Here is a 56686-nt window from a genome sequence, read left to right on the forward strand (position 1 = left end):
CTCGACCACCGCCAACTTAAAGGCCATCGTGTAGTCGCGCTGGGTGCGCTTGATCCCTGTATCCATCACATCTGCCCTCTCTCGGGTGCAAATGTGTCAACGCTGGGCAGGACGGGTCACCGCAATGACAAAGGGCCGCATCTGCGGCCCTTTTGCTTGACGGATGCGCGGCTTGCGCGGGGTGGGGCTCAGAGCCCCATGCCTTTCATGCCCTTCATGCCGCCCATGCGCTTCATCATCTTGAAGAGGCCGCCGCCCTTCATCTTCTTCATCATGCCCTGCATCTGGTCGTACTGGTTCAGGACTCGGTTGACGTCCTGGATCTGCACGCCGGCACCGGCGGCGATGCGGCGCTTGCGGCTGGCCTTGCTCTTGTCGTCCAGCAGCAGGCGCGGGTGGGCGCGCTCCTTGGCGCTCATGGCGTTGAGGATGCCTTCCATGCGGCGCATGTCGCGCTCGGCACGCTCCATATCGCCCTGGCCGGCCTTGTTAGCAATCTGGGTGGGCAGCTTGTCCATCAGGCTGGAGAGGCCGCCCATCTTCTTCATTTGGGAGATCTGGGAGAGGAAGTCGTTGAGGTCGAAGCCGTCGCCCGATTTGAGCTTCTCGGCCAGCTTCTGGGCCGCGGCCATGTCCACGCCCTTGGTGACTTCCTCCACCAGGGCCACGATGTCGCCCATGCCCAGCACGCGGCCGGCATGGCGCTCGGCGTCGAAGACCTCCAGGCCGTCGATCTTCTCGGAGACGCCCGCAAACTTGATCGGCGCGCCAGTGACCTGGCGCACGGAGAGGGCTGCGCCGCCGCGGGAGTCGCCGTCCAGCTTGGTCAGGATCACGCCGGACAGGGGCAGGGCCTCCTTGAAGGCGCGGGCGGTGTTGACTGCATCCTGGCCCTGCATGGCGTCGACGACGAACAGGGTCTCGATGGGGTTCAGCGCGGCGTGCAACTCGCGGATCTCGGCCATCAGGGCTTCGTCAATGGCGAGTCGGCCTGCGGTGTCGACCAGCAGGACGTCAAAGTAGTGCTTGCGGGCGTAGTCCAGGGCCGCGAGAGCGATGTCGCGTGGCTTCTGGTCGGGGCTGGAGGGGAACCACTCACCGCCGGCCTGGGCCGTGACGGTCTTGAGCTGCTCGATGGCGGCAGGGCGGTAGACGTCGGCGGAGACCGTCAGCACCTTCTTCTTGCGCTTCTCGATCAGGTGCTTGGTCAGCTTGCCGGTGGTGGTGGTCTTGCCCGCGCCTTGCAGGCCGGCCATCAGGATCACGGCCGGCGGCTGGGCGGCAAGGTTGATGTCCGCCACGCCCTCGCCCATGGTGGCCGCCAGCTCCTTGTGCACCACGGAGACCAGCACCTGGCCCGGGTTCAGCGAACCCACGACTTCCTGGCCCAGCGCCTTGTCCTTGACCCGCGCGATGAAGTCGCGCACCACCGGCAGGGCCACGTCGGCCTCCAGAAGGGCCATGCGCACTTCGCGCAGCATGTCCTGCACATTGCTTTCGGTGATGCGGGCCTGGCCGCGCATCGTTTTCACGAGCTGGCTTAGACGGTCGGTGAGGGTGGATGCCATAAAGACGGCCTCACCGCAGAGGTGAGCGCGCAAATTACACTGTGGCGATGATTTTATCGTCCGTGTCTGCAGCGACCGCGAGCGGGGCCCTGGCGGCCGCTTCTGCCGTCGCCTTGCTGAGCTATGCCGCCGTGGCACTTCGCGCGCAGCCCCACGCGAACAAGCGCTCTGCGCTGCTGCCGCTGGCCTTCGCCGCCCACCTGATGGCGCTGCTGATCGATATCGCGGGCCTGGGGCTGGCACAGCCCGGCGCGCGCTTCGGCTTTGCGCCGGCCTTGTCGATGACGGCCTGGCTGATCCTGGCCGTCTACCTCGTGGAGAGCCGTCTGCTGCCTCTTCCTCAGCTGCGGCGCGGACTTTCGCTGCTGGCGGCGGCGGCGGTGGTGCTGGCCTGGGCCTTTCCCGGCGAGAGTCGTCCGGCTGCGGCCTCGCCCTGGGCTCCGCTGCACTGGGTGCTGGGTCTGGCGTCCTACGGCTTGTTCGGCGTGGCGGTGCTGCATGCGGCCCTGCTGAACCGGGCCGAGCGCCAGATGCGGCAGAAGGGTCAGCCCAAGGGGCAAGGCCTGACCCTGGGCCTGCCCCTGCTGCGCCTGGAGCGGCTGACTTTCCAGTTCGTCGGTGCGGGTGTGGTCGTGCTGTCCCTGGCCATCGTGCTGGGCTGGCTTTTCACCCCGCAGTGGCGCTGGGACCACAAGACCCTGCTGTCTGTGCTGGGCTGGCTGGTGCTGGTGGGCTTGCTGACCGGGCGCCGCGCGTTCGGCTGGCGGGGGCGCCGGGCCACGCGCTGGCTCTACCTGGGGGCTGCCCTGCTGCTTCTGTCGTATGCCGGCACGCGCTTCGTGCTGGAGGTGGTACTGCAGCGCCCGGCGGGGGCCTGAATGAAGTATTTGCTGCTCCTGCTGGTGGTGATGGGGCTGGTTTTCCTCAGCGGTGTGCGCAAGGGGCGCGCGAGGTCGGCCCAGCCGCCTGGTTCCGGCCCCGAGACCAAGCCTCCTGCTCGAGCGACGGAGGCGCAAGCCTCGATGATGGTGGCCTGCGCCGAATGTGGCACGCACCTGCCCGAGCCCGAGGCCTATCCTGGCCGTGGCGGGCATTTCTGCAGTGCCGAACACCGGCAACGCCATGAGGCGCGCCAGGGCCATGGCTGACCGCTCCCCTGCACCGGACACCATCTCCTGGTTCGGTCCCCACCAGGACAGCGGCTGGGATGCCGCCGACGCCGAAAGTTCGGGTGCCGACCCCCATTTCTTCGACCGCCGTGCCGCCCGCGGCAGTTCCACCTTCCATCGCATGTTGCGGGCCTTCCTGGCAGCGCGTGCCGCGCTGGGCCTGGCCCTTGTTGCGGCCCTGCTGCTGGGCCAGGTCCTGGGTTCGGTCGCGCCTGCACGCATCCTGGGCCTGTGTGTGGCCTATGCCTTGATGGCAATGCTGACCTGGTGGTGGATAGGCTTCCGGACGCAGCCCGTGCCCCGGCAACTGGCCAGTCCGGTGCACCTGCTGTGGTGGATCAGCGTGGGCCTGGACCTGCTGAGCTTCGGCGTGCTCAACGTGCTGGACGCCAGTGCGGGCGTGGGCTTCAGCGCGCTGTTCATCCTGCCGGTGCTGATGGCGGGGGTACTGTCGCCCCGACGCATGGCCCTGGCCACCGCGGCTGCGGCCTCGCTGCTGCTCTTGGGACATGCCGGCTGGCGGGTCTGGGCCGGGCAGGAGAGCGGCATCCGCTTCAGCCAGCTGGGGCTGGTCAGCTGCGGCTTCTTCGTGATTGGCGTGCTGGCTTCCGAGCTGGCGGGGCGCCTCGCGCGCGAGGAGCGTGCAGCCCGCGGCAGCCTGGAATTTGCGCGCCAGCAGACGGAGCTGAACCGCCTGGTGATCGACGAGATGCAGGAAGGTGTCCTGGTCGTCGACCGCCGCGGTCGCGTGCGGGCCGCCAATCCCGCCGCGCAGGCCCTTCTGGCCCATGGCCAGCATGCGCCCGCCGCGCCGTTCCAGCTGCGTAGCGTGCCGGCCTGGTCGGGGCTGGTGGCGGCTGTGGAGGAAGCCTTCTCGCGCGGCGGCTGGCCCGAGGGGGGGCAAGACGTGACCCTCGCCTTTGAGGGTGGCGGGCCGCGCAGCCTGCGCGTGCGCATGCGCTTCACTCGCAGGCGAGAGTCCAGCGCCGAAGAGGACCTCTGCGTTCTGCTGATCGAGGACAACCGCAAGGTGATGGCGCGCAACCGGCAGGAGAAGCTGGCCGCGATGGGCCGGGTGTCGGCGGGCATCGCCCATGAGATCCGCAATCCGCTGGCCGCCATCGACCAGGCCAATGCGCTGCTGGCCGAGGACATGCCTGATCCGCGCTCGCAGCAGCTCACGCGCATGGTGGCCTCCAATGTGCAGCGGCTCAAGCGCATCGTTGACGACGTGATGGAGGTCGCCCCTGGTGTCGCGCCGGAGCCGGTGGCTTTCGATGCAGCCAGCCTCGTGCGCACCTGCTGCGAGGACTGGATCAGCACCAACCAGCTGCCCATGGGCGGCATGAGCCCCATGAAGCTGGATCTGCCCAGTCAGCCGGTGATGGTGCTGTTCGAGCCCGAGCACCTGCGGCGCGTGCTGGTGAACCTGCTGGACAACGCGCTGCGCCATGCGCCCTCGGGGGCCGACACCGTGCGCGTGCGTCTCGACGCGCATCCGGGACACGAGGAGCGTCCCGTGCTGCTGAGCGTCTTCAGCCTGGGCGAGCCCATTCCGGCGGATATCGAACGACATCTCTTCGAGCCCTTCTTCTCGACCCGCAGCCGGGGCTCAGGCCTGGGGCTCTACATCTGTCGCGAACTGTGCGAACGTTACGGCGCCCGCATCGACTACCGCAGCCACCGCAGCGGCGAGCGCGGTGGCAACGAATTCCGCGTCCAGCTGCGACGGCCCAGCGCCGTTGACGGCGGAGGCTCTGCTGACCTCTTTCACACGCCCGCATGAGCGCTTCAACACCCTACAGCCTCCTGGTCATTGACGACGAGCCGGACCTGCGCACCCTCTACGAACTGACCCTGGTGCGCGAGGGCTACGAGCTGGAGACGGCCGGCTCGGTGGAGGAGGCGCTGCAGCGCCTGCAACTGCGCCGCTACAGCGCAGTCATCACCGACATGCGCCTGCCTGATGGCAGCGGCCTGGACGTGCTGGCCTGGCTGGAGGCCCAGGGGCGGCGCGAGAAGGCCATCGTGATCACCGCCTTTGGTTCCTCCGAAAACGCGGTGGAGGCGCTCAAGGCCGGGGCCTTCGATTACCTCACCAAGCCTGTCGACCTGCGGCAGTTCCGCATGGTCGTAGCCTCGGCGCTGGGGCGAGTGCCGCAGCAGCCGCCTTCGGTGGTGCCCTCGCGGCTGCCCTCCGAGCGCGGGGGCGCGGAATCGCCCCTGGCCTCGCTGCCGCCCTCGCCGGCCAAGCCGCCAGCAGAGGCTGTCACGCCGCGCCGCGTGGCCGAGCGCCTGGCCGGCGACTCCATGGCCATGCAGCAGGTGCGGGACCTCATCGAGAAGGTCGCGCGCAGCATGGCCCCGGTTCTGCTGCAGGGTGAGTCGGGCACCGGCAAGGAACTGGTCGCCCGTTCCATCCATGAAGCCGGCTCGCGGGCCGGCGAGAGGTTCATCGCCGTTAATTGCGGCGCCATTCCCGAGCAGCTGCTGGAGGCGGAGTTCTTCGGCTATCGCAAGGGCGCCTTCACCGGGGCCAATGAAGACCGCGAGGGCTTCTTCCAGGCCGCGCATGGCGGCACGCTGTTCCTGGACGAGATCGGCGACCTCCCGCTGGCCATGCAGTCCAAGCTGCTGCGCGCCATCCAGGAGCGTTCGGTGCGGCCTGTGGGCGCGGTGAGCGAGCTGCCGGTCAACGTGCGCATCCTCAGTGCCACCCACAAGGACCTGGCCAGCGAGGTGGGGGCCGGGCGCTTCCGCCAGGATCTCTTTTACCGGCTCAACGTGATCCAGATCCGCGTGCCACCGCTGCGCGAGCGCATCGAGGACCTGGGCGCCATCACCTCGCGCGTGCTGCGCCGCATCGCGCTGGACGCCGGTGTCAGCCCGCCGCCCCAGCTGGATGCCGACGCCATGCAGAAGTTGCGGCGCTACAGTTTTCCCGGCAATGTGCGCGAGCTGGAGAACATCCTCCACCGGGCCGTGGCCCTGTCCGGCGGCGAGTGGATCCATGCTGACGAGCTGGACCTGCCCGACCTGGAGCTGGATGCCTGTCATCCCGAGGCGCCCGCAGAGGACCTGGTGATCGACCTTGGCATGCCTGCCGCCGGCCCCGGGCCGGTCGTGCCGGATGCGCCGCTGCCCTCCGACCTCGCCGCCTATCTGGATGCAGTGGAGCGCGACATCCTTGTGCGCGCACTGGAGCAGCACCGCAACAACCGCACCGCCGCGGGCGCCAGCCTCGGCCTGTCGCTGAGGCAGATGCGCTATCGCATGGCGCGGCTGCAGATCAGCGTGGGAGAGGGCGGTGACGGCGTCTGAGCGGCCGCGCTGGGACAGAGGCTGGTTGTCCAGCGCCCGCGTCGTACCCTCGCCCAACTTTGGTCCGCGTCCGGACGGCGAGGAGCCCAGCCTGGTGGTGCTGCATTCCATCAGCCTGCCGCCCGGCGTGTTTGGCGGGCCGGAGATCGAGGCTCTGTTCACCAACTGCCTGGACTGTGGGGCGCATCCGAGCTTCCAGGCCCTGCAGGGTCTGGAGGTCTCCGCGCATTTCCTGATCCGCCGTGACGGCGAACTGCTGCAGTTCGTCAGCGCTGACGAGCGGGCCTGGCACGCCGGCAAGTCCAGCTTCCGGGGGCGGGAGCGCTGCAATGACTTCTCCATTGGCATCGAGCTGGAGGGCCTGGAGGGCGGCCTTTTCGAGGCACGGCAGTACCAGGCGCTCGGCCTGCTGCTGCCGCTGTTGAGGGCGCGCTATCCGCTGGATGCGGTCGTGGGTCATGAGCACATCGCGCCCGGGCGAAAGGCGGATCCGGGGCCGGGTTTTGACTGGCCGCGCCTGCTCCAGGAACTGGGCTGGGCTCCCCGGCTGTTTCCATTTGTTTAGCCCCTGTCCCTTGCACAAGGGATAGCTGTTCGGCCAGCGCCCCGTGCGCGTGCGAGCTCGCGTGCATCAAGCCGTCAAGGCCTGACCCCGTCTGCTTCTGAGGCCGCGGCGAGGAGTGCGGTCTGATGCGGCCTTGCAGCCCGAACCGGCCCGCGAGGCCGCGCCATTGCTGGGTCCGCGCCTGTCTAGCCCCTGTTCATCGGGCCTTTGCGCCGGCATGGGGGTGTCCAGGCCTGCTGCGGCCTCATTCCCGGCGGTCTGCTTAGTCATTTGCGATGGCCTGGTCAATGAGGGGAGGACGCTATCGGTAGTGCTTGAAGAGGGTGGGTGCCCTAGATATAGTGTCCTTTCATGCTATCCTGCTGACTTGGCAAACCACTGAAATGCCTCGCGTTCGCGCCCTGCCAAACCTCGTCGCCGCTTTTCCGGAAGCTGGTGCCAGGGATTTCACACCAGGGCTTGCAGGATGCCGCCGGAGTTCGCTCCGCGTGGCATCGGCCGGAACGGCAAAGCGCAGTGGAGCCCAGTCGCCAGCGGCGGCAGGGCGGGCACAACGGCTGCATGAGCCGGCCCGTCGTGACGCAGCTGTCGGCATCTGGGCGCAAGCCATCCAACTCCAAAAAAGAATCTTGGGAACGCTGAGGCGGGCCCGGGCTTTTTGTTCTCTGCAGTAACGATTTCCAGGACAAGGACTCTTCATGCAAACCGTTGTCGCCAGCACGCTCGCCGAAGGCGCCGTGGCTCACGCAGCCACCGCTGACACGCCCAGGCAATCGGCCTACCAGGCCTATCAGATCATCCGCCGCAATGGTGCTGTGGTGTCCTTTGAGCCCAGCAAGATCGCCATCGCGCTGATGAAGGCCTTCCTTGCCGTGCATGGCACCAGCGGCGCGGCCTCGGCCAGCGTGCGCGAGACGGTCGATGCCCTGACCGAAGCCGTGGTGCGCGCCCTGCTGCGCTCGCGCCCGAGCGGCGGCACCTTCCATATTGAAGACGTGCAGGACCAGGTCGAGCTGGGCCTGATGCGCGGGGGCCATCATGAAGTGGCCCGTGCCTACGTGCTGTACCGCGAGCGCCGCTCGCAGGAGCGCCTGCGCCAGGGCGAGGTGGCCCAGGCGGCCGCGCCCGAGGCGGCTCTGATGGTGATCGATGGCGGCCACCGCGTGCCCCTGGATCTGGGCGCGCTCGCAGCCCTGATCCGCTCCAGCTGCGAAGGCCTGGGCGGCGATGTCAAGCCCGAGCCCATCCTGGCCGAGACCAAGCGCAACCTGTATGACGGCGTGCCCATTGACGAGGTCTACAAGGCCGCCATCCTGGCCTCGCGCACCCTCATCGAGAAGGACCCCGGCTACACCCGCGCCACCGCCCGCCTGCTGATGCACACCATCCGCAAGGAGATCCTGGGCGAGGAAGTGACCCAGGCCGAGATGCAAACGCGCTACGCCGAGTACTTCCCGCAATTCATCAAGAAGGGCATTCAGGCCGAGCTGCTGGACGAGAAGCTGGGCCAGTACGACCTGGCCAAGCTGGGGGCCGCCCTGAAGGCCGAACGTGACTTCCAGTTCGACTACCTGGGCCTGCAGACCCTGTTCGACCGCTACTTCCTGCACACCGAAGGCAAGCGCATCGAGATGCCGCAGGCCTTCTTCATGCGCGTGGCCATGGGGCTGGCGCTGAACGAGATCGACCGCGAAGCCCGCGCCATCGAGTTCTATGAAGTGCTGTCCAGCTTTGACTTCATGAGCTCCACACCCACGCTGTTCAACTCGGGCACCCGCCGCTCGCAGCTCTCCAGCTGCTACCTGACCACGGTGGCCGACGACCTCGACGGCATCTACGAGGCCCTCAAGGAAAACGCCCTGCTGTCCAAGTTTGCTGGCGGTCTGGGCAATGACTGGACCCCCGTGCGAGCCCTGGGTTCGCACATCAAGGGCACCAACGGCAAGAGCCAGGGCGTCGTGCCCTTCCTGAAGGTGGTCAACGACACCGCCGTGGCTGTGAACCAGGGCGGCAAGCGCAAGGGCGCCGTCTGCGCCTACCTGGAGTCCTGGCACCTGGACATCGAGGAGTTCCTGGAGCTGCGCAAGAACACCGGCGACGACCGCCGCCGCACGCACGACATGAACACCGCGAACTGGATTCCCGACCTGTTCATGAAGCGCGTGGTCGAGGGCGGTGACTGGACCCTGTTCAGCCCCTCCACCTGCCCGGACCTGCACGACCTCTTCGGCCAGGCCTTCGAGAAGGCCTACGTCGAGTACGAGGCCAAGGCCGACCGTGGCGAGATCAAGCTCTTCAAGCGCATGCCCGCCAAGGACCTGTGGCGCAAGATGCTCTCGATGCTGTTCGAGACCGGCCACCCCTGGATCACCTTCAAGGACGCCTGCAATGTGCGCTCGCCGCAGCAGCACGTGGGCGTGGTGCACTCGTCCAACCTGTGCACCGAGATCACGCTGAACACCAATGACAGCGAGATCGCCGTGTGCAACCTGGGCTCGGTCAACCTGGTCCAGCACCTGAAGGACGGCGCCGATGGCAAGAAGGTCATCGACCACGACAAGCTGAAGAAGACCGTCCGCACCGCCATGCGCATGCTGGACAACGTCATCGACATCAACTACTACGCCGTCAAGAAGGCCCGCGACTCCAACCTGCGCCACCGTCCGGTGGGCCTGGGGGTGATGGGCTTCCAGGATGCGCTGTATGCGCTGCGCACGCCCTACGCCTCGGCTGAGGCGGTGGAGTTCGCCGATCGCTCGATGGAAGCCATCTGCTACTACGCCTACTGGGCCTCGACCGAGCTGGCCGAGGAGCGCGGTCGCTACAGCAGCTACCGCGGCTCGCTGTGGGACCGTGGCATCCTGCCCATCGACTCCCTGGACTTGCTGCTGCAGGAGCGCGGCGGCTACGTCGAGGTGGACCGCTCCTCGTCCATGGACTGGGACAGCCTGCGCCAGCGCATCGCCGCTCACGGCATGCGCAACAGCAACTGCGTGGCCATCGCCCCGACCGCGACCATCTCCAACATCATCGGCGTGGACGCCTCGATCGAACCCTGCTTCGGCAACCTCTCGGTCAAGTCCAACCTGTCCGGCGAGTTCACGGTGATCAACGAGTCGCTCGTGCGTGACCTGAAGCAGCTGGGCCTGTGGGACGACGTCATGGTCATGGACCTCAAGCACTTCGACGGCTCGCTGCGCCGCATCGACCGCGTGCCGGAAGAGCTGAAGGCCCTGTATGCCACCGCCTTCGAGGTGGAGCCGCAATGGCTGGTCGAGGCTGCCTCGCGCCGCCAGAAGTGGATTGACCAGGCGCAGAGCCTGAACATCTACATGGCCGGTGCCTCCGGCAAGAAGCTGGACGAGACCTACAAGCTGGCCTGGCAGCGCGGCCTCAAGACCACCTACTACCTGCGCACCATCGGCGCCACCCATGCCGAGAAGAGCACGGTCAGCAAGGCGGGGCAGCTCAATGCGGTGCCGGGCGGCATGTCCGGCGGCATGGCGAGTCTGAGCGCTGCCCCAGTGGCCGCAGCCCCGGCGGTGCAGGCGGCCCCGGCGGTCGAGGTGGACAACACCCCGGCCACCGACATCAAGTTCTGCTCCATCGACAACCCTGACTGCGAGGCCTGCCAGTAAGGCCTGCGGCAAGTCCGCGCCGACGACTCCGGCGCGGACGCCTTCAGCATCGAGCGTTCATCGCTGCCCGCGCTTGGCGGGCATCCGTGAATGCTTCAGCACCGGACACGGCGGCATTGCAGGTCGCCGGGGGTTGAAATCGTCACGCACATTTGCGGCGTTAGCGATGCGGTCCAGCAACAGCGCATTTGTGTCGCTGTCAAGAAGTCCTTGGTGTTTTAGACACAACACTCCGATAATCCGTACGATAGGAAGTCCACCATGTTGGTTTGGGAAGAAGACCGTAAGCCTGCGCCTAGCGCCTCGAATCATGGCCTGAGCGCCACCCACTCCAGCGGCCTGCAAACGGCCGTGGCGGCAGCGACGCCGCCGGCTTCCGGTTCCGCTGCAGCCAGTGAGCGCCGCGTCAACATCGCCGACAAGCGCATCATCAACGGCCAGACGGACGTCAACCAACTGGTGCCCTTCAAGTACAAGTGGGCCTGGGACAAGTACCTCGCCACCTGCGCCAACCACTGGATGCCGCAGGAGGTGAACATGTCCCGCGACATCGCCCTGTGGAAGGACCCCAACGGCCTGAGCGAGGACGAGCGCCGCATCATCAAGCGCAACCTGGGCTTCTTCGTGACGGCCGATTCCCTGGCCGCCAACAACATCGTCCTGGGCACCTACCGCCACATCACCGCTCCCGAGTGCCGCCAGTTCCTGCTGCGTCAGGCCTTCGAGGAAGCGATCCACACGCACGCCTACCAGTACATCGTCGAGTCCCTGGGCCTTGATGAGAGCGAGATCTTCAACGCCTATCACGAGGTGGCCTCCATCCGTGACAAGGATGAGTTCCTGATCCCCTTCATCGACGCGATCATGGACCCCAACTTCCACACGGGCACGCTGGCTGCCGATCAGACGCTGCTGAAGTCGCTGATCGTCTTCGCCTGCCTGATGGAGGGCCTGTTCTTCTACGTGGGGTTCACGCAGATCCTGGCCATGGGCCGCCAGAACAAGATGACCGGTGCTGCCGAGCAGTACCAGTACATCCTGCGCGACGAGTCCATGCACTGCAACTTCGGCATCGACCTGATCAATCAGATCAAGCTCGAGAACCCGCAGCTGTGGACGGCCGAGTTCAAGGCCGAGATCAAGGCCCTGTTCCTGAAGGCCGTGGAGCTTGAGTACCGCTACGCCGAGGACACCATGCCGCGTGGCGTGCTGGGTCTCAATGCTGCGATGTTCAAGGGCTATCTGCGCTACATCGCCAACCGCCGTGCCACCCAGATCGGTCTGGAGGAACTCTTCCCCAACGAAGAGAACCCCTTCCCCTGGATGAGCGAAATGATCGACCTGAAGAAGGAACGCAACTTCTTCGAAACCCGCGTCATCGAATACCAGTCCGGTGGCGCCCTGTCCTGGGATTGAGCGGGCTGCTTGGTCAGCGGCCTGTGTCTATCCCGAATTGAGTGCTCGTCAATGAGATCAAGACAAGCGATGCAGAACAACCGTCAGACGCGGAAAAGCGCGGCGGTGCATTGCGACCCCATTCACCGTACCGTGGCGCTGCTCCAAGGCGACTCTCGGGCGGTGGATAGCTGCGCTGAGGTGGACCGGTCCGCCGCGGGCAGTGCTTTTTTCACTTGATCAAGGAGAAAACCATGGCAACTGCAAAGAAGGCAACGGCCAAGAAGGCCGCCCCCGCCAAGAAGGCCGCTCCGGCCAAGAAGGCCGCTGCCCCGGCAAAGAAGGCCGCTCCGGCCAAGAAGGCTGCTGCTCCGGCAAAGAAGGCCGCTCCGGCCAAGAAGGCTGCTGCTCCGGCGAAGAAGGCCGCTCCGGCCAAGAAGGCTGCTGCTCCGGCAAAGAAGGCCGCTCCGGCCAAGAAGGCTGCTGCTCCGGCGAAGAAGGCCGCTCCGGCCAAGAAGGCTGCTGCCCCGGCCAAGAAGGCCTCCGCGACCAAGAAGCCGCCCATCAAGGCAGCTCCCAAGGCCGCCAAGCCTGCAGCCAAGCCGGCGGCTAAGCCCGCCGCCAAGCCGGCTGCCAAGCCCGCCGCCAAGGCCGCGTCGACCAAGAAGCCGCCTATCAAGGTGGCTCCCAAGGCCGCTGCCAAGCCGGCTGCTAAGCCCGCCGCCAAGCCTGCTGCCAAGAAGGCCGCCGCAGCTCCCGCTGCTGCCAAGCCTGCTGCTGCGCCCGCTGCCAAGACGGCACTGAGCCCGCAAGCCGCCTGGCCCTTCCCGACCGGCAACAAGCCCTGAGCCTGAAGCCAGCGGGCACCTCCGGGTGCCTGCCGTCACCGGCGTAAAGCCCGGCCTTGACCGGGTTTGACGAGAAGGTGACGTCCTTACCCCGCACCCCGGCGACGCAAGTCTCCGGGGTGTTTTTCATGAGGGCACAAAGACCCTGAAAGAGGGCGCGGGAGCTGTGGCCGGCGCGCCGGCCTGGCAGGCCTGCAGGCGAGCTTGTTGTGCTCAGGGATAGAAGATCTCGACCGTGTAGCCATTGACCCGCTGCCTGCCGGTACTGAACACCAGCTGCAGGGACTGCTCGCTACTGGCGCCTGTGCTGGCACGGCCATTGGCGAACTCCTCTGGCTTCAGGGCCTTCTTCATCAGCACCTTGCCATTGCCATCGTTGAGGCTCAGCTCGACCCAAGGGGTGGCCAGCTCCCAGGGGCTCTTGTTGCGCAGGCTGAGGCTGAACTTGTAGTGATTGCCACTGGCGGCTTCCGACAGTCCTGTGCTCTCCACGCTGAAGGCATCGAGCCGACGCCAGGGCTGCAGCTCGCAGCCCAGCTTCTCGCAGGCGGCACCCAGCCATTGCCGGGCCAGCGGTGACTGCGTGGCCAGCGCATCGCGGTAATGCCAGATCAGTTGCGCGGCCGCACTCAGCAGCAGCAGCAAGCTGCCCAACCCCAGTGCGACGCGTACACGTGGGCGCTGCCAACGCGCTTCGCCCTCTGCGCGGCGCAAAAAGCCGGGCTTGCGGGCGGGGGCCGCTGGGGCTGCAGACGCCGGTCCGGTGGCCGCTTCCTGCGGCGCCAGGGCTTGCACCTGGGCAGACTGCAGGCGCGGCGAGAGCACCACGTCCGGGCCCAGGTCCTGGCTCAAGGGCGGCGCTGGCTCGGCCATCCCGGGCGTACGAATGGCAGCCGGAGACGGGGTCTCGACAGGCGCCTCGAACTTCAGACCCTTGGGTTCGGGCAGGTCGTCGCGGACATCAGCCGGGGAAGCCGGCGCGGGCGGCGCGGGCGGCGGCTCCCAGAAAGGCTCGCGCCGTTGGCCGGGGAGCTCCGCCGGGGCCGGCCATGCTGACTGAGGATGCGGTTGCTCGCGGGGTGGCTCGCGCGGGTCGGTGTCGGCGGCGAAGCCTGGCGCCTCTGCGACCACCGCGGGCGCGCGCAAGGCGGGGCGGCTGACCGGGGCCGATGGGGGCGGCACCGGTGCGGGCGGCACGGCTGGTGCGGCAACGCGCGCAACAGGCGTGGGTGGCTGCGTTGGAGCAAAGGCCTGGCCGGCGTCGTCGACCAGACTTTCCTGCCCGGCGGGCGGCCAAGGGGGCGGCGCTTCGCGGTCCAGGTCGAAGAGCTGTTCGCGGGCATCGAAGACCTCGGCGCAACGGCCGCAGCGCACCCAGCCCTCGGAGACGCGCAACTGGTCCTGCACCACGCGGAAAATGGTGCCGCAGGCGGTGCAGCGGGTAGCAAGACTCATGGGGCAGGATCATGCCACGAAGGCATGGCCGCACAGAGCGCGCTCACCCCTAGAAACATTGGCAAGCGGGGCGCTGCACGATCCGGAGGGTCAGGCCTTGCCTGGCCTCGGCAGCAGGGCTCAGGCGGGGCGCTGCGCCGTCATCAGGATCCAGCCGTCTTCGCTGTCGCTGACTTCCAGCGCCAGCCAGGGTGCATAGGCGTCCTTCAGTTCCTGGGCCTGGCGCTCCAGGATGCCCGCCAGCACCAGATGCCCGCCCGCGCGCACATGGGCGCACAGCAGCGGGGCCAGCAGCTTCAACGGCGTGGCCAGGATGTTGGCCAGCACCAGCGGGTACTCGCCTTGCGCAGCGTCCGGCAGGGCGGCGCGCAGCGTCACGCGGTTGGCTTCGGCATTGGCCTGGGAGGAGATGACCGCGGCAGGGTCGATGTCCACCGCATCGATGGACTTCGCCCCATGCAGGGCTGCGCCGATGGCCAGGATGCCCGAGCCGCAGCCGTAGTCCAGCACGCGGTCCCAGTTGGCAGCCTCGGCACCATGGTGGGCGATCCAGCGCAGGCACATGCGGGTCGTGGGGTGCGTGCCTGTGCCGAAGGCCAGACCGGGATCCAGGCGCATGACGCGCGTGGCCTGGGCCGGCGCCTGATGCCAGGAGGGCACGATCCAGAACTCGGGCGTGATCTCCACCGGCGCGAACTGCGACTGCGTCAGCCGCACCCAGTCCTGCTCCTGCACGGCCTGTATGGTCTGCACGTGCACGTCCTGCGCCCAGTCCTGGGCCAGCAGCAGGGTGGCGGCTTCGGTGGCCTCGGCCTCGCTGGCGAACAGGGCCTTGACGACAGAACGCTCCCAGCCTGGCTTGGGAGCGGGCATGCCAGGCTCGCCGAACAGGGCCTTTTCGGATTCGGTGTCGGCGTCGGCATCCTCCACCGAGACGGCGAGCGACTCGACCTCCATCAGCGCGTCGCTGACGGTCTCGACGTCGTCCTCGCGGCAGATGAGCACGAGCTCGTGCAGGCTTGCATTCATGACTTCTCCTTTGCGTCGCGTGCACCAGGGATCGCGCGGGCATCGCAGATCCGGCTTTGCCGGGCTGACGATGACGCCCCCTCGAGGGGGGCTGAGGCCGGACGCAAACGGCATGCCGTTTGCGCCTGCCGAAGGGTCAGGCCTCTGGCCTGACGCGGTCGGCTCGACCGCAAAGCGCGTAGGGCGTGGTTGCTTCCCTAGCGTTTGTGCTGGTTCATCCAGCCTTCCAGGTAATGGATGGAGGTGCCGCCCTCGATGAACTTGGCGTCGGCCATCAGCTCGCGGTGCAGCGGGATGTTGGTCTGGATGCCTTCCACCACCGTCTCCGACAGGGCGATGCGCATGCGGGCCAGGGCCTGCTCGCGGGTGTCGCCGTGCACGATGATCTTGCCGATCATGGAGTCGTAGTTGGGCGGCACGAAGTAGTTCGTGTAGGCATGGGAGTCCACGCGCACGCCAGGCCCGCCGGGCGGATGCCACATGGTGATGCGGCCGGGGGAGGGCACGAACTTCACCGGGTCCTCGGCATTGATGCGGCACTCGATGGCATGGCCGCGCATCTCGATATTGCGCTGGGTGAAGGGCAGCTTCTCGCCGGCGGCAATGCGGATCTGCATCGCCACGATGTCCACGCCCGTGACCATCTCGGTCACCGGATGCTCGACCTGCACGCGCGTGTTCATCTCGATGAAGTAGAACTCCCCATTTTCATAGAGGAACTCGAAGGTGCCTGCACCCCGGTAGCCCATCTTCTTGCAGGCGGTGGCGCAGCGGTCACCGATCTTCTCGATGGTGCGGCGGGGAATGCCGGGCGCCGGTGCCTCCTCGATGATCTTCTGGTGGCGGCGCTGCATGGAGCAGTCGCGCTCGCCCAGCCAGACCGCGTTCCTGTGGCCGTCGGCCAGCACCTGGATCTCCACATGGCGCGGGTTCTCCAGGAACTTCTCCATGTAGACCTCGGGATTGCCGAAGGCGGCACCGGCCTCGGCCTTGGTCATCTGCACGGCATTGACCAGGGCGGCCTCGGTGTGCACCACGCGCATGCCGCGGCCACCGCCGCCGCCAGCGGCCTTGATGATGACCGGGTAGCCCACGGCGCGGGCGATCTTGACAATCTCCTTGGGATCGTCGGGCAGGGCGCCTTCGGAGCCCGGCACGCAGGGCACGCCTGCAGCGCGCATGGCCTGCTTGGCCGAGACCTTGTCGCCCATCATGCGGATGTTGTCCGGCGTGGGGCCGATGAAGGTGAAGCCGCTGCGCTCCACGCGCTCGGCAAAGTCGGCGTTCTCGGACAGAAAGCCGTAGCCTGGGTGGATGGCTTCCGCATCGGTCACCTCGGCGGTGGCGATGATGGCCGGCATGCTCAGGTAGCTCTGGGCGGACGGGGCTGGGCCGATGCACACGGCTTCGTCGGCCAGCTTGACGTACTTGGCGTCACGGTCAGCCTCGGAATAGACGACAACCGACTTCACGCCCAGCTCGCGACAGGCACGCTGGATTCGAAGGGCGATCTCGCCCCGGTTGGCAATGAGAATTTTCTTAAACATGGCAGTTGCTCAGCGCGCTAGGCGCAACGCGGCCAGGGGACCCCTCCAGCGGCTGTCGCGGATCCGGCTTCGCCGGGCCGTTGACAGCACCAAGGCCTGCGGCCTTGGCCCTAGGCAGGCACCGGCAGTCCTCAGGACTGCCGGCGTCCAGCCCCGGTCCCCTCAAAGGGGCCGGTGCAGCCGGTAGGGGGGTGGGCTTGTTCACTCGATGATGAACAGCGGCTGGCCGAACTCCACTGGCTGGCCGTTTTCCACCAGGATCTTGGTCACGGTGCCGGACTTGTCGGCATCGATTTCATTCATGATCTTCATGGCTTCGATGATGCAGATGGCCTGGCCTTCCTTGACCTGCTGGCCCACTTCCACGAAGGCCTTGGCGTTGGGGCTGGAGGCGCGATAGAAAGTGCCCACCATGGGCGACTTCACCACATGGCCCGTCTCGACCGGCGCGGCAGGGGCGGCTGCCACCGGGGCGGCCGGCGCCGCGGCAACGGCGGGGGCGGCCATCACCGGCATGGCCTGGGCCAGGGGCACGGCCACTGTGCCGTCGGACTTGACGATGCGGACCTTGCCATCGGCTTCGGTGATTTCAAGTTCAGAAATGTTCGACTCGGACACGAGGTCGATCAGGGTCTTGAGCTTGCGCAGATCCATGAGGCTTCTCCAACGGAAAGATTTGTAGTGCTGCCAATGCCGCGGTCACAGGCTGACCGCGCCCTCGCTTCAGCTGCCTGCTGCCCGGAGTTGGTCCAGGGCGTGCATCAGGGCGTAGCGGTAGCCTTGGGGACCCAGGCCGCAGATAACGCCCAGCGCAAGCTCCGACACATAGCTGTGGTGGCGGAAGGCTTCGCGCTTGTGGATATTGGAGAGGTGGACCTCGATAAAAGGCAGGGCCACCGCCGCCAGGGCATCCCGGATGGCCACACTGGTGTGCGTGTAGGCTGCCGGGTTGATGATGACGAAGCGTGTGCCGTCACGGCCCGCCGCCTGGATGCGGTCCACCAGGGCACCTTCGTGGTTGCTCTGGAAGCTTTCAAGTGCGGCTCCTGCATTGGCAGCGAATTGCTGCAGATCTGCATCGATCTGCGCCAAAGTCGTTGCGCCATACACCCCAGGCTCCCTGCTGCCAAGGAGATTGAGGTTGGGGCCGTGAATCACAAGAATCTGCATCAGCGACGTGCCGCAGCGGTTTAGAGCGTAGACACTAGAAGCGTGAAAGGCTGAACTTTAGCTTTTTTAGACCCAGATCCCGGCAGCTAGCCAAAAATAAATGGCTTGACCTTCTGCACTTCTTGAGCTTGCCCAAGAGGCTCGGGGTTCGGGGCTTGACGCCAAGTCCTGCCAGCGCGCCCGGCATTCTGGCGCTGCGCTCCCCGGTCTCAAGCCCCGGTTTTCCCTGTCTCGGGGGCGGGCAGCCCAGCGGCCAGGGCCCGGGCCACGGCTTCCAGCTCGCCGGCCTGCAGGGCGCCCAGGCGGCGCCAGAAGACCTGCCCGCTGGCATCGAAGACCACACTGAAGGGCAGGCCACCCTGGCTGTTGCCGAGCTGGCGACCCAGTTCCAGGCCCTGCACACCACCCAGGGCCAAGGGCAGGGTCAGCGGGAGCCGGCCCAGGAATGCCTGCACGGCCTCCTTGCGGTCGATGGCCAGGCCCAGGCCTTGCCATTGCGGATGGGATTTCAGGAACTGTTCGATCTCGGGCAGTTCGCGCACGCAGGGCGCGCACCAGGTGGCCCAGAAATTCAGCAGCAAGGGCTTGCCACGTAGCGTGCGGGCGGCCAGTTCGCCGCCGTCGAGGGCTTCGAAGCGGGCCAGCCAGAAGGCGTCCGCCGGTGAACTGGGGTGCAGGGTTGGCATGGGTGGCGGGGGCGTGCTGCGACCTTGCGCCAGCCAGGCACCGAGTCCGGCCGCGGCCAGGCCCACGGACCCGAAGAGAGCATGGCGGCGGTTCATGGCGCCACGCCGCCCGACGGTGTGGCCGCGGGTGCTTCCTGGAGCAGCTTGCGCAGGGCCATCAGGTCGCCACGCTCGGTGCGGCCGCGGCTGTCAGCCTTCAGGGCGCCGCGCAGGTCGTCCTTGTCCAGGATGCTCAGTGCGATGGTCACCCACTCATTGAGCGCCTTGCTGTGATCGGCCACGGTCAGCAGGTCCACCGGGCCGCGCGGCCCCTGCGTCTCGCCGACCTCGTAGTCCACGCCGGCATTGATCAGGGCGATCTCGGCGGATTTGCTGTCGTCGCAGAAGAGCTGCAGGTGGATGTTGGACAGGCGCGTGGCCGTGCCACGCCAGACGGCCCCGCACAGATGGGGCCGGAACTCGGCCAGGCGGTCCATCCACAGCGCGGCCAGCTCGCGCAGGGCGCGCAGCTCGCCGGGCTGGGTATCGGCGCAGAAGAGGGCCAGGTAGTCGCGGACCTCGTCCTCCAGCTCCTCGTTGCTGGGCAGCGGGGCATTGCGCGGCAGGCCCATCTGCTTGTGGGCGCGGCGCTTGGCCGGCCCGTACTCCAGGCCCTCCTCCACCACCATGCGGGCGGCGACGGCGGCGATCTCAGCGGTGAGGGGACTGATTGTGGCCATGGCAGGTGTGGTGGGGACTCGGGGGACTCAGGGGAATCGAAGGCATCAGGGCAGGGCGACCGCGCCCATGCGAGCTTCAATGGTGCCAGCGCGCCCCAGCACATAGGCCGAGCCGGGGCGTTTCTCGAAGCGCTTGGGTGCCGGCAGCATCACCGCCAGACGGGCGGCCTGCCAAGGGGCAAGCTGGGCTGCGTCCACGCGGAAGTAATGGCGCGCAGCGGCCTGGGCGCCGAAGACCCCCTCGCCCCATTCGACATTGTTCAGATAGATCTCCAGGATGCGCTGCTTGGACAGCAGGGCCTCCAGCATGAAGGTCAGGATGAATTCCTGGCCCTTGCGCAGCAGCTGGCGCTCGCCGCTGAGGAAGAGGTTCTTGGCCAGCTGCTGGGTGATGGTGGAGCCTCCGACGACCTTGGCCTGGGCCTTGGGCGGCGTGGGCCGGTCGCTGTCCCGGGGCTGGGCCTTGGAGGCGGCCTTGGCGCGCTTGTCCGCCCGGGCCTGCTCGCGCTGGTTCTTGTCCCAGGCCTTTTCGAGTGCGTCCCAGTCGACGCCGCCATGCTCGGAGAAACCGGCGTCCTCGCTGGCGATGACAGCGCGCTTCAGATGAGTAGACAGGCGAGCATCGGGCACCCAGTCCTGGCTCCAGGCCACCTCATGCTTCTCGACGGCCAGGCGCCGGATCTCGGAGCGCTGGAAGCTGGTTGATTCGGGGTCCAGCACATTCATCAGTGCGATGCGCGCCAGGAAGTAGAGCTGCAGGCCCAGCAGGCCTAGGGCGAGCAGGGCCAGCAGTCGCAGGGGCAGACGCCGCAGCATGGCTCAGTCCTTGGCCGTCAGCTGCCGGCGCAATCCGGCCAGCACGGGGGCGGTGTCGGGGCGAACGCCGCGCCAGAGCTGGAAGGCCTCGGCGGCCTGCTCGACCAGCATCCCCAGGCCGTCCCGGGGGCGGGCGCCCTGGGCGGCCACCCAGTCCAGAAAGCCTTGGGCGGCGGGGCCGTACATCATGTCAACGCCCAGGCCGCCTTCGCGCAAGACCTGACCCCGCACCGGCACACCGGCACCGGCGAGGCTGGCGCTGGTGCCGTTGACCAGTACGTCGAAGCGGGCTTCCGGGAGGTCCTCCAGCGTGCTGGCCTGCAGGCGCACGTCATGTTCCTGGGCCCAGCGCGCATGGCTGCCCACCAGGGCCAGGGCCCTGTCCGCGCTGCGATTGGCCACGGTCAGCTCGGCGGGCCGTGCCGCGATCAGGCTGCCCAGCACGCCGGCCGCGGCGCCACCCGCGCCCAGCAGCAGCAGGCGCAGGCCGGCCAGGGGCTGGCTGGCGTTGGACTGGATGTCCCGGACCAGGCCCAGGCCGTCGGTGTTGTCGCCCCACCAGCCTTGCTCATCGAAGCGCAGCGTGTTGACCGCGCCGGCCAGCTCGGCCCTGGGGCTGCGGCGGCGGGCGGCGGCAAAGGCCTCGAACTTGAAGGGCACGGTCACGTTGCAGCCCTTGGCGCCAGCGGCGGCAAAGGCCTGCACAGTGGGCAGGAAGGCGTCCAGCGGACACAGCAGGCGCTCGTAGACCAGGTCCTGGCCGGTCTGGGCCGCGAACTGGGCGTGGATGGTTGGGGACTGGCTGTGGGCCACCGGGTTGCCGGCGACGGCGTAGCGGTCGGGTCCTGAGGCGCTCATAGCTGCTCCGTCACGGTGGCCTCCAGTCCATCCTCGCGGGTGAACTTGAAGCGGGTGGTGATCACCAGCACCTCGGCGCTCCTGCGCATCTCGATGTTGAAGTCGCCGAAGGGCTGGCAGGCGCGCACGATGGCCACGGCGCGCTTGTCCAGCTGCTTGTTGCCGGAGCTCTGGACGATTTCCGTGTCCACCAGGCGGCCCTTGAAGTCCACGTGGATGTTCATGATCAGTTCGCCGTAGAGCTTGCGACCTCGGTAGGTGGGGAAGTCGCGCGTGCCACGCTCTTCGATGCGGCGGCGCAGGGTGTCGTAGTACTGGGCGTAGACCACCTCGCGGGTTGCCGGGCTCACGTAGCGCTTGCGGGGGCGGGCGTTCTCGTCGTTGACGCGCTTCTCGATCTCCGCCATCAGCTGCACCAGTTGGCGACGCTTTTCGGCCTGCTCGCGGGCTTCGGGCGAGCTGCGCTCGCGGCGCGGATCCGGCGGCGGCAGCAAGGCCAGCTCGCGCCGTACCTGGGCCAGCAACTGCTGCTGGGTTTCCTGGAGCTTGGCGATCTGGGCGCGCTGGGTCTCGGTGTTGTCGCCCAGCTCCATGCGTGGCGATGGCGCCAGCGGCGAGGTGGCGCGCTTCTGCCGGGCCGATTCACCGCCGCCGGCCAGATTGGCCTGGGCCAGCGCCTTGGCCTCGGCCGGGGCGTCCTTGCTGCGAGCATTGACCAGTACCACTTCCAGGGGCGTGTCCTGGAACAGCCGCTGGAAACGCTCGGGATCGGCAATGCGCAGGGCCAGCAGCATCAGGTGCAGGCCCAGGGAGACAATCAGGGCGAGGTGCAGCGGCTGGATCTTGCGAGGCAGCATGGCGTTGGCGTGCGTGGGCTCAGGCGGCGGGCGGTGCGGCTGGCGACTCGGGGCTGCCTTGCGCGTCGTTCAGGTCAATGGCCAGGGTCAGGGGGCCGCTGCCGGCGGCCTCGTCGTCCTCGTCCACGGTCTCGGCGTCATCCGGTGCCTGCGCCTCGTCCAGGCGTTCGACCAGGGAGGCGTGCAGGTCCAGCGTCATCTCGTCGATGCCGGTGATGCGCACCCGCACGTGGCTGCCGCGTGCCAGACCCTCACAGCCGAGGGCCTTGAAGACCAGGGGCAGGGTGTCGGCGCGGACCAGGCCGTCCTTCATCACCGAGGCGGTGAGCTCGTGGATGGCGTTCTGCTGCAGGTAGCGCAGGGTCCAGTAGCGCTCGATGCCGGACTGGAAGCCGTTGTAGGCCGAGTAGGCGGCATCGAAGCCCGAGATGATGGAGAAGAGCTGCGCGTCCTTGGGCTTGAAGGGCGCCACCAGGGCCGCGGTGCGGCCGTGGCGGGCGCAGGCGATGATCTGCCACTGGTTGACCAGATCGGTGTAGCGGCGCAGCGGCGAGGTGGCCCAGGTGTACTGCGCCACGCCCATGCCGGCGTGGGGCAGTGCCTTGGTGCCCATGCGAACCTTGACGCCCGGCGCCAGGCTGGCCTGGCTGCGGTAGATGCCCGGCAGGCCCAGTTCGTTGAGCCAGCCGCCCCAGCTGCTGTTGGCCAGGATCATGGCCTCGGCCACGATCAGGTCCAGCGGCGCGCCGCGTTGGCGGGTGCCGATGCTGACGGTCTCGTGGCCCTCGGGCTCGCGCTCGCCATTGCTGTCCAGGCGGAAGGTGTAGTCCGGGCGGTTGAAGGTCTCGGGCTTGCCGCGCACGATCTCGCGCTGTGCCTTGAGGTGCCTGGCCAGGCGGAAACAGAAGCGCAGCTCGGCGCCGAAGGCGTAGTCGGCCGGCGCCTCGCCAGTCAGCGAGGCCTCGGTGACGGTGTTGTCCAGCTTGTCATGGCGCAGATTGGCGGCGATGGGCACGCGCTCCAGCTTGGTCTCGCGGCTACGGATCTCCAGTGTGGCTTCGTCCATCGTGACGTACAGCGAGACCGCCGGGCAGTCCCGCCCTTCGGCCAGGGTGTAGTGCTGCACCACCTCGTCCGGCAGCATGGTCAGCTTCCAGCCAGGCATGTAGACGGTGGAGAAGCGCTCGCGGGCGACTTTGTCCACTGGCGAATCCGGCAGGATGGCCAGGCCCGGCGCAGCGATGTGGATGCCAAAGACGATGGTGCCGCTGCCCAGGCCCTGCACGGAGAGCGCGTCGTCGATCTCGGTGGTGGCCGAGTCGTCGATGGAGAAGGCCTGCACCGCGGCCAGGGGCAGCTCGTCGGTGATGGCCGGCGCGGTGAGCGCGGGGAAGCCGGTGCCCTTGGGGAAGTTCTCGAAGAGGAAGCGCTTCCAGTGGAACTGGTAGGGGCTGCTGATGGCGCCCGCACCCTTGAGCAGGTCCAGCGGAGCCTGCTGTGAGCGCTTGGAGGCCTCGACCACGGCCTTGTACTCGGGGCCGTTCTTGTCAGGCTTGAAGAGGATCTTGTAGATCTGCTCGCGGACGCCGGCCGGGCACTGGCCGGCGATCAGCTCCTCGGCCCAGGCCTCGATCTGCAGGGCCTGCTGGCGCTTGCGCTCGATGCCCAGCAGGGCGGCCTTGACCTGCTCCTCGGGGGCCTTCTTGAACAGGCCCTTGCCCATGCGGCGGAAGTAGTGCGGCGCCTCGTACAGGCGGAACAGCGCGGCGGCCTGCTGGATCACGCCGGCCTTGGCATCGAAATAGTCCCGCGCCAGATCGGCAAAGCCGAACTCGCCCTCGGGGGCGAACTCCCAGGCGAGGTCCAGGTCTATCTCCTGGCCCAGGGCCTGGCCCTCGGCCATCAGCTCGGCGGGGGCCGGCTTGTCGAACTTGAGCAGCACATTGGCTGCCTTCACTTTGACGCGCTTGCCCGAGTCCAGCTCGATCTGCATCGAGCTTTCCGCTTCGGACATCACACGGCCGGCGAGGAATTTTCCGGCGTCATCGAACAGGGCAAACATAGGGTGCGCATTGTCGCCCAAGTGCAGTGATGCCGGTCGCAAGCCGAACGCGGGCCTCGCACGCCGGGTGCCGCGAAGAGGACAGCGGGCCGCCGGGGCATTGGTCGGTGGCGGCCCGCTGGAACGAGGAGCGATCCACTGGGGTAGGCACCGGACTCGATGCCCAGGGGCCGCGGCATGCCTGCCAGGACCCGCAGGCACCCTGGTCCGGGCCCTGACGGTGTGAGCGTCTGTGGGCGCCAGCCTAGCCCATCGTCATGACAGCCGCAGCCTTGCGCTGCCACCGGCACAAGCCCTGGCGAGGCGCAAGCCGATGCAGGGCTTACGCTTCATTACGAGTTTCTTGCCCGCTGTGCGAACAAGGGGGCGTCTGCCGCGCCAGGCGCAGGCGTTTGGTCGAGAAACTCCCAAGCCGGGCAGCGGCCTGTGGCCGGGAGAATCGTGACAAGGTCCGCGACGGGAAGGTCTGTGTCTTACAGAAGCTCACGAAAGTCCAACAAAACGTCAGCCGGCTCCAGCAGCGGCGCCGGCAAGATGCGGCGCATGTTGTGGGCGGCTGCTTTGCCAATGAGCTTGTGGTCGGCGTTGCCGGTGATCGCAGCGCCGGCACCGGCGCCCGCGTCGGCGGCGGTGGCAGAGGCCCCCGGCGAGCTGACGGTTCTGCATTGGTGGACCTCTGCCAGCGAACGGGCCGCTGCCAACCATGTGGCCGCCCGCCTGGCCGAGCAGGGCCTGCGCTGGGTGGACAGCGCCGTGGCCGGCGGCGGCGGCGGGCCGGCCGTCAAGGTGCTCAACGAGCGCATCTTGCGGCGCATGGCGCCCAAGGTGGCCCAGCTCAACGGCCAGTCCATGAACGAGTGGGCCGACATGGGCCTGCTGCTGGAGCTGGACGCCGTCGCCCAGCGCAAGGGCTGGGCCCGCACGCTCTTCCCCCAGGTCCTGAGCCAGCTGAGCGTGCGCGAGCACATCGTTGCCGCGCCGTTGGGCATCCATCGCATCAACAACCTCTACCTGAACCTGGTGGTCTTTCGCCAGCATGGCATCGAGCCGCCCACCGACTGGGCGGGCCTGGCCCGGGCCGCGGCGCGCCTGCGCTCGGCCGGCGTCACGCCCGTGGCCTTCAGCGATGAGCCCTGGCAGGTGGCCACGGTGTTCGAGGCCCTGCTGCTGGGTGAGGCCGGCCCGCAGCTGTACCGGCGCATGATGGTGCAGCAGGAGTGGCAGGCCTTCGAGGACCCGGCACTGGAGCGCGCCTTCAGACGCCTGCGCGAGTGGCGCGGCCTCGCGCTGCCGGCCAGCGCTGCCACGGGTGCCGCTGCCGGCGGCGGCGAGCGCCCCTGGACCGAGCTGGTGGCCGACTTCGCCACCGGCCGCGCCGCGATGCTGATCACGGGCGACTGGGCCCGCGGCGAACTGGGCGCCCTGGGCCTGGAGGGCGGCCGCGACTTCGACTGCCGGGCCGTGCCCGGCACGGCCGCGGTGCACCTCTTCAGCATTGACACCCTGGCCATGCTGGCCGGCGATCGCAGCGCCCAGCCCGAGCAGGAGAAGATGGCCGAGCTGCTGGCCAGCGCCACGCTGCAGCTGGGCTACAACCGAATCAAGGGCTCGGTGCCTGTGCGCAAGGATGTGCCCGTGGACGAGCTGGATCCTTGCGCTCAGCAGTCCTACCGCCTCTTCGCGTCCCCCGCCACGCCGCGCGTGCCCAGCCTGGTGCATCGCATGGCTTTTGGCGAGGTGGGCAAGAACGCCCTGATCGAAACCGTCCACCGCTTTGCGCTGGACCCCGCCCAGACGCCGGCGGCCGCGCAGCGCAGGCTGCTGGGCCTGCTGCGCGCCCTGACTCCCAAGCCCTCCCGATCCGCCGCGCCATGAACCGCACCATCCTGATCGTCGACGACGACCAGAAGATCCGCACCCTGCTCAAGACCTACCTCGAGAAGAACCAGTACGAGGTGCTGCTGGCCCACGACGGCGCCAGCTTCATGGCGGAGTTCGAACGCCACCGCGAGCAGATCAGCCTGTGCATCCTGGACGTCATGCTGCCGGACATCGAGGGCTTCGCCCTGTGCCAGGCGGTGCGCCGCCGCTCCGACGTGCCGGTAATCATGCTGACCGCCAGCGCCGAGGAAACCGACCGCATCGTGGGCCTGGAGCTGGGTGCCGACGACTATCTGGGCAAGCCCTTCAACCCGCGCGAGCTGCTGGCCCGCATCAAGGCCATCCACCGGCGCTCCGGCCAGGAGCGCAGCCAGCCGGCACGCTTCTTCCGCTTCAACGGCTTCACGCTGGACGTGCTGGAGCGCAGTCTGGTGGACCCCGACGGCCAGTCCTCGCCTCTGTCCGGCATGGACTTCCAGCTGCTGAAGCTGCTGGTGGAGCACCCCGGCCAGGTGCTGGACCGCAGCCGTCTGGCCGAGGTGACCCGCGGCCGCGACCTGGGGCCGCTGGACCGCTCCCTGGACGTGCAGATCAGCCGCCTGCGCCAGCGCTTGCGCGACGACGGCAAGCAGCCGGCGCTGATCAAGACTGTGCGGGGCTCGGGCTATGTCTTCGCCAGTACCGTCCAGGTGAGCGATGCGGCCTGAGGCCGGCGCACGCTGGATACCGCCGGCAGGCATCCAGCGCGCGCTGGCCTTCTTCCTGGACAGCCTGCAGGGCCGCTTCGTGCTGGCCATGCTGGGGGGACTGGCCCTGGTCCAGCTGCTGGTCAATCTGCTGTGGTACCACCAGCTGGAGCAGCGCACGCGTCGGCAGGTCGAGCTGGCGGCCCACCACCTGGCCAGTGGTGCCCAGGGCGCGGTGCGCGGCCTGCGCGAGCTGCCGGCGGCCTACCGCCCGCTGCTGATCGAGCAACTGCGCACCATGGGCGGCACGCGCTTCCTGGTCTTCATCAACACGGCGGCGGTGGCGGTCCGGCCCCTGCCCGGACCGCCGGTGGTCCGCGAGCTGGAGGCGTCCCTGCAGCGGGAATTGCACGCCCGCCTGGGGCGGCAGGCGCCTTTGCGGGTGACGCTGGCATCGCCCCTGGGTCTGAGTGTGGGGCCGCAGGGCGGGCTGCTTTCGGACCTGCCGGAGAGCTGGGTCGACCCCTCCTTGCTGGCGGCCGACCGGCCCGCGCCCTTCGTCGTGATCCAGCTGGAGACCGAGCCGGGGCAATGGCTCTACCTCAGCAGCACGCTGCCGGATCCCTTTCTGCTGGAACAGCTGGAGTTCTTCACCTGGCAGCGCATGGCCCCGCAAGGCCTGACCCTGGCGCTGGCCCTGCTGCTGAGCCTGGCAGCCTCGCGGACGCTCACGCGGCCCCTGCGCGGCCTGAGCCAGGCGGCGGCGCGCGTGGGGCACCGCTCCGTGCCGCAGCCCTTGCGGGTCAGCGGCACGGCCGAGGTGCGCCAGGCCACGCAAGCTTTCAACGAGATGCAGGAGCGTATCCGTCGCTACCTCAGTGACCGTGAGCGGCTCTTCGCCTCCATCTCGCACGACCTGCGCACGCCCATCACCCGCTTGCGTCTGCGCAGCGAGCTGCTGGATGACGAGGCCGTGCAGGATGAGTTCCACGAGGATCTCGACGAGCTGGACCTCATGGTCAAGACGGCCCTGCAGATCGTCAAGGACACCGATATCCACGAGAACCGCGTGCCCGTGCGCATCGACCTCGTGCTGCAGAAGATGGTGCGCGATGCCCGCATGGCCGGCCAGCGCATCGAGTTGAACGAGCGGCCTTTGACCGTCTTCGGCAAGCCCCTGGCCCTGAAGCGGGCCCTGGGCAATCTGCTGGACAACGCGGTGTTCTATGGTGGTGCCAGTGCGGCCAGCGGCGGGGCGGTGGAAGTGCGCATGCAGGCCGGCCCAGAGGGTCAGGTCTTGCTGACCGTTCGTGACCATGGCCCCGGCGTGCCGGAACAGGCCTTGCACCAGCTGGGCCAGCCCTACACCCGCCTGGCGCATGGCCGCCAGGCGCGCGAGGAGGGCTTGGGGCTGGGCCTTTCCATCGTGCGGGACATCGTGGCCGACCATGGCGGCCACCTGCAGTTCCGCAACCATCCTGAGGGAGGCCTGGAGGTGCGGCTGAGCCTGCCGAGCCCGGCTGATGTGATGGATGGGGTGGCGGATGGGTTGACGGACGGGGCAACCGGATCTGCGCCGGGCTGAGCGGTCGCCCGCCGCGCTCAGCCGTCCTTGCGGCCCAGCATGCGCAGCAGGGTGCGGTCGCGATCAATGAAATGGTGCTTCAGCGCCGCCAGCACGTGCAGGGCCACGAGCAGCAGCAGCAGGTAACCCAGCCAGTGGTGGGCCTGATGGCCCAGCTCGGCCAGCGTGGCGTTGTAGGGCAGAACCTCGCCGGGCTTGGCGGGATCGTCCTGGTGCGGCACCAGGGTCAGACCGAAGACGCCGAAGCCGTGGCCGCTGGCGCCGGAGAACACCATGCCGCTCAAGGGCATCAGCAGGGTCAGGGCCAGCAGGATTCCATGGGCCCAGCGGGCGGCGCGCTGCATCGCGGGCGAGGTGGGCTGCACCGGCCCGGGCAGGCCCAGGCGCAGGCGCTGGACCAGGCGTACGGCGATGAAGAGCAGGGCGATCACGCCCAGCGACTTGTGCCAGGGGTACAGCGCCCAGGTCTCGCTGCGGCTCATGTAAAGGCCCACGCCGGCCAGGCCCAGCATCAGGGCGGCGACAAGCCAGTGCAGCAGGCGGCTGGAGGGCGGCAGCGGGTCATGTTCGGCCATGGCGTGGGTCCTGTGATGGTGGCCTGCGAGTCTAGCGAGGCTGTTGCGGCAGGAGGCGGCCCTGTGTGCGTCCAGCGCATCAGGCCTGCGTGCCCCCGCCTCAGCTCTGCTGCCCCGGCCAGTGCCGCAGGCGGTGCCCCACGAGGGCGTAGAGGAGGATCAGCGCATAGCAGGGCAGCATCATCCAGTAGGCGCCCTGGCCGCCCAGGCTGTCGCTGAGCCGGCCGTACAGCATGGGCAGCAGGGCGCCCCCGGCGATGCCCATGATCAACAGGGCCGATCCGGCCGCGGTGTAGCGGCCCAGCCCCTCCAGTGCGAGCGGCCAGATGGCTGGCCAGACCAGGGCATTGGCCAGGCCCAGCAGGGCGAGGCACAGCACGGCATCGGGCACAGGAGGCACGCCCAGCCAGCCCAGCAGCATGCTGCTCCAGCCCGTCGCGCTGCCGGAGCTGCTGGCCACGCCGACCACGCACAGCAGGCCCAGCGCCGCCGACCCTGCCAGGGCCCGGGCCTGGCTCAGCACGCGCGGGATCAGCAGCACGCCCAGGAGGTAGCCCAGCACCATGAAGGCCATGGTGTAGGAGGTCAGCACGGCGTAGTGCGGCACGCCCAGCTGCTGGCCGAAGAGGCCGATGGTGTCGCCCGCGATCACCTCCACGCCCACATAGCCGAAGAGGCTGAGGGCGCCCAGCACGGCCTGCGGGAAGCGCAGCACGCCCAGGGCGCCGGTCTCGCTGCGGCCAGTGGTGGAATCCGGCTCCAGCGCGGGCTCCGGCACCGGCGCCAGCTGCACGATCCCCATGAAGAGCAGCAGCGCCACGGCCATCACCGCATAGGGGTAGATGAGGCGCGAGGCCAGCTCCATGCGCAGCAGCGCCTGCGCCGCGGGATCCAGCTGGGCTAGCTCGGTGTGGGCATAGGGGCCTATGCCCCCCAGGATCAGGGCCGAGAAGACCAGGGGCACGACGATGCCAGCCCCCTTGTTGAACAGGCCCATGACGCTGATGCGCATGGCAGCGCTCTCGCGCGGGCCGATGCAGACGATGTAGGGGTTGATGGCCGTCTGCATCAGCGTCATGCCCGTGGCCAGGGTGAAGAGCGCCAGCAGGAAGAGGCCGTACTGCGCGCTCTGCGCCGCGGGGATGAAGAGCCCCGCGCCTGCGGCCATGACGCCCAGGCTGAGGGTCATGCCGCGCTTGTAGCCGGTGCGCTGCAGCAGCAGCGCAGCCGGCAGCGCCATCACGGTGTAGGCGATGTAGAAGGCGAAAGTCACCCAGAGGGCCTGGAAGTTGCTCAGGCGGCAGACCAGCTTCAGGAAGGGGATCAGCGAGCCGTTGAGCCAGGTGACGAAGCCCAGGATGAAGAACATCAGGGCGATGAAGCCCATGGCCAGCAGGACCGAGGGGCCCTGTGCGAGGGCCATGGGGCGCGGAGCGGTGGGGGTCTTGGCGTGCATGGTGTTGGTGCGTCTGGTGATGCGGGCACGGCGCCGCTGCCCGGCCAGCGGACGGGCAGCACGCGGCCGGCCCCCCGCCGCCTGGCGCAGGGGCGGAGGGCCTGGCACGAGGTGGCAGGTCTTGCCGGCGATCAGAACTTGGCGCGCAGGCCGATGCTGTAGCGGGCGCCGTTCTCGTAGACGCCGATGGGCAGGCCGTCGGCGGTGTTGCTGCGGATGACCTCGTTGTTGAGGTTCACCGCGCTGGCATAGACCGCCAGCTTCGGCGTGACGTCGTAGGCGGCCGAGGCGTCCCACTGGCCGTAGGCGCTGTTGACGACCTGGCCGCCCATCTGCACGTCGCCATAGGACTTGGAGCGGTAGTTGTAGGACAGGCGCAGCGTCAGCCCGTGGCGCTCGTAGTAGCCGCTGAGGTTGAGCTGGTCGCGCGAGTTGCCCAGCACCTTGAGGCGCGGCTGGCCCGCCACGGCGCCGGCCACGGCGTCGGTGAAGGTGTAGTTGACGACAGTGCCGAAGCCGCTGTGGCCGAAGGGCTGCTGCCATTGGAGCTCGAAGCCCTTGATGTCGGCACCGTTGTCGGCGTTGTAGGGGCGCTCGACATTGAGCGTCTCGCCGCCCACCAGCTCCTGCCTGGAGGCCTTGTAGGTGAAGGTGTCGAGCTTCTTCACGAACAGGGTGGCGGCCAGCAGCGAGGCGTCGGCGTAGTACCACTCGGCGCCGATCTCGGCCTGATTGGCATGGACGGGCTTGAGCAGCGGGTTGCCGGCATAGGCGCGTGTCAGCACCGTGCCGTCGCGGCGCAGGCCAGGGCTCAGCAGGTCGAAGGTCTGGCGCGCCATGGCCTTCCCGATGGCGCCACGGACGATGACCTCCTTGCTCCAGTCGTAGATCACGTTGAGGCTGGGCAGGGCGTCGTTGTAGCGGTGGGTCTGGCTGAGGGGCGTGAAGGTCTTGTCGGCATTGCCCTGGTAGCCCTCGGAGGTCTGCCGGGTGCGCACCAGGCGCAGGCCCACGTCACCATGCCAGCGGCCGCTGGCGAAGTCGGCCTTGACATAGCCGGCCGTGATGCGCTCCTTGATGGTGTAGTGCTCGTTGAGCAGCTCGCGGTAGACCATGGCCTTGTCGTACATGGGGATGGCTTTGCTGGCGACCAGGCCGTCGTCGAACCAGGCGTACTGGGTCAGCGCATCGGCCGTGGCAGCAGCCTGGCTCAGCTGGGGCGAGGGCCCCGTCGACAGATCGGCCAGCGAGAAGGACTGCCAGCCCGCGGAGCCCGGCTTGGCCTCGCCCTGGGTGCGCTGGTTGCGCAGGGTGTTGTCGCGCAGCTTGAGGCCCAGCTTGAGCGTGTTGAAGAAGTTCTCGCCCAGGTCCCAGCTGAGGTCGGCCTGGCCGTAGTGCTCGCGGCTTTCCATGCGGCGGATGCGGTCGTCGCCGGCTTTCAGCGTCAACGCCTTGGGGTCCAGGGGCTTGATGTCCAGGTACTTCACGCCGTAGTGGTCGGGGCCCAGGCTGATCTGCGTGCGGGTGTCGCCTTCCATCCAGAAGTGGCGGTCATGCGAGCTGCCGCCTTCGCTGGAGGTGGCGCCCAGTTGGCCGTGGAGCTTCCAGCGGCCGCCCTGGTAGCTGCCGTCCAGATCGGCCAGGCGGGACCTCACGTAGGACTCCCGGTAGATGGGCTCGAAGGACACCCCGGTCCTGGGGCCCACGGTGCCACCCACCAGGGCCTTGCTGCCGTCGCTGACGGTGATGAAGCGCGGGTCGGTGACTGAGACCACGCCCTTGTCCGCCAGACCGCCTACCTGCCAGAGGTAGTTCTGGTTGTTGTTGTTCATCTTCATGTCCGAGTCCATGAGATTCAGGACGATGTCGGTCTGTGCACTGGGCTGCAGTTGCACGGCCAGGTTGGCGGTGCTGCGCTCGCGTTCCTGGCGGAAGATGGCCGAGCCGCCGCCCCAGGAGGCGTAGGCCTTGGTGATGGCGCCGGTCTGGTCCTTGATGTCGTAGGCACCGTCCGGGAACATCTCCAGGCCGTCGCGGCGCATGGTGCGTTGCTGCCGGCTCAGCGCCAGCAGCACCCCCACCGTCTTGTCGGCAGACCGCCAGTTCAGCAGGCCGTTGAGCTGCGGATCGGTCCTGCCGGGCAGCTTGCTATAGAGGGCTTCCGCCGAGGCTTGCAGGGTCAGTGCGTCCTTGAAGTCCAGGGGGCGGCGCGTCCTGACGATCACCAGGCCGCCGATGCTGCCTTCATCGAGGTCGGCCGAGGGGCTCTTGTAGACCTCCAGGCTGCCGACGATCTCGGAGGGCAGGACGTCGTAGTTGAAGCTGCGGGTCTGCGCCTCGTTGAGCCACCACTCCGAGGAGGCTACGGCCTGCCCGTTGAGCTGGGTCATGTTGAGGTTCTTGTCCGTGCCGCGCACGAAGATGGCCTTGCCTTCGCCCCAGATGCGGTCCACCGAGATGCCGGGCACGCGCTGCAGGGAGTCGGCGACGTTCTTGTCGGGGAACTTGCCCACGTCCTCGGCGCTGATGGTGTCGACGATGTTCTGGGCCTCGCGCTTCTCGGCCAGGTTGCGCTTGAGCGTGGCGCGCACGCCGCGCACCTCGACCTGCTCAAGGGTGTTGGCGGTGGGGGCTGGAGGCTCGTCTGCAGCCAGCGCAGGGGCGGTGGCCAGGGAGGCCAGCGCCAGCAGGCTGGGGCGCAGGCGTCGGGGATGGCGTGGGATGGGCATGGGTTGTCTCCTGTTCTTGTCGGGGTACGCCTCTGGATGCCGGCCGGGCCATCGAGGTGCCAGCGCAATGTAGGGCGCACGCCGGGCCGTCACGGCAGGGCGTTGCGCTTTGTTGGACTACATTGCATCGGCCTTACATTGACCACGCGCTTTGACAGCCGCAGCCAGGGGATGACCCTGAAGCTGCGCGGGCCGGGGCGGCCTCAGCGCACGCCGGGCGTCTGGCGCAGCAGCTCGAACTCGGTGCTGATCAGTGCGGCCACGTGCCGCACGCGGGGCAGGTCGGCTGAGCGCTGGTGGCTGACGAGGAACAGGTCGCCACGATGCTCGCCCAGCGGCACGGGCAGCTCGACCAGACCTTCCAGCGCGCTGTGGCGGTGCAGGGCGCGGGCCATCACCAGAACGCCAACGCCCGCACGGCAGGCGGCCAACTGCACCAGGTAGTCATCCGAGCTGAAGGCAGGCCGGAAGCCGGGGATTGCGGCGGCCAGGGCCTGGTTCACCTGCTGCTCCTCGTAGGGCGGGGCCCAGGCGATCCAGTCCAGTTGCGCCAGGCCCAGCTGCTGCGGTGGCGCCGGCAGCCGGGCCGCGTAGGCGGGGCTTGCGTAGGCCACGATGGGGCAGCTGATCTGGTCCAGGATCAGCACTTCCTTGTCCGAGGGGCGGCTGGTGCGCAGTGCCAGGTCGGCCTCGCCGCGTGCCAGGTTGAGGGTCTCGATGCCGGACAGCGCCTCCAGCCTCAGCCCCGGCTGCTGCAGCTGCAGCTGCGCGGCCAGCGGGGCCAGCAGCTCGAAGGCCATGCGCGGTGGCGCGGCGACCCGAACCTTGCCCTCCAGGCGTTCGCGGGGGCGGCTCAGGGCGGTGTCTGCCTCCAGTGCCCATTCGGCCATGCGCCGCGCCGATGGCAGCAGGCGCTGGCCGGCGGCCGTCAGGCGGCAGCCCTGGGCCTGGCGCTGGAACAGGGGCTCGCCCACGCTCTCCTCCAGCTCCGCGATGCGGCGCGACAGCGTGGGCTGGGCCAGGCGCAGCTGCCGCGCGGCCGCGCTGAAGCTGCCGGACTCCGCCACGTTCAGGAAGAGCTGGAGGTCGTCCCAGCGCAGGTGCTCGCGTGCCATGAAGCCATCTCTTTTTGCATGGGCCGATCCGGACTTGGCAGATTCCCAAACGGCCCTCACCGTGAAAGCATGCGGCCCATGTTGAACGGGAGGCTAGCATGGGTGATGGAATCATGAAGCAGTCGGCAGCGCATCTGATGCGTCAGTTGAGCGTCTCGGCAAGGCCGCCTCGCTCGCGCCGCTGGCGCTGGGCGGGGCTGGCCATGGCGGCGCTGCTGGGTCTGGCGGGCTGTGCGCCCACCGCGCATCAGATGCAGCAAGAGAGCATGGGCCTGCCGGTGGGCTGGGCGCAGATGGAGGCCCGGCTGGATGAGCCCGGCCCCATCGAGCTGGACACCGTGGCCAGCGCCACCGGCGTCTCTGCCCTGAGCGGCCTGCTCAACCTGGAGCATCCGGCCGCCCGCGCCGTCGGCCTGCAGGACCGCGACGAGCCCATCCAGATCTATCTTCACGTGATCAAGCATCCCAGCCGGGGTGCCTATCTGGTGGACACCGGCGTGGCCCGGGCCCTGATCCAGAACCCCGGTGACTGGGGCCTCAATGCCTTCCTGCGCCGGGCCATGAAGTTCGAGCAGATGCAGCTGTGGAACGCCAGCGGCGATGTGCTGCGCAGCCTGGGCCAGCCGCTGCAGGGCGTGCTGCTGACCCATCTGCACCTGGACCACCTCAGCGGCCTGCCCGACCTGCCGCTGGACCTGCCCCTTTACGCCGGCCCTGGCGAGACCACCGAGCGGCACTGGACCCATCTCTTTGTCCATGGCGCCAGCGACGCCCTGCTCAAGGGCCGTCCCCCGCTGCGGGCCTGGCGCTTCGAGCCGCCGCGGGGGCAGGACCCGTTGGCCGTGCTCGATGTCTTTGGTGACGGCGCCGTCTTTGCCCTTCATGTGCCTGGCCATACCGCGGGCAGCACCGCCTACGTGCTGCGCACCACGCAGGGGCCGGTGCTGCTGGCGGGGGACACCTGCCACACCCGCTGGGGCTGGGACCACGGCGTGGAGCCAGGCGATTTCACCCGGGACGCCGCCCGCAATGTCCACAGCCTTCAGGCCCTGAAGGCACTGGCCGCGCGGCATCCGGGGCTGCGGGTGCGGCTGGGTCACCAGGCTTGAATCAAGCCGGGGCGCCGCCCACCTGCCAGGACACGAGCTCCTGCAGCGCGGCCTGTGCCGCGTCCAGCTCGTGCTCGCTGAAAACCTGCACGCCGTGCTGGCGCAGCAGGGCTGCCGTCAGCCCAAGGCCTGCACGCTTGATGCCGTCGAAGTGGCCTGAGGCGATGCGCTGGCTGCCGCAGGACGGGCTACCCTCCTTGAGCACGGCGATGCGCAGGCCGTGACGCTGCACCAGGGCGAGGGCTGCCGCCGCGCCGGCCTTGAAGGCCTCCGTGGGGTCGCCGCCCTGGGCGTCGCGGATGCGGGCCTGGCCCAGCCAGACTTGCCAGCCCTGGGAGCCGGCCTCGATCTCCGCCGGTGGCCGCGGCACCGGGAGGCCGCCCGCCAGCTCGGGGCACAGTGGCAGCAACAGCCCGGCCGCCTGCCACTGGTCCAGCAGCGCCGAGCGCAGCTCCTGCGCGCGGCCGTCGTAGCGCACCGGCGCGCCCAGCAGGCAGGCGCTGACCAGGATGCGGGGCCGTGCCTCAGCCATGGGCGCTCAGACCGTCAGCCCGCCGGAGACCTCCAGCACCGCGCCGTTGACGTAGCTGGCCTCGTCGCTGGCCAGGAAGGCGTAGACATTGGCCACCTCGGCCGGGCTGCCCAGGCGGCGCAGGGGCACCTCCTCCTGCATCTGGCCCAGCACCTTGTCGGGGATGGTGGCGAGGATGGGGGTCTCGATGAAGCCCGGCGCGACCGCGTTGACGCGCACGCCCTTGGGACCCAGCTCGCGGCTCCAGGTCTTGGTGAAGCCGATGACGCCGAACTTGGCGGCCGCGTAGTTGGTCTGGCCGAAGTTGCCGTAGATGCCCACCACCGAGGAGGCATTGAGGATGACCCCGCTGCCTTGCGCCACCATGCCGTCCACCACGGCTTGCGCGCAGTGGAAGACGCCGCGCAGGTTGACGTCGATGACGGCGTCGAACTGCTGCAGGCTCATCTTCTGCAGGCGGGCGTCCTGGGTGATGCCGGCGTTGTTGACCAGCACGTCGACGCGGCCGAAGCGCGCCGTCACCGCGGCCACCATGGCGTCGACCTGGCTGCGGTCCGTGACCGAGAGTGCGAAGCCCCGGGCCTGGGCCCCGGCGGCCTCGCACTGGGCCACGGCGGCGTCGACGGCTTCCTGGCGCAGGTCGCAGACGATGACGACGGCGCCCTCCTGCGCGAATTTCAGCGCCGTCGCCAGGCCGATGCCCTGGCCTGCGCCGGTGATGATGGAGACCTTGCCTTCCAGGCGGCGTGCGGGATTCATAGCTGCAGAAACTCCGTCAGTTCAAAGAGATAGTCGTCGAAATCCGAGAGGCCATGGTCGCTGCCGTCCAGCAGCATGATGCGGCTGCCTTCGTAGCGGGCGTGCATCTCGCGCCAGTCCAGCACCTCGTCGCCCTTGGCGATCACGGCCATCAGTTGCTGCGGGCGATCAATGGAGCCGGGGGGCAGGTCTTGCGCGATGGCGCGCAGCTCGTCCACGAATTCAGGGCGGAAGAAGAAGCGCTCCTGCGGGTCCTGCCAGCAGCTGTGCTCGCCGATGTAGCGGGCGAGGTCCCGGGCCGGATCCACCGCCGGGTTCAGCAGCACGGCGCGGCAGCCGGTGTGCTGCTGAACCCAGGTGGCGTAGAAGCCGCCCAGGGAGCTGCCCATCACGGCCAGGGTGTCGCGCGGCCACGCCTGGATCCGCTCGCGGATCAGCGCGATGGCCTCGCGAGGCGAGGGCGGCAGCTGCGGCGCGAGCCAGGTGAGGTCGGGGCGGTGCTCGCCCACCCATTGCGCCATGCGCTGGGCCTTGGCCGAGCGCGGTGAGGAGCGGAAGCCGTGCAGGTAGAGCAGGTGGGTGCTGCGTGAGGGCGGAGCGTTCATGGCGGCGCAGTCTAGCGCCCGCACGTGACGCGGGCTGTCGGCTGCGCGTCATCGCCGGCCGCTGCAGGGTGTGCGATGAAGCACGGTTTGGCAGGTGCGAGTGGGGTGGGTCTGCATTGACGCCGGATGGCCGCTCTCCACAATGTGCGGCTTGTCGTCGGCCAGGGAGGCACTGCATGAGAGCAGCCGCTGGTGGCCGGCCCGCCCAATGAAAGTGGAACCCATGACCCAGAATCCGTCCCGTGTCCCGGCGCCCCGCCTGAGCCTGCTGGCCCTGGCCGCACTGGCCTTCGCTGGCCAGGCCGCTCTTGCACAAGGCAACGGCGGCACGCCGCCTGCCGCGCCTGCCAGCGCCGCCTCCGCGCCCGCTGCTGCACCCGCCGCTGCATCCAAGCCGCCGGCCGATCCCACGGCGCCCAAGCCCTTCGCCGACGTCATCAAGGACGCCAAGAGCCAGGAAGGTCTGTTCCCCCTCTGGCGCAAGGACGAGAAGGTCTGGATCGAGATCCCCAAGGCCCAACTGAACAAGCCTTTCCTCTTCTCCGTGAACGTGGCCAACGCCGTGGGCGAGCGCGGCCTCTACGCCAGCCAGATGGGCCGCGTCCACCTGGCCGAATGGCGCCGCGTGGGTAACCAGCTGCAGCTGGTGGCCCTGAACACCAAGTTCCGCGCTGAGGGGGGCAACCGCCTGGCCTCGGAACAGGCCTTCTCGCCCAGCCTGCTGGCCGCCTCTCCGGTGGCCAGCGCCGAGCATGCGGAGCGCAAGTCCTTCCTGGTTGATGCGGGCCTGCTCCTGACAGACATCCCGGGCCTGTCCACCCGCCTGGAGTTTGCCTACCGCCTGCCCTACGGACCGGACCGTAGCAACAGCTTCTTCGAGGCCACCCGCGCCGAAGCCGGCCTGAGCACCCTGACGGCGCGCATGCACTTCGCGACGCCCCGCATTCCGGCGCCGCCGCTGACCCCCTCGCCCATCCCCACGCCCAGCGCGCCGCAGGCCACGCCGGATCCGCGCAGCCTGTTCATGAGCTTCGTCTACAGCTTCAAGGCCCTGCCCGAGCAGCCCATGAAGGCCCGCCTGGCCGATCCGCGCCTGGGCCACTTCGCCGAGTCCTACACCGACCTCAGCGAGGACTACAAGCCCAACACCCGCGTGCACCACATCAAGCGCTGGCGCCTGGAGAAGGCGGACGCGAACGCCGCCCTGTCCGAGCCGGTGCAGCCCATCACCTACTGGCTGGACAAGAACATTCCGCCCAAGTACCGCAAGGCCGTGGAGGAGGGCATCCTCGAGTGGAACAAGGCCTTCGAGAAGATCGGCTTCAAGAACGCCATCGTTGCCAAGCAGCAGCCGGATGACGCCGCCTGGGACAATATGGACGCCGGCCACGCCTCCATCCGCTGGTTCGTGGGGGCGGACGTGGGCTTTGCCATCGGCCCCAGCCACGCGGACCCGCGCACCGGCGAGATCCTGGATGCCGACATCGGCATGAGCGACGTCTTCCCCCGCGGCTCGCGCCGTTTCCTGGTGGAGGACGTCACCCGCCCGATGGCCCATGCAGCCCATGGCGACGACGCCGAGGCCTGCCGCTACGCGCAGGAGGCCGGCACCGAGATGGACTTCGCGATGGACGTGCTCGAGGCCCGCGGCGAGATCCAGCCCGACAGCCCCGAGGCCGAGGCCTTCGTGCATGCCGTGATTCGCGACGTGGTCATGCACGAAGTCGGCCATACGCTCGGTCTGAAGCACAACTTCAAGGCCTCCACCACCGTGAGCCAGGCCCAGCTGCTGGACAAGGCCTGGACCGAGGCCCATGGCATCTCCGGCTCGGTGATGGACTACAACGCCTACAACCTCTCGCTCAAGGGCGAGCCGACCGGTGCGCTGACCAACACCACGCTGGGGGCCTACGACTACTGGGCCATCGAGTACGCCTACAAGCCCCTGGCCGCCGAGACCGAGGCGCAGGAGCTGGGCAAGATCGCCGCGCGCAGCACCGAGCCCACGCTGGCCTACGCCGACGATGCCGATGCCGACCTCTTCGGCGGTATCGACCCCCTGGCCAACCGCTTCGACCTGGGCGCCGACCCGCTGGCCTACTACAAGCGCCGCCTGAAGCTCTCGCAGGAGCTGTGGGCGCGCGTGCAGGAGCGCCAGCCCAAGCCCGGTGAGGACCCGCTGCGCCAGCGCCGCGTGCTGCTGGCCGGCTTCAACCAGCTGGCCCGCGCCTCCGAGCTGGTGGGCAAGTACGTGGGCGGCATGTACATGCAGCGCGCGCTGCCGGGCGCCTCCATGCAGCCGGCCTTCAAGCCGGTCGAGCCTGCCCGCCAGCGTGAGGCCCTGGACTTCCTCGCCAAGGGTCTGTTCAGCGCCGACAGCTTCCGTTTCAAGCCTGAGTTCCTCAGCACGCTGACGGTGGACTACAACGAGTGGGAGCGCGCCGGCCCGGTGGACATCCCCGGCGCCGTGGCCCGCATCCAGAACGTGGCCCTGGACCGCCTCTACAGCGCCGGCACCGCTCAGCGCCTGATGGACCTGCCGGGCTTCGTGCCGGCCAAGGACCGCAAGGGCCTGATCTCGCTCAACGAGGTCTATGCCAGCACGCAGGCCGCGGTGTGGAGCGAGCTCAAGACCGGTGGCGAGATCGACCGCCTGCGCCGCAACCTGCAGCGTGAGCACCTGCGTCGCCTCCAGTCGGTGCTGACCCGCGGCGGTGCCCCGGGCGTGATGGCCGATGCCTACGCGCTGGTGCGCCTGCATGCCAACCAGCTGCAGTCTGATCTGCGCGCAGCCGTGGCCCGCGGCGGCCAGTCGGTCGAGACGCGCGCGCACCTGGCGGAATCGCTCGACCTGCTGTCCAACCTGCTGAAGGCCGGCATGCAGCGCAGCTGATCACCGCCTTCCCCCATAAAGCCGGCCCGAGCGACAAGCCCGGGCCGGCTTTTTTTCGACGACAGGCCTCTACGCAGGAGCCATCGATGCAGGGCAGGGTGCTGCCAGAGCCGGGATGCGGGGGCGCGATGGCGCAGGTAAAAGGGGGAGGCCCGCGAAGCGGGACGGAGGACACGGAGCCATCGCGCCCCCGCATCCCGGCGAACGCACGGTCACTGCAGTCCATCGATCCGATCCACGACTCTCTCCCGGCGCCAGCCCCTCGCGATCCCACCCTTTGCCCCCACGCAGCCTCCCCTCCCGCCCCGCTCCTAGAATCAGGCACCTTTTGAGATGACGCCCCCATGACCCGGTGGCGTGCCGAACGATTCATGAGCGCTGCTGCTTCCCAACTTCCCGTGGTCATCGTGGGGGCCGGCCTGGCCGGCCTGACCGTGGCTCTGCACCTGGCGGACCAGGTTCCCGTGATCGTGCTGGCCAAGCGCGAGCTGGGCGAAGCTGCCACGGCCTGGGCCCAGGGCGGCATCGTGGGCGTGCTGGGCAGCGACGACAGCATCGACAGCCATGTGCGCGACACCCAGGACGCCGGCGCCGGTCTGGTGGACGAGGCCACGGCCCGCTTCATCGCCGAGCGCAGCGCCGAGGCCGTGGAATGGCTGGTGCGCCAGGGCGTGCCCTTCACGCCCGAGGCCGGTGGCCCGCTGGGCCTGCACCTCACCCGCGAGGGCGGCCATGCCGTGCGCCGCATCGCCCATGCGGCCGATGCGACCGGCAAGGCCATCCACGAACAGCTGCTGGCCGCCGCCCAGGCCCATCCCAACATCCAGCTGCGCGAGCGCTGGATGGCCCTGGACCTCATCACCTCCCGCCATGTGCAGCGGGACGAGGAGCCCCGCTGCTACGGCCTCTACGCCCTGGACATCGACAGCCGTCGCGTCGAGACGCTTCCCGCGCGGGCCGTGGTCATGGCCACCGGCGGCGCCGGCAAGGTCTATCGCTACACCACCAACCCCGACACCTCCACCGGCGACGGCATCGCCATGGCCTGGCGCGCGGGCTGCCGGGTCGCGAACATGGAGTTCATCCAGTTCCACCCCACCTGCCTCTACCACCCCGAGGAGCGCAGCTTCCTGATCACCGAGGCCTTGCGCGGCGAGGGCGGCTACCTGACCCTGCCCGACGGCACCCGCTTCATGGCCGCCCATGACGAGCGCATGGAGCTGGCGCCGCGCGACATCGTCGCCCGCGCCATCGACTTCGAGATGAAGAAGCACGGCCTGGACCATGTCTGGCTCGATGCCCGCCACCTCGGCGAGGAGTTCCTCAAGAGCCATTTCCCGACCATCCATGCCCGCTGCCTCAAGCTGGGCATCGACATCGCCCGCCAGCCCATTCCCGTGGTGCCTGCCGTGCACTTCACCTGCGGCGGCGTGGTGTCCGACCTGCAGGGCCGCAGCGACCTCCCCGGGCTGTACGCCGTGGGCGAGACCGCCTACACCGGCTTGCACGGCGCCAACCGCCTGGCCAGCAATTCGCTGCTGGAATGCGTGGTGCTGGGCCGCACCTGTGCCGAGGACATCCAGGCACTGACCGTGCTGCCGCCAGCGCCGCTGCCGGCCTGGGACGAGAGCCAGGTCGAGGATGCCGACGAGCAGGTCGTCATCGCCCACAACTGGGACGAGCTGCGCCTGCTGATGTGGAACTACGTGGGCATCGTGCGCACCACCAAGCGCCTGGAGCGGGCCCTGCACCGCATCGCCCTGCTGCGCAGCGAGATCGACGACTACTACGCCAACTTCCGCGTCACCCGCGACCTGCTGGAACTGCGCAACCTCGTGGACTGCGCCGAGCTGATCGTGCGCTCCGCCCTGCTGCGCCACGAGAGCCGCGGCCTGCACTTCAGCCGTGACTACCCTCGCACGCTGCCGGTGAGCTTTCCCACGGTGCTGATCGCCGAACGCTCCCGGCGTTGAGCGGCCGCGCGGCACGGCGCACCGCCGGCCTCATATTGGCCGCATATCGGCCTCACATAGGCTCGCTCATGCGCCGCCATGCCGGAGCGCCGAGGCCGGCGTGAGCGCCGCTCAGCCCGCCTGCTTGGTGCGCAGCGCCAGTCGCGCCTGCACGAAGTTGAAGGCATAGGACACGGCCTCGGCAATGGCCGCGTCGGTCTCCAGGCGCTCGGCCTCGGTCAGGTAGAAGCTGAAGTCCACCGCATGGCGGATGTAGCGCGGGGGCAGGCGGTTCAGGGCCACGCAGGCCACGTCGCAGAGCAGGTCGTCGTCCTTGGCCAGATTGGGGTACTTGGGCGCGCTGGCGATGACGGCGGCGAACACTTCGCGCTCATGGTGGTTGTACAGCGAGGTGAAGTCGACGGAGGACATGAAGTGGCCCTTCTATGGTGTGGACGCTGCAGCCCGGCATGGGCTCAGGCAGCGGGACAGCATAGGCGCTTTATAGCCCCCGCAGCGGCCAAAAAGAAAGCCCCCGGGGACGCAAATCGCGCCTCGCGGGGGCCCGGGCGGTGGGGGCAGGTCTTGCCTGAACCTGCGATCAGGCGGCGCCGATGCCAGGCACCAGTCCCGAGGCCTGGCCGGATACCTGCCTCGCCTTGAGCTGTGCGGTGAAGTCCAGCATGCGGGTGATGCAGGTCTGGGCCTTCTGGCGGGTGGCTTCGTCCACGCTGATCTCGCCCGAGCCCTGCTCCAGGCAGTCGATCACGCCCTGCAGGCCGTTCATGGCCATCCAGGGGCAGTGGGCGCAGCTCTTGCAGGTGGCGCTGTTGCCGGCGGTGGGCGCCTCGATGAGTGTCTTGCCCGGGGCCAATTGGCGCATGCGGTGCAGGATGCCGTTGTCAGTGGCGACGATGTACTCCTGCGCCTTGCCCTCGACCACGGCCTTGATCAGCGCCGAGGTGGAGCCCACCACGTGCGCCTTCTCGACCACGCTGCGTGGGGACTCGGGGTGGACCAGGATCATGGCGTCGGGGTGTTGCTCGCGCAGCAGGTCCAGCTCCAGGCCCTTGAACTCGTCATGCACGATGCAGGCGCCGTTCCACATGAGCATGTCGGCCCCGGTCTGCTCCTGGATGTAGCGGCCCAGGTGCCGGTCCGGCGCCCAGAGGATCTTCTCGCCGCGGGCCTTGAGCTCGCTGACGATCTCCAGCGCGCAGGAGCTGGTGACCATCCAGTCCGCGCGGGCCTTCACCGCGGCGCTGGTATTGGCGTAGACCACCACGGTTCGATCCGGGTGGGCGTCACAGAAGGCGCTGAATGCCTCGGCCGGGCAGCCCAGGTCCAGAGAGCAGGTGGCGTCCAGGTCGGGCATCAGCACGCGCTTCTCGGGGCTGAGGATCTTGGCGCTCTCGCCCATGAAGCGCACGCCGGCCACGACGAGGGTCTGGGCGGCGTGGTCGCGCCCGAAGCGCGCCATCTCCAGCGAGTCCGCTACGCAGCCGCCGGTCTCCAGGGCCAGGTCCTGGAGGTCGCCGTCGACGTAGTAGTGCGCCACCAGCACCGCGCCCTTGGACTTCAGCAGCGCGGCCGCCCGGGCCTTGAGTTCGGCCCGCTGGCCCGGATTCAGCGGCGCGGGCACCTTGGCCCACGCGTGCGCCGTGCAGCTCGCGCCCGCGGCGTCCTGAAGCGTGTAGTCAAACAGCTGTTGTTCCATGCCGGGATTCTAGGTGGCGCCCCGCCCCCCATGCCGCGTCAGGGCCTCTGCGTCCGGGCGGCCACAACGACGAGCGCGCCCGGCGCAGCCGGCGCTTACCGCGCGAACACCGTTGATCCGACCCCGCCAGGCAGCCCGTGCTACCTCCTTGCAGGGCGCAAAGCGCGCAGGGGGTCATGCTTTTGCGAAGAAGCGGCTGGGCGGCATGCCCACGGCACGCGTCACCATGGCGGAGAAGGCGCTGGCGCTGGCGTAGCCCAGCTCCGCGGCGATCAGGTTCATGGGCTTCTTCTGTGCCGCCAGCTGCAGGGCATGGGCCAGTTGCAGCTGCTGGCGCCACTGGCTGAAGCTGGTGCCCAGTTCCTCGCGGAACAGGCGCGAGAGCGTGCGCGCGCTGGCGCCGCACTCGGTGGCCCAGCCTTCGATGTCCGGGTGGCGGGCCGGCTCGGCCATCATGGTCTCGCAGAGGTGGCGCAGGCGCTTGTCATGCGGCAGGCTCAGGCCCAGGTGCAGGCTGCGGGCGCGGCGCAGCTCGTCGATCAGCAACTGGCACAGGGCCTGCTCGCGGGCCTGGTCCAGGGGGCGCTGGGGGCTGTGGTCCGGGATGTTGTCGGGCTCTGTGGCCAGGGCCTGCAGCAGCTCACGCATCAGCGGCGTCACCTCCAGCACCCGGCACTGGGCCCAGGCCTGGGGTCCTCCGGCCAGGCCCAACTGGGTGACGGCGGACTCGTGCACGTACAGCGCCCGCATGTCCGCCCGCTCCACCGCGCTCACGGCATGCACGGTGTGCGGCGGGATCCACACTGCTCGCGAGGGGGGCACCAGGTAGCTATGGCTGCGCTGCGGCCCCTCGGCTTGCACGCGTACCGCACCGACCATGGAGACGGCCAGCTGGGCCCATTCGTGCTGGTGGGGCTGGATGTCCATGTGGTGTTCCATCCAGCGCGCCTTGGCCCGCAGCGGGCGCTCCAGGCTGGGCTTGAAGCGCATCGGGTCCTGCGGCGGTACGCTGCGGCGCTTGCTGGAGAGCTTGACCGAGATCATGGCTGATATTCGAAAGAATCTGTCAGGCTATCGTAACTTCGCCGCCGCGCCCCTGCCTACATTGAGGACATGAATTCCGCAATCCTCACCCCGTCCTCGCCCGACAGCGCCCGGCGCGACCTCGGCACCATCAGCCTGATAGGCCTGGCCCATGGCACCAGCCACTTCTTCCACATGCTGCTGCCGCCGCTGTTCCCGGTCTTCATCCGGGAATTCGGGCTCAGCTATTCGGAGCTGGGCCTGCTGGTCACCACCTTCTTCGTGATCTCGGGTATCGGCCAGGCCCTGGCCGGCTTCCTGGTGGACCGCACGGGCGCGCGGCCGGTGCTGTTCGCGGCGCTGAGCTGCTTCGTGCTGGCCTCCATCGCCGCGGGCACGGCCCATGGCTTTGCAGGCCTGATGCTGGCGGCGGCGCTGGCCGGCCTGGGCAACTCGCCCTTCCATCCGGTGGACTTCACCATCCTCAACAAGCGCGTCTCGCCCCCGCGTCTGGGGCATGCCTTCTCGGTGCATGGCATCTCGGGCAATCTGGGCTGGGCCGGTGCGCCTGTCTTCCTGATCGGGCTGTCCGAGCTGAGCGGGCAGTGGCGCCTGGCCTATCTGGGCACCGCGCTGCTGGCCCTGGCGGTGATGGCTGTGCTGGCGTGGCAGCGCGAGGCCATCGACGACAGCAAGGGCAGCTGGGCCCACGAGAAGCCCGGCCCTGCCGCCGCCGCTGTCAAGGAGGAGCATCCGCTGGCCTTTCTGCGCCTGCCCTCGGTGTGGCTGTGCTTCTCCTTCTTCTTCTTCACGACTGCCGCGCTGACGGCCATCCAGAGCTTTGCCAGCCCGGCCCTGGCGGCCATGTACGGCATCCCCGTGCGCTCCACGGCCTTCGTGGTGACGGGCTACATGCTGGCCGGCGCTGCGGGCATGGTGCTGGGCGGCTTCGTGGTGGCGCGCGGCGCGCAACTGGAGCGCACCATAGGCCTGGCCATGGCCGGCGCCGCGGCCGCCCTGTGCCTCACGGCCACCGGCTGGCTGCCGGTCGGGCCGGCCCTGGTGGTGGCCTCGCTGGCGGGCTTCGGCACCGGCCTGGCCGGGCCCTCTCGGGACATGCTCATCAAGCGTGCCGCCCCGCCCGGCGCCACCGGCCGCGTCTACGGCACGGTCTACTCGGGCCTGGACATCGGCTTCGCGCTCGCGGCCCCGGTCTTCGGCGCGCTGATGGACCATGGTCAGACCCACGGCATCTTCTACGGTGCGGCGATCGCCCTGCTGATGGGCATTGGCGCGGCCTCGCTGGTGGGGGTGGCTCGCCGCATGAGCACCGCCTGATGTGCCCAGGGCGCTAGGGAAAGCCCCGAAGCGGGCCTTGCAACAGCGCAAGACCTGCCCCTCGGGCCGGCGCTACAGTCGCCGCATGACGAAGCAAGCATCCACCCAAGCTGTATCGCGCCTTGCCGGCCACGCGCTGGTCGAGGCCTTGATCGAACAAGGCGTGACCGACGCCTTCGGAGTTCCCGGCGAGAGCTACCTGGCCGTGCTGGACGGCTTTCACGAGCACCGCGAGCGCATCCGCTTCATCGCCTGCCGCCAGGAGGGCGGGGCGGCCTTCATGGCCGAGGCCCAGGGCAAGCTCAGCGGGCAGCCGGGGATCTGCTTCGTGACCCGCGGCCCGGGCGCCACCAATGCCAGCATCGGCCTGCACACGGCCTTCCAGGACTCCACGCCGATGATCCTCTTCATCGGCCAGGTGGCCAGCGACCAGCGTGACCGCGAGGCCTTCCAGGAGGTGGACTACCGCCAGATGTTCGGCCCCGGCACGCTGGGCATGGCCAAGTGGGTGGGCGAGGTGCACGACGCCGAGCGCCTGCCCGAGTACGTGGCCCGCGCCTTCCACACCGCCCTGCAGGGCCGCCCCGGCCCCGTCGTGCTGGTGCTGCCCGAGGACATGCTGACGAAGGAGATCAGCGCCCCGGTCCTGCCCCGCGTGCGCGTGGCCGAGGCCGCGCCCAGTCCGGCGGCCCTGGCCGAGCTGCGCGAGCGCCTGGCCGCGGCGAAGCGCCCCTTCGTGATCGCCGGCGGTGGCGGCTGGACGCCCGACAGCGTGGCCGCCCTGCAGCGCTTCGCTGAAGCCTGGCAGCTGCCCGTGGGCTGCGCCTTCCGCTTCCAGGATCTCTTTGACAATGCCCATCCGCTCTACGCGGGGGATGTTGGCATCGGCATCAATCCCAGCTTGGCTCAACGCGTGAAGGACGCTGACCTCATCCTCGCCATCGGCCCGCGCCTGGGCGAGATGACCACCGGCGGCTACACCCTGCTGCAGGCACCGCTGCCGGACCAGGACCTCATCCACATCCATGCTGGCGCCGAGGAGCTGGGCCGCGTCTATGCGGCCGAGCTGATGATCAACGCCAGCATGCGCTGCGCCGCGCCGGCCCTGGCTGCACTGGCACCGCCTGCCGAGTGCCGCTGGACCGACTGGACGCAGGCCGCGCATGCCGATTACGAGGCCAACCTCGTCGCCCAGCCGGTCGCGCCGCTGGACATGGCCGAGGTCGTCAAGAGCCTCTCCAGCCTGCTGCCCGAGGGCACGGTCTTCACCAATGGCGCGGGCAACTACAGCGGCTGGCTGCACCGCTTCCACCGCTACAGCGGCCTGCACCGGCACGGCCGCACGCAGCTGGCCCCGACCAGCGGCGCCATGGGCTACGGCCTGCCGGCGGCGGTGGCGGCCTCGCTGCTGCAGTCGCGCTGGGTGGTCAATATCGCGGGGGACGGCGACTTCCTCATGAACGGCCAGGAGCTGGCCACGGCCACCGGCTACGGCGCGCGCAAGCTGCTGTGCGTGGTGGTGGACAACGGCACCTACGGCACCATCCGCATGCACCAGGAGCGCGAGTACCCCGGGCGCGTCTCGGGCAGTGATCTCTACAACCCCGATTTCGCCGCGCTGGCCCAGGCCTACGGCTGGGCCTCGCACCGCATCGAGAAGACCGAGGACTTCGAGCCCGCCCTGCGTGCCGCCATCGCGCAGGAGCGGCCCACGCTGTTCCATCTGCGGCTTTCCAGCGACGTCTCGACCAGCCGCAGCACGCTCAGCGCCATCCGCGATGCCGCGCGCCAGCGCCTGGGGCAGGCCTGAACCGGGCCGCGCGCCGTCTGGGACAATGCCTTCATGAACGACATCGAATTCCAACTGCGCGGCGAGTACATCGAACTGGACAAGCTGCTCAAGGCCACAGGCCTGGCCCAAAGCGGCGGTCAGGCCCGCCTGATGATCACCGACGGCCAGGTCACGGTCGACGGCCAGCCCGAGAGCCGCAAGACCGCCAAGATGCGGGCCGGCCAGCGGATCAGCGTGCAGGGCCAGCACATCCGCATCGTCGCCTGAGCGGCGGCCCGGGAGCTCGGCATGGACTTCAGCACCTGCGACATCTGCGACCGTTTCAAGAGCGACGCCAGCGGCGCCCTGCGCGTGCTGCCCGGCGGGCGCTATGTCAGCTATGGTGCTCGCGAGCGCTTCGCCGGCCCCATCCGCACCGTGCGCTGCCTGGATGACAACAGCGCGGTCAAGGCCGCGGTGGAGTCGCCCGGCGAGGGGCGCGTGCTGGTGGTGGATGGCGGCGGGTCCCTGCAGCGCGCCCTGCTGGGCGGCAATCTGGCCGCCGCTGCGGCGCGCAATGGCTGGGCCGGCCTGCTGATCCACGGCTGCGTGCGGGACCGCGCCGAGTTGCGCGCGGCCGATGTGGGCATCCTGGCCTTGGGCCATGTGCCCCTGCCGACGGACCGCCAGGGGCAGGGCTCGGTGGATGTTCCCCTGCAACTGCACGGGCTGATGGTGCGGCCCGGCGAGTGGCTCTATGCCGACGAGGACGGCTGCCTGATCCTGCCCCAGCGCCTGGCCTGAGCTCCGGCCCGGCTCAGACCCGGCTGCGCAACCAGGCCGCCATGGCCTGGGCGTCCATGGGGCGGCCGAAGAGCCAGCCCTGTCCCACCTGGCAGCCCAGGCGCAGCAGGGTCTCGCGCTGGGCTTGCGTCTCCACGCCTTCGGCCACCACGCTGAGGTCCAGCGCCTGGCCGATGCTGACCACGGCGCTGGCCAGGGCGCGGTCGTCCGGGTCGGTCTCCAGGTCGCGCACAAAGCTCTTGTCCAGCTTGATCTCCGAGACCGGCAGGCGCTTCAGGTAGCTGAGGCTGGAGTAGCCGGTGCCGAAGTCGTCCACCGAGATCCTGACGCCCATGGCGTCCAGGGCCTGCAGCTGCTCGCGCGGGCGGCCGCGCTCGTCCAGCATCAGGCGTTCGGTGACTTCCAGGGTCAGCTGCGAGGCCTGCAGGCCGTGGCGATGCAGCTGCTGCTGCACATGCGCGGCCACGTCGTCCTGCACGAAGCGCAGGGCCGAGACATTGACCGAGAGCTGCAGCCCCGGCAGGCCCTGGGCGGCCCAGTCGTGGAGCTGGCGGCAGGCGGCCTCCAGCACCCAGGCGTCGAGGGCGTTGATCAGGCCGCATTCCTCGGCCACGGGAATGAAGCGGTCCGGCGGCACCCAGCCGCGCTCGGGATGCGGCCAGCGCAGCAGCGCCTCCATGCCCAGCACGCGGCCGTCGGCCAGGGACAGCTTGGGCTGGAAATGCAGCAGGAGCTGGCCGGCATTGAGGGCCTGGCGCAGTTCGGACTCCAGGTTCAGCCGCTCGTCCAGGGACTGGTTCATGGACGCGAGAAAGTAGCGGCTGCAGTTGCGCCCCGCCTGCTTGGCCTCGTACATGGCGATGTCGGCATTTTTCAGCAGGGGCTCGAAGCTCTGGCCGTCGTCGGGGTAGGTGCTGATGCCGATGCTGGCGCTGAGGTTGATGGACATGCCCGTGTCCAGGCGCAGCGGTGCGGCCAGCGCCGCATGCAGCTTCTGGGCGACGTGCATGGCGTCCAGCGCATGGCAGCCGGGCAGCATCAGCACGAACTCGTCGCCGCCCAGGCGGGCCAGGGTGTCGGTGTCGCGCAGGGTCGCGCTCAGGCGGCGGGCGGTCTCGCGCAGCACCTCGTCGCCGGTGGCATGGCCCAGGGAATCGTTGACGGTCTTGAAGCGGTCCAGGTCCAGCAGCAGCAGCGCGGAGGGGCGCTCCAGCTGGTGGGACATTTGCAGGGCCTGCTGGGCGCGATCGATGAACAGCGTGCGGTTGGGCAGGCCGGTGACGCTGTCGTAGTAGGCCAGGCGTTCGATCTCGCGCTGGCTGGCCTCGTGCTGCAGGGCCAGCTGGCACAGCTGGGCACAGGCCTCGACCATGCGGCGGTGAAAGGGCGCGACGCTGCGGACCTGCCGGTAGTACAGGGCGAAGGTGGCGCCCACCTGGCCGTCCTGCAGAAAGATGGGCGTGGACCAACAGGCGGCCAGGCCAAAGGCCTGAGCCAGCGGCCGGTAGCGGTCCCACAGAGGGTCGCTGGCGATGTCCTTCACCTCCACGGGTTCGCGCCGCCAGGCGGCCGTGCCGCAGCTGCCGGCCTGCGGGCCTATGGCCTCGCCGTCGATGGCGCTGCTGAAGGCGGCGGGCAGGCTGGGCGCGGCCAAGGGATGCACCCGGCCTGCACGGTCGATCTCCAGCACGGTGCAGATCACGCTGGCGTCCATGGCCTCGACCCGGCGGCACAGCAGGTCCATCACCACCTGCAGCGGGCGGCCGCAGGCCACCGCCTCCAGGACCTCGCGCTGGAGGATGTCGATGGCGTGGCGCTCGCGCCGCTCATCCAGCGGGCTCAGCACCAGGGCCAGCAAGCCCTCGCCCTGCGCAGGCAGGCTGCGCAGCTGGGCCTCGACCTGCAGGCTGCCGCCATCCGCGGTACGCAGGGTCAGTTGGCGGGGCTCGGCCGACGCGGCCAGCCAGGACTGCCAGGCCACGGGATCCAGCGCATGCACGCACTCAAACAGCGAGGCCGCTGCGCCGACCCAGCGGCGAAAGCAGGCGCTGCTGCGCTCCAGACGCCCCTGGGCATCGACCCAGGCCAGGCCGATGCCGGCGGCTTCTAGCGTCTGTTCCAGCAGGGCGCCGGGCGCCGACGCGGGCTGCAGGGTGGCTGTCATGGCATGTCTCCCTGAGCAATAGCCCCATTGTGCGGGGTGGGATCCCCATCGTCCCCTGAGGTGAATCAAGGGATTCTCGCCGGCCTGGCGTGCCGCCAGAGGCCTGGCCGGGATCGGGCGCAGGGCAGAAGGCGCTCAGGGACAGGGGCCGGGTCGGCGGGCCGCGGTCGTCATGTGGCTTGGCGCCAGCGGGCGTGGGGCAGGGCCGCAGGACCCGGGGGCGCGCAGGGGACGGGACTGTGCATGAGGCCCGGTGGCGGGGCGGCGCCGTCCAGGGGCAGCGGGCCGCTGCCGTGGTTCAGGCCATGGCCTCGGTCACCAGCAGGCCGGCGCTGGTGAAGAACTGGCCGGCGCCCAGGTGATGCAGGGCGCGGCGCTGCACCTCGGCCTGGTCCACCCAGCGGCCGTTGACGAAGGCCCAGTCCTCGGCCCAGGCGGATACCACTTCGGCCAGAAAGAGGTCGTAGCGGTGCTCGACATAGGGCTCGGGGTAGACGACGCACTCCAGCCAGGCCAGGCAGCCTTCGATCAGCGGCGCGTCTACCTTCTGCCCCGGCTGGGCATGGATGCCAAAGCGCTGGAACTTGTCGAGCTCACGGCCGCTGACATGGCCGACATCGGCCGTCAGCTGGGCCTGGGCAGCGCAGGGTACGGCCAGCACGAATTCACCGGAGGCATCGACCAGCTCGCGGGTGTAGGTGGCCTTGTCGATCACCACCGCGACTTTGGGCGGGCTGAAGTCCAGGGGCATGTTCCAGGCGGCGGCCATGACGTCACGGCGGCCCTCGTGCTGGCTGCTGACCAGCACGGTGGGGCCGTGGTTGAGCAATCGGCTGACTTGGCGGAGATCGACAGGAACGCGCATGGAAGAGGGGGGGAACAGGCGGTACAGCTCAGGGCCTGCGTCAGGCCAAGCAGCGATTGTCCGCAGCCCTACTTCTGCCGTCAGGATCGAATGGCAAGAGGATGTAGCAAGGTGTTGCTAAAAGGATCGGGATTTGCCCGGGGTCAAGCCCTCGATTGGGGGTGTTGGCGCTGGGTGTGTCAAATGGGTGTCACTTTGGGCGCAGATCGCGCGCCGGCTTGCGCAGTGCAAGCAGGGGCGTCAGGGCCCCTTGGGGGTCAGGGCAGGGGGGTGGTTCCCGCGCCTCCCAAGGCGGCTGCCCACAGTCCCCTGCGCGCCTGCTCCTTCAACTGCTGGCGCTCGTAGGCCAGGGTGTCACAGCTCTGCTTGTCACGGCTGGCCTGGTATTCCAGGTCCATCAGTCGCTGGCCGTCACTGGGGCTCAGCCGCTTCACAAAGGCCATGCGCTCAGCCCAGGGCGACTGCTCCAAGGCTCCCGCCATGCTGGCCATGCCCAAGGCAAACTTGTGCTCGAACAAGCCGGAAGACGGACTGCGCCATAAGAGATCGGCAGCATGCAGGCAGACGGCCATGCGTGCGGGGGCGGTGTCCGCAACCTCCACGCAGGTGCTGGCCAGGGCGACTGCGCCTGACCTGACAGGCCACTCGTACCGTAGCCGGCTGACCAGGGCCAGACCCTGCTGAAGCGCCAGGCCCGGGGGCTCGGCATCCAGCAGCGGCAGCAGCAGGCCTTGAAAGTCCTCCAGATAGCTGCTGGCAAAGCTGGTGTTTGCCAGCGCATTCCAGTCAAGGTCGACGGCCTCCGGCCTGTTGGCGGGGTCGGGAAGCCAGGCCAGCAGATTGCGAGCATCGAGGCTTCGCCAGTCACTGAGGGGCAGGGCGTTGCAGTAGGTCTGCCGCGTGCACGCAATCTTGGCGAGTTGCCAGATCATGAAGACCAGCGGGTCGCGGCTGCTCTGTGCGAGGCCCAGCAGGTGCTGCAAGGATGTCTCGGCCTCCTCGCCAAAGGTGGTCGAGGCCGTCAGGTAGTCTGCAGCGGCCTGGCTGCGCATGTCACCGCGCTGGCGCAACTGCTCGATCCAGCGACGTTTCAGCCGGAGCTGGACGGCCAGCATGGCCTTCGTGCCGGTCTCCTTGAACAGCGCCTGTGAGCGGGCTTCCAGTGCTGTCATGTCCAGCTTGCCCTCGCCAGCGCGGACGGGATAGGCCCGCTCCAGCGCCTGCTGGGCCTGCTGGTGGGCCTTCATCCCGTGTATGCACCATTGTTTCTCGATCTGGGCCAGCTGTTCGGGGCTCAGGGCGTCCGCGTAGGGTGCCGGCTCCGCAGAAGCGGCCACGGAAGGTCGGGATGCCGCGGCCTGCGGGCTGGCAGCCGGCTCTGCTGCCCGAGCGGCCAGGCCTGCCGAGGCAGTGCGGGCGGCTGGTCCCGCGGTGGATGTCGCCGCAGGCCCCGCCGCTGGCGGCTCGGTGTTGGGGTGGTCCTCGTCGTCGCCTTGCCAGTTCCACCAGGCGCCCACGGCCACGCACAGGGCCAGGCTCAGCGCTACCCAGTGGCGCAGGCGTCGGCCGCCTCTTGTCTCTGTGTCATTCATTTCTGAATGCTAGCGCCCCAAGAGAGCGTCCGCGCATCACCCCCAGGTGGGAAGGGTGGGCGCTGGCAGGACGCGCTTGCCGACTGAGGCTTCGGGCCCTCAGCGCAGCACTTGCAGCAGCAGCTCCAGCCCACCTTCATTGATGGCCACCATGGCCTGCTCGCGCACCCGGGGCTTGGCGTGGTAGGCGACCGAGAGACCGGCCGCACCCATCATGGGCAGGTCGTTGGCACCATCGCCTACGGCCATGCATTGCTCAGGTGCGGCGCCGATCTCGGCGGCGCATTGCAGCAGCATGCGTTTCTTCTCCTCACCATCGCAGATCTCGCCCCAGGCCTGCATCACCAGGCCGCCGCTGAGATGGCCGTCGATGATCTCCAGCTCGTTGCTGCGCACGAAGTCCATGCCCAGTTCGGCCGCCACATGCCGGGTGAAGTAGGTGAAGCCGCCCGACACCAGCAGCAGCTTCAGCCCGGCCGCCTTGAGCGCAGCGCACAGCGCGCGCGCGCCCGGGTTGAACTGCAGCCGTTCACGCAGTACCTGCTCCAGCGCACTCACCGGCACACCCTTGAGCAGGGCCAGGCGGCGGCGCAGGCTGTCCTTGAAGTCGGTGATCTCGCCGCGCATCGCGGCCTCGGTGATGGCGGCCACTTCGGCCTTCTTGCCGGCGGCGGCAGCGATCTCGTCGATGCACTCGATGTTGATCAGGGTCGAGTCCATGTCGAAGGCGGCCAGGCGGAAGTCAGCCAGACGCAGGGGCGGGGTGAAGCCTTGGGTGACGAGAGCGCTCATGGGGGTGAATGATCCTGAAAAGAAGGGTTCAGTCCTGCTTCAGCGGCGCGCCCAGCAGGCGCAGCACCTCGCGGATGGCCTGCGCGCGGTCCTTGGGATCGCTGAGGGCCTTGTCGATGCGGAGCTTGTCGTTGCCGACCAGCTTGATGTTGCGGTTCTTCTGCACCAGCTCGATCACCCGCATCGCGTCGATGGGTGGGTTGGGGCGGAAGTTGATGTTCATCACCGAGGGCGCGGCGTCGATCTTGACCACGCCGTAGGGCTTGGCCAAGACGCGAAGCCGGTGGGTGTCAAAGAGGGTCTGGCCCTGCGCGGGCAGCTTGCCGAAGCGGTCGGTGATCTCCTCGAGCATGGCGTCGATCTGCTCGGACCTGTCGGCCGTGGCCAGGCGCTTGTAGAGCGAGAGGCGCACGTGCACATCGCCGCAATAGGCGTCGGGCAGCAGGGCGGGGGCGTGCAGATTGATCTCGGTGTTGGCGCCAAAGACCCCGCCCAGTGGCGAGAGCAGGTCGGGCTCCTTGCCGGCTTTCAGCGAGCGCACGGCCTCCGAGAGCATGTCGTTGTAGAGCTGGAAACCCACCTCCATCATGTTGCCGCTCTGGTTCTCGCCGAGGACCTCGCCACAGCCCCGGATCTCCAGATCGTGCATGGCCAGATAGAAGCCCGAGCCCAGCTCTTCCATCTGCTGGATGGCCTCCAGGCGCTGGGCGGCCTGCTTGGTCAGGCCTTCCACGTCGGGCACCATGAGGTAGGCATAGGCCTGGTGGTGCGAACGGCCCACGCGGCCGCGCAACTGGTGCAGCTGGGCCAGGCCGAACTTGTCTGCCCGGCTGATCACGATGGTGTTGGCGGCGGGCACGTCGATGCCGGTCTCGATGATGGTGGAGCACAGCAGCACGTTGTGCCGGCCGGTCACGAACTCGCGCATCACGCGCTCCAGCTCCCGCTCGGGCATCTGGCCGTGGGCAACGACGATGCGGGCTTCCGGCAGCAGCTCCTCGAGCTTCTGGCGGCGGTTCTCGATGGTCTCGACCTCGTTGTGCAGGAAGTAGACCTGGCCCCCGCGCTTGAGTTCGCGCAGCACAGCCTCGCGGATGGTGCCGCTGTTTTCGGTGCGGACAAAGGTCTTGATGGCCAGGCGGCGCTGTGGTGCGGTGGCGATCACGCTCAAGTCCCGCAGACCTTCCAGGGCCATGCCCAGGGTGCGCGGGATGGGCGTGGCGGTGAGCGTCAATACGTCCACCTCGGCCCGCATGGCCTTCATCGCTTCCTTGTGGCGCACGCCGAAGCGGTGCTCCTCGTCGATGATCAGCAGGCCCAGGCGCTTGAACTGCACGTCCGGCGACAGCAGCTTGTGCGTGCCGATGACGATGTCGATGCTGCCGTCGGCCAGCCCCTCCATCGCGGTCTTGATCTCCTTGGCCGAGCGGAAGCGACTCATCTCGGCCACCTTCACCGGCCATTTGCCGAAGCGGTCCGCGATGTTCTGGTAGTGCTGTTCGGCCAGCAGGGTGGTGGGCGCCAGCAGGGCCACCTGCTTGCCCCCCATCACGGCGACGAAGGCGGCGCGCAGGGCCACCTCAGTCTTGCCGAAGCCCACGTCGCCGCAGACCAGTCGGTCCATGGGTTTGGGTGAAATCATGTCCTGGATCACCGCATGAATGGCGGCGCGCTGGTCGGGCGTCTCCTCGAAGCCGAAGGAGGCGGCGAAGGCCTCGTAATCATGGCCCGAGTAGCGGAAGGCATGGCCCTCGCGGGCGGCACGGCGGGCGTAGAGGTTGAGCAGCTCGGCTGCGGTGTCTCGCACCTGCTCGGCGGCCTTGCGCTTGGCCTTCTCCCATTGCGCCGAGCCCAGCTTGTGCAGCGGCGCCTCCTCGGCGGAGACGCCCGTGTAGCGGCTGATCAGGTGCAGCTGTGCCACGGGCACGTAGAGCGTGGCCTTGTCGGCATATTCGAGATGCAGGAACTCGCTGGGGCCCCCATCCGCCCCGTTGGCCAGGTCGATATTGATCAGCCCCTGGTAGCGGCCGATGCCGTGGTTCATGTGCACCACGGGGTCGCCGACCTTGAGCTCGGAGAGGTCCTTGATCAGCGCGTTGACGTCGCTCACCAGCTCCTGCTTGCGCCGCCGCCGGGTGGTGGGCGTGGTGGCGAAGAGCTCGGTCTCGGTGAGGAACTGGATCGCAATGGCCGTGGGCGCAGCGTCCGGTTCATGCCAGAAGAAGCCGGCAGCCAGAGGCGCTGCGGTGATGGCGAACTTCTCGTCCGAGGCCTGGAACTCAGCCAGGCCAGCGACGGAGGGCGGATCGATCTTGTTGTCGCGCAGCAGTTCCAGCAGGCTCTCGCGCCGGCCTTCGCTCTCGGCCACGATCAGCACGCGGTGCGGCGTGGTCTTCAGGTGTGAGGCGAGCCGGGCCAGGGGCTCCTGGGCACCACGCTCGACGCTGATGTCCGGCAGGGGGCGTGCATAGTCCACCGCCTCGGCGCCGCGCACGTTGAACACGGCCCGGCTGCGGGTGGCACCGAAGAAGTCCTCGACGCGAAGAAAGATCTCTTCGGGCGGCAGCAGGGGCCGCTCGGGGTCGTGCTGCAGGAAGCGGTGGCGCTCGCGGGTGTCCGTCCAGAAGCGGTTCAGGGCCTCGTCGACCTCGCCGTGCAGCACCAGGGCGCCGTCTTCCGGCACGAAGTCGAAGAAGCTGGCCGTCTGTTCGAAGAAGAGTGGCAGGTAGTACTCGATGCCTGCCGTGGCCAGCCCCGTGCCCATGTCCTTGTACAGGCGGGACTTGCTCGGGTCGCCCTCCATCTTCTCGCGCCAGCGGGCGCGGAAGGCCTGGCGGGCGGCCTCGTCCATGGGGAACTCGCGGCCGGGCAGGAGGCGCACCTCGGGCACGGGGTAGAGGCTGCGCTGGCTGTCGGGGTCGAAGGTGCGGATGGAGTCGACCTCGTCGCCGAACAGGTCCACCCGATAGGGCACGGGCGAGCCCATGGGGAAGAGGTCGATCAGCCCGCCGCGCACCGCGAACTCGCCGGGCGACACCAC

The 56686-nt window shown here is 68.8% G+C and carries 45 protein-coding genes (1 of these 45 cut by a window edge); 18 read left to right on the forward strand and 27 right to left on the reverse strand.

Annotated elements, in window-relative coordinates; translation table 11 throughout:
• Positions 1–188: 188 nt before the first annotated feature.
• Positions 189–1568 carry a signal recognition particle protein gene (gene ffh / locus ACS5PK_RS16065; RefSeq protein WP_439441263.1) on the reverse strand — a complete coding sequence of 460 codons (1380 nt, stop codon included), beginning with the start codon at positions 1566–1568 and terminating at the stop codon, positions 189–191.
• 62 nt (positions 1569–1630) lie between these two features.
• Between ffh and ACS5PK_RS16070 the strand changes: the two genes are divergently transcribed.
• The 8 genes from ACS5PK_RS16070 to ACS5PK_RS16105 all read left to right on the forward strand — a co-directional run bounded on the left by ACS5PK_RS16070 (position 1631) and on the right by ACS5PK_RS16105 (position 12504).
• Positions 1631–2446, forward strand: a complete 816-nt coding sequence (locus ACS5PK_RS16070; protein WP_439441264.1) for a cytochrome C assembly family protein — start codon at positions 1631–1633, stop codon at positions 2444–2446.
• Positions 2447–2716, forward strand: coding sequence for a PP0621 family protein (locus ACS5PK_RS16075; RefSeq protein ID WP_439441265.1), 270 nt, complete (start codon positions 2447–2449; stop codon positions 2714–2716).
• Positions 2709–4523 carry a sensor histidine kinase gene (locus tag ACS5PK_RS16080; RefSeq protein WP_439441266.1) on the forward strand — a complete coding sequence of 605 codons (1815 nt, stop codon included), beginning with the start codon at positions 2709–2711 and terminating at the stop codon, positions 4521–4523. The genes ACS5PK_RS16075 and ACS5PK_RS16080 overlap by 8 nt, the downstream gene beginning before the upstream one ends.
• The gene (locus ACS5PK_RS16085) at positions 4520–6058 is read left to right on the forward strand and encodes a sigma-54-dependent transcriptional regulator (protein ID WP_439441267.1); all 1539 of its coding nucleotides are present in this window, start codon (positions 4520–4522) and stop codon (positions 6056–6058) included. The genes ACS5PK_RS16080 and ACS5PK_RS16085 overlap by 4 nt, the downstream gene beginning before the upstream one ends.
• Complete coding sequence (ampD, locus tag ACS5PK_RS16090; RefSeq protein ID WP_439441268.1) at positions 6045–6623, forward strand: 1,6-anhydro-N-acetylmuramyl-L-alanine amidase AmpD; 579 nt, start codon at positions 6045–6047, stop codon at positions 6621–6623. Before ACS5PK_RS16085 ends, ampD begins: the two co-directional genes overlap by 14 nt.
• A gap of 698 nt (positions 6624–7321) precedes the next feature.
• Positions 7322–10261: a ribonucleoside-diphosphate reductase subunit alpha gene (locus ACS5PK_RS16095; RefSeq protein WP_439441269.1), complete on the forward strand. Its 2940-nt coding sequence runs from the start codon at positions 7322–7324 to the stop codon at positions 10259–10261.
• A 261-nt stretch (positions 10262–10522) separates the two neighbouring features.
• The gene (locus ACS5PK_RS16100; RefSeq protein ID WP_439441270.1) at positions 10523–11677 is read left to right on the forward strand and encodes a ribonucleotide-diphosphate reductase subunit beta; all 1155 of its coding nucleotides are present in this window, start codon (positions 10523–10525) and stop codon (positions 11675–11677) included.
• Between the two features lie 233 nt (positions 11678–11910).
• A complete protein-coding gene (locus ACS5PK_RS16105) occupies positions 11911–12504 on the forward strand; it encodes a histone (protein WP_439441271.1) in 594 nt (197 codons plus the stop codon).
• A 213-nt stretch (positions 12505–12717) separates the two neighbouring features.
• On the opposite strand, the gene ACS5PK_RS16110 is transcribed toward ACS5PK_RS16105, so the two are convergent.
• From ACS5PK_RS16110 to ACS5PK_RS16160, 11 genes are all read right to left on the reverse strand, one after another.
• Complete coding sequence (locus ACS5PK_RS16110; protein WP_439441272.1) at positions 12718–13959, reverse strand: DUF3426 domain-containing protein; 1242 nt, start codon at positions 13957–13959, stop codon at positions 12718–12720.
• Positions 13960–14079: 120 nt separating this feature from the next.
• Positions 14080–14976, reverse strand: a complete 897-nt coding sequence (prmA, locus tag ACS5PK_RS16115; protein ID WP_439441390.1) for a 50S ribosomal protein L11 methyltransferase — start codon at positions 14974–14976, stop codon at positions 14080–14082.
• 209 nt (positions 14977–15185) lie between these two features.
• On the reverse strand, positions 15186–16535 hold the full coding sequence (gene accC / locus ACS5PK_RS16120; RefSeq protein WP_439441273.1) for an acetyl-CoA carboxylase biotin carboxylase subunit: 1350 nt from the start codon (positions 16533–16535) through the stop codon (positions 15186–15188).
• Positions 16536–16736: 201 nt separating this feature from the next.
• Positions 16737–17189: an acetyl-CoA carboxylase biotin carboxyl carrier protein gene (gene accB / locus ACS5PK_RS16125; RefSeq protein ID WP_439441274.1), complete on the reverse strand. Its 453-nt coding sequence runs from the start codon at positions 17187–17189 to the stop codon at positions 16737–16739.
• Positions 17190–17258: 69 nt separating this feature from the next.
• Positions 17259–17705 carry a type II 3-dehydroquinate dehydratase gene (aroQ, locus tag ACS5PK_RS16130; protein ID WP_439441275.1) on the reverse strand — a complete coding sequence of 149 codons (447 nt, stop codon included), beginning with the start codon at positions 17703–17705 and terminating at the stop codon, positions 17259–17261.
• Between the two features lie 209 nt (positions 17706–17914).
• Positions 17915–18487, reverse strand: coding sequence for a TlpA family protein disulfide reductase (locus ACS5PK_RS16135; RefSeq protein WP_439441276.1), 573 nt, complete (start codon positions 18485–18487; stop codon positions 17915–17917).
• Positions 18484–19110 carry a hypothetical protein gene (locus tag ACS5PK_RS16140; RefSeq protein ID WP_439441277.1) on the reverse strand — a complete coding sequence of 209 codons (627 nt, stop codon included), beginning with the start codon at positions 19108–19110 and terminating at the stop codon, positions 18484–18486. Before ACS5PK_RS16140 ends, ACS5PK_RS16135 begins: the two co-directional genes overlap by 4 nt.
• 45 nt (positions 19111–19155) lie before the next feature.
• On the reverse strand, positions 19156–19926 hold the full coding sequence (locus ACS5PK_RS16145) for a transglycosylase domain-containing protein (RefSeq protein ID WP_439441278.1): 771 nt from the start codon (positions 19924–19926) through the stop codon (positions 19156–19158).
• A gap of 3 nt (positions 19927–19929) precedes the next feature.
• The gene (aroE, locus tag ACS5PK_RS16150; protein ID WP_439441279.1) at positions 19930–20784 is read right to left on the reverse strand and encodes a shikimate dehydrogenase; all 855 of its coding nucleotides are present in this window, start codon (positions 20782–20784) and stop codon (positions 19930–19932) included.
• A complete protein-coding gene (locus ACS5PK_RS16155; RefSeq protein ID WP_439441280.1) occupies positions 20781–21641 on the reverse strand; it encodes an energy transducer TonB in 861 nt (286 codons plus the stop codon). Before ACS5PK_RS16155 ends, aroE begins: the two co-directional genes overlap by 4 nt.
• Before the next feature lie 19 nt (positions 21642–21660).
• A complete protein-coding gene (locus ACS5PK_RS16160; protein ID WP_439441281.1) occupies positions 21661–23703 on the reverse strand; it encodes a ribonuclease catalytic domain-containing protein in 2043 nt (680 codons plus the stop codon).
• Positions 23704–24270: 567 nt separating this feature from the next.
• Here ACS5PK_RS16160 and ACS5PK_RS16165 point away from each other — a divergent pair.
• The 3 genes from ACS5PK_RS16165 to ACS5PK_RS16175 are packed head-to-tail and all read left to right on the forward strand — an operon-like array spanning position 24271 to position 27855.
• Positions 24271–25578 carry an ABC transporter substrate-binding protein gene (locus tag ACS5PK_RS16165; protein ID WP_439441282.1) on the forward strand — a complete coding sequence of 436 codons (1308 nt, stop codon included), beginning with the start codon at positions 24271–24273 and terminating at the stop codon, positions 25576–25578.
• Positions 25575–26291 carry a response regulator gene (locus ACS5PK_RS16170; protein ID WP_439441283.1) on the forward strand — a complete coding sequence of 239 codons (717 nt, stop codon included), beginning with the start codon at positions 25575–25577 and terminating at the stop codon, positions 26289–26291. The genes ACS5PK_RS16165 and ACS5PK_RS16170 overlap by 4 nt, the downstream gene beginning before the upstream one ends.
• A complete protein-coding gene (locus ACS5PK_RS16175; protein WP_439441284.1) occupies positions 26281–27855 on the forward strand; it encodes an ATP-binding protein in 1575 nt (524 codons plus the stop codon). Before ACS5PK_RS16170 ends, ACS5PK_RS16175 begins: the two co-directional genes overlap by 11 nt.
• A 17-nt stretch (positions 27856–27872) precedes the next feature.
• On the opposite strand, the gene ACS5PK_RS16180 is transcribed toward ACS5PK_RS16175, so the two are convergent.
• From ACS5PK_RS16180 to ACS5PK_RS16195, 4 genes are all read right to left on the reverse strand, one after another.
• Complete coding sequence (locus ACS5PK_RS16180) at positions 27873–28430, reverse strand: cytochrome b (RefSeq protein WP_439441285.1); 558 nt, start codon at positions 28428–28430, stop codon at positions 27873–27875.
• Positions 28431–28530: 100 nt separating this feature from the next.
• The gene (gene gluP / locus ACS5PK_RS16185) at positions 28531–29886 is read right to left on the reverse strand and encodes a glucose/galactose MFS transporter (RefSeq protein ID WP_439441286.1); all 1356 of its coding nucleotides are present in this window, start codon (positions 29884–29886) and stop codon (positions 28531–28533) included.
• Positions 29887–30017: 131 nt separating this feature from the next.
• Positions 30018–32615 carry a TonB-dependent receptor gene (locus ACS5PK_RS16190; RefSeq protein ID WP_439441287.1) on the reverse strand — a complete coding sequence of 866 codons (2598 nt, stop codon included), beginning with the start codon at positions 32613–32615 and terminating at the stop codon, positions 30018–30020.
• A gap of 203 nt (positions 32616–32818) precedes the next feature.
• Positions 32819–33730, reverse strand: coding sequence for a LysR family transcriptional regulator (locus tag ACS5PK_RS16195; protein ID WP_439441288.1), 912 nt, complete (start codon positions 33728–33730; stop codon positions 32819–32821).
• A gap of 98 nt (positions 33731–33828) precedes the next feature.
• On the opposite strand from ACS5PK_RS16195, the gene ACS5PK_RS16200 reads away from it, so the two are divergent.
• A complete protein-coding gene (locus tag ACS5PK_RS16200) occupies positions 33829–34839 on the forward strand; it encodes an MBL fold metallo-hydrolase (protein ID WP_439441289.1) in 1011 nt (336 codons plus the stop codon).
• A gap of 1 nt (position 34840) precedes the next feature.
• Here the strand turns inward: ACS5PK_RS16200 and ACS5PK_RS16205 are convergent, their stop codons facing one another.
• The 3 genes from ACS5PK_RS16205 to ACS5PK_RS16215 are packed head-to-tail and all read right to left on the reverse strand — an operon-like array spanning position 34841 to position 36735.
• Positions 34841–35371, reverse strand: coding sequence for a DUF523 domain-containing protein (locus tag ACS5PK_RS16205; protein ID WP_439441290.1), 531 nt, complete (start codon positions 35369–35371; stop codon positions 34841–34843).
• 6 nt (positions 35372–35377) lie between these two features.
• The gene (fabG, locus tag ACS5PK_RS16210; protein ID WP_439441291.1) at positions 35378–36130 is read right to left on the reverse strand and encodes a 3-oxoacyl-ACP reductase FabG; all 753 of its coding nucleotides are present in this window, start codon (positions 36128–36130) and stop codon (positions 35378–35380) included.
• The gene (locus ACS5PK_RS16215) at positions 36127–36735 is read right to left on the reverse strand and encodes a YqiA/YcfP family alpha/beta fold hydrolase (RefSeq protein ID WP_439441292.1); all 609 of its coding nucleotides are present in this window, start codon (positions 36733–36735) and stop codon (positions 36127–36129) included. Before ACS5PK_RS16215 ends, fabG begins: the two co-directional genes overlap by 4 nt.
• 223 nt (positions 36736–36958) lie before the next feature.
• Here ACS5PK_RS16215 and ACS5PK_RS16220 point away from each other — a divergent pair, with 223 nt between their 5' ends.
• Together ACS5PK_RS16220 and nadB are read left to right on the forward strand one after the other, a co-directional pair.
• A complete protein-coding gene (locus ACS5PK_RS16220) occupies positions 36959–39628 on the forward strand; it encodes a zinc-dependent metalloprotease (RefSeq protein ID WP_439441293.1) in 2670 nt (889 codons plus the stop codon).
• A 371-nt stretch (positions 39629–39999) separates the two neighbouring features.
• Entirely contained in the window at positions 40000–41601 is a 1602-nt protein-coding gene (nadB, locus tag ACS5PK_RS16225) for an L-aspartate oxidase (protein ID WP_439441294.1), read from the forward strand.
• Positions 41602–41712: 111 nt separating this feature from the next.
• Here the strand turns inward: nadB and ACS5PK_RS16230 are convergent, their stop codons facing one another.
• The 3 genes from ACS5PK_RS16230 to ACS5PK_RS16240 all read right to left on the reverse strand — a co-directional run bounded on the left by ACS5PK_RS16230 (position 41713) and on the right by ACS5PK_RS16240 (position 44341).
• The gene (locus tag ACS5PK_RS16230) at positions 41713–42012 is read right to left on the reverse strand and encodes a late competence development ComFB family protein (RefSeq protein WP_439441295.1); all 300 of its coding nucleotides are present in this window, start codon (positions 42010–42012) and stop codon (positions 41713–41715) included.
• A 169-nt stretch (positions 42013–42181) separates the two neighbouring features.
• Positions 42182–43297, reverse strand: a complete 1116-nt coding sequence (gene nadA / locus ACS5PK_RS16235; protein WP_439441296.1) for a quinolinate synthase NadA — start codon at positions 43295–43297, stop codon at positions 42182–42184.
• A 174-nt stretch (positions 43298–43471) separates the two neighbouring features.
• Positions 43472–44341 (reverse strand): AraC family transcriptional regulator, encoded by an 870-nt coding sequence (locus ACS5PK_RS16240; protein ID WP_439441297.1) that lies wholly within the window; start codon positions 44339–44341, stop codon positions 43472–43474.
• Between the two features lie 69 nt (positions 44342–44410).
• Between ACS5PK_RS16240 and ACS5PK_RS16245 the strand changes: the two genes are divergently transcribed.
• From ACS5PK_RS16245 to rraA, 4 genes are all read left to right on the forward strand, one after another.
• Positions 44411–45658, forward strand: a complete 1248-nt coding sequence (locus ACS5PK_RS16245; protein WP_439441298.1) for an MFS transporter — start codon at positions 44411–44413, stop codon at positions 45656–45658.
• Between the two features lie 85 nt (positions 45659–45743).
• Positions 45744–47468 (forward strand): thiamine pyrophosphate-binding protein, encoded by a 1725-nt coding sequence (locus ACS5PK_RS16250; protein ID WP_439441299.1) that lies wholly within the window; start codon positions 45744–45746, stop codon positions 47466–47468.
• Between the two features lie 33 nt (positions 47469–47501).
• Positions 47502–47717 carry an RNA-binding S4 domain-containing protein gene (locus ACS5PK_RS16255; RefSeq protein ID WP_439441300.1) on the forward strand — a complete coding sequence of 72 codons (216 nt, stop codon included), beginning with the start codon at positions 47502–47504 and terminating at the stop codon, positions 47715–47717.
• A gap of 21 nt (positions 47718–47738) precedes the next feature.
• The gene (gene rraA / locus ACS5PK_RS16260; protein WP_439441301.1) at positions 47739–48233 is read left to right on the forward strand and encodes a ribonuclease E activity regulator RraA; all 495 of its coding nucleotides are present in this window, start codon (positions 47739–47741) and stop codon (positions 48231–48233) included.
• Positions 48234–48246: 13 nt separating this feature from the next.
• Here the strand turns inward: rraA and ACS5PK_RS16265 are convergent, their stop codons facing one another.
• The 5 genes from ACS5PK_RS16265 to mfd all read right to left on the reverse strand — a co-directional run.
• Complete coding sequence (locus tag ACS5PK_RS16265) at positions 48247–50397, reverse strand: putative bifunctional diguanylate cyclase/phosphodiesterase (protein ID WP_439441302.1); 2151 nt, start codon at positions 50395–50397, stop codon at positions 48247–48249.
• Positions 50398–50695: 298 nt separating this feature from the next.
• Entirely contained in the window at positions 50696–51262 is a 567-nt protein-coding gene (locus ACS5PK_RS16270; protein WP_439441303.1) for a flavin reductase family protein, read from the reverse strand.
• Positions 51263–51519: 257 nt separating this feature from the next.
• Positions 51520–52854 (reverse strand): hypothetical protein, encoded by a 1335-nt coding sequence (locus tag ACS5PK_RS16275; protein WP_439441304.1) that lies wholly within the window; start codon positions 52852–52854, stop codon positions 51520–51522.
• A gap of 99 nt (positions 52855–52953) precedes the next feature.
• On the reverse strand, positions 52954–53646 hold the full coding sequence (gene serB / locus ACS5PK_RS16280) for a phosphoserine phosphatase SerB (protein ID WP_439441305.1): 693 nt from the start codon (positions 53644–53646) through the stop codon (positions 52954–52956).
• Positions 53647–53674: 28 nt separating this feature from the next.
• On the reverse strand, positions 53675–56686 hold the 3' portion of the coding sequence (gene mfd / locus ACS5PK_RS16285) for a transcription-repair coupling factor (protein WP_439441306.1). It continues 486 nt past the right edge of the window; 3012 of the gene's 3498 nt are visible here — the last part of the coding sequence; the start codon falls outside the window, past its right edge; its stop codon occupies positions 53675–53677.

It is taken from the genome of Roseateles sp. DB2 (genome assembly GCF_051857535.1).
Classification (GTDB): domain Bacteria; phylum Pseudomonadota; class Gammaproteobacteria; order Burkholderiales; family Burkholderiaceae_C; genus Roseateles_B.

What these genes read in the sequence shown, in the direction of transcription:
- ACS5PK_RS16100 (WP_439441270.1), top strand. Translation starts at nt 10,523, where the DNA reads ATGTTGGTTTGGGAAGAAGACCGTAAGCCTGCGCCTAGCGCCTCGAAT.
- accB (WP_439441274.1), bottom strand. Translation starts at nt 17,189, where the DNA reads ATGGATCTGCGCAAGCTCAAGACCCTGATCGACCTCGTGTCCGAGTCG.
- ACS5PK_RS16275 (WP_439441304.1), bottom strand. Translation starts at nt 52,854, where the DNA reads ATGAATGACACAGAGACAAGAGGCGGCCGACGCCTGCGCCACTGGGTA.
- ffh (WP_439441263.1), bottom strand. Translation starts at nt 1,568, where the DNA reads ATGGCATCCACCCTCACCGACCGTCTAAGCCAGCTCGTGAAAACGATG.
- ACS5PK_RS16195 (WP_439441288.1), bottom strand. Translation starts at nt 33,730, where the DNA reads ATGGCACGCGAGCACCTGCGCTGGGACGACCTCCAGCTCTTCCTGAAC.
- ACS5PK_RS16175 (WP_439441284.1), top strand. Translation starts at nt 26,281, where the DNA reads ATGCGGCCTGAGGCCGGCGCACGCTGGATACCGCCGGCAGGCATCCAG.
- aroQ (WP_439441275.1), bottom strand. Translation starts at nt 17,705, where the DNA reads ATGCAGATTCTTGTGATTCACGGCCCCAACCTCAATCTCCTTGGCAGC.
- ACS5PK_RS16245 (WP_439441298.1), top strand. Translation starts at nt 44,411, where the DNA reads ATGAATTCCGCAATCCTCACCCCGTCCTCGCCCGACAGCGCCCGGCGC.
- ACS5PK_RS16075 (WP_439441265.1), top strand. Translation starts at nt 2,447, where the DNA reads ATGAAGTATTTGCTGCTCCTGCTGGTGGTGATGGGGCTGGTTTTCCTC.
- ACS5PK_RS16220 (WP_439441293.1), top strand. Translation starts at nt 36,959, where the DNA reads ATGACCCAGAATCCGTCCCGTGTCCCGGCGCCCCGCCTGAGCCTGCTG.
- ACS5PK_RS16095 (WP_439441269.1), top strand. Translation starts at nt 7,322, where the DNA reads ATGCAAACCGTTGTCGCCAGCACGCTCGCCGAAGGCGCCGTGGCTCAC.
- ACS5PK_RS16080 (WP_439441266.1), top strand. Translation starts at nt 2,709, where the DNA reads ATGGCTGACCGCTCCCCTGCACCGGACACCATCTCCTGGTTCGGTCCC.
- ACS5PK_RS16105 (WP_439441271.1), top strand. Translation starts at nt 11,911, where the DNA reads ATGGCAACTGCAAAGAAGGCAACGGCCAAGAAGGCCGCCCCCGCCAAG.
- ACS5PK_RS16265 (WP_439441302.1), bottom strand. Translation starts at nt 50,397, where the DNA reads ATGACAGCCACCCTGCAGCCCGCGTCGGCGCCCGGCGCCCTGCTGGAA.
- accC (WP_439441273.1), bottom strand. Translation starts at nt 16,535, where the DNA reads ATGTTTAAGAAAATTCTCATTGCCAACCGGGGCGAGATCGCCCTTCGA.
- ACS5PK_RS16230 (WP_439441295.1), bottom strand. Translation starts at nt 42,012, where the DNA reads ATGTCCTCCGTCGACTTCACCTCGCTGTACAACCACCATGAGCGCGAA.
- rraA (WP_439441301.1), top strand. Translation starts at nt 47,739, where the DNA reads ATGGACTTCAGCACCTGCGACATCTGCGACCGTTTCAAGAGCGACGCC.
- ACS5PK_RS16250 (WP_439441299.1), top strand. Translation starts at nt 45,744, where the DNA reads ATGACGAAGCAAGCATCCACCCAAGCTGTATCGCGCCTTGCCGGCCAC.
- ACS5PK_RS16240 (WP_439441297.1), bottom strand. Translation starts at nt 44,341, where the DNA reads ATGATCTCGGTCAAGCTCTCCAGCAAGCGCCGCAGCGTACCGCCGCAG.
- ACS5PK_RS16215 (WP_439441292.1), bottom strand. Translation starts at nt 36,735, where the DNA reads ATGAACGCTCCGCCCTCACGCAGCACCCACCTGCTCTACCTGCACGGC.
- ACS5PK_RS16190 (WP_439441287.1), bottom strand. Translation starts at nt 32,615, where the DNA reads ATGCCCATCCCACGCCATCCCCGACGCCTGCGCCCCAGCCTGCTGGCG.
- nadB (WP_439441294.1), top strand. Translation starts at nt 40,000, where the DNA reads ATGAGCGCTGCTGCTTCCCAACTTCCCGTGGTCATCGTGGGGGCCGGC.
- ACS5PK_RS16170 (WP_439441283.1), top strand. Translation starts at nt 25,575, where the DNA reads ATGAACCGCACCATCCTGATCGTCGACGACGACCAGAAGATCCGCACC.
- ACS5PK_RS16110 (WP_439441272.1), bottom strand. Translation starts at nt 13,959, where the DNA reads ATGAGTCTTGCTACCCGCTGCACCGCCTGCGGCACCATTTTCCGCGTG.
- ACS5PK_RS16160 (WP_439441281.1), bottom strand. Translation starts at nt 23,703, where the DNA reads ATGTTTGCCCTGTTCGATGACGCCGGAAAATTCCTCGCCGGCCGTGTG.
- ACS5PK_RS16200 (WP_439441289.1), top strand. Translation starts at nt 33,829, where the DNA reads ATGGGTGATGGAATCATGAAGCAGTCGGCAGCGCATCTGATGCGTCAG.
- ACS5PK_RS16140 (WP_439441277.1), bottom strand. Translation starts at nt 19,110, where the DNA reads ATGGCCACAATCAGTCCCCTCACCGCTGAGATCGCCGCCGTCGCCGCC.
- ACS5PK_RS16085 (WP_439441267.1), top strand. Translation starts at nt 4,520, where the DNA reads ATGAGCGCTTCAACACCCTACAGCCTCCTGGTCATTGACGACGAGCCG.
- ACS5PK_RS16255 (WP_439441300.1), top strand. Translation starts at nt 47,502, where the DNA reads ATGAACGACATCGAATTCCAACTGCGCGGCGAGTACATCGAACTGGAC.
- fabG (WP_439441291.1), bottom strand. Translation starts at nt 36,130, where the DNA reads ATGAATCCCGCACGCCGCCTGGAAGGCAAGGTCTCCATCATCACCGGC.
- ACS5PK_RS16180 (WP_439441285.1), bottom strand. Translation starts at nt 28,430, where the DNA reads ATGGCCGAACATGACCCGCTGCCGCCCTCCAGCCGCCTGCTGCACTGG.
- ACS5PK_RS16135 (WP_439441276.1), bottom strand. Translation starts at nt 18,487, where the DNA reads ATGAACCGCCGCCATGCTCTCTTCGGGTCCGTGGGCCTGGCCGCGGCC.
- gluP (WP_439441286.1), bottom strand. Translation starts at nt 29,886, where the DNA reads ATGCACGCCAAGACCCCCACCGCTCCGCGCCCCATGGCCCTCGCACAG.
- ACS5PK_RS16205 (WP_439441290.1), bottom strand. Translation starts at nt 35,371, where the DNA reads ATGGCTGAGGCACGGCCCCGCATCCTGGTCAGCGCCTGCCTGCTGGGC.
- ACS5PK_RS16165 (WP_439441282.1), top strand. Translation starts at nt 24,271, where the DNA reads ATGAGCTTGTGGTCGGCGTTGCCGGTGATCGCAGCGCCGGCACCGGCG.
- ACS5PK_RS16155 (WP_439441280.1), bottom strand. Translation starts at nt 21,641, where the DNA reads ATGCTGCCTCGCAAGATCCAGCCGCTGCACCTCGCCCTGATTGTCTCC.
- nadA (WP_439441296.1), bottom strand. Translation starts at nt 43,297, where the DNA reads ATGGAACAACAGCTGTTTGACTACACGCTTCAGGACGCCGCGGGCGCG.
- serB (WP_439441305.1), bottom strand. Translation starts at nt 53,646, where the DNA reads ATGAGCGCTCTCGTCACCCAAGGCTTCACCCCGCCCCTGCGTCTGGCT.
- ACS5PK_RS16270 (WP_439441303.1), bottom strand. Translation starts at nt 51,262, where the DNA reads ATGCGCGTTCCTGTCGATCTCCGCCAAGTCAGCCGATTGCTCAACCAC.
- aroE (WP_439441279.1), bottom strand. Translation starts at nt 20,784, where the DNA reads ATGAGCGCCTCAGGACCCGACCGCTACGCCGTCGCCGGCAACCCGGTG.
- ACS5PK_RS16145 (WP_439441278.1), bottom strand. Translation starts at nt 19,926, where the DNA reads ATGCTGCGGCGTCTGCCCCTGCGACTGCTGGCCCTGCTCGCCCTAGGC.